Genomic DNA, 53,982 nt, shown 5'->3' with positions numbered 1-53,982 from the left:
TGCGCGCTTCCTGCGCTCGTCGAGCCTTGCCCTGACCGACTTGCGGCGCGTGGAGGTCGTGGAGCGGCTGCGGGCGGGGCGGCGAACCTCGGTCACGGTGGTGCTCCACACGGACGCGGGCACGGTGGACTGCGGACCGTTCTCCGTTCGCCTGTCCCCGGTCGATGCCCGCGCCGTACAGGGCTGGTTGAGCGCCCGGGTGGGACCGCAGCCGGTCGCGGTGGAGTACCGCAGCGACAGCGGCCCTGGCTCTCTCTTTCCCGACGAGTGGTTGACGCGATCGGCACTGGCGGTGTTGTGGAACGTTCCCGACGGCGCCGTCGACGAACTGGCTACGCGGTACGACGTCCGCGCCCGCCGATACACACCGCGCGCGGCCGCGGCCCACGCGCCGGGTACCACGGTGACCCTCTACGACCCGGTTCGAGCACACGACGCCGCAAGACAACTCCAAAAGCGCAGCGCCCAGCCCCCCGAGCAGGGCGCCACGGCGGCAATCGCACCGCCCCTGGCCCAGACGCCTGACTGCAACTGACATACCATCACCCCCTCCAGGCGAGGGACGCGGGAAGCTGTTCAAGCTCGCCGATGGGGGCCGGCTGGGCAAGCTCCCCGACGGACCCTTCACCACACGCCTGTGACCGGGAACCTCGCGACGTTCATGGCGCTTCCGAAAGGGCGGGACTCGTGCACGGCCACACTCCGCCTCGCTATAGCTAGTAGGTGCTCGTTGCGGCCAGTCTGCCCACACATGTTCGCGAGCGCCCGGTGACGCGCCCGGCCGCCGGCGCGTCACCCTCACGTCGGGTCGCGGATGCCGAGGGTGAGGTGGTGGGTGTGGTGGACGGCCTGGTCGAGGAGCTGGGCGACGTGGTCGTCGTGGAGCCGGTAGATCGCCCGGCGTCCGTCACGTCCTGAGGAGACCAGGCCGAGAGTGCGCAGCAGGCGAAGTTGGTGGGAGACGGCGGAGCGTTCCATGCCGACCTGGTCGGCGATCTCGGTGACGGAGTGGGGCGCCACGCGCAGGGCGGCGAGGATGAGCAGCCGGGAGGGTGTGGCGAGGGCTTGGAGGGCGGTGGCGACCAGGGCTGCCGTTCCGGGGTCGAGTCGTGACGAGGCCGGGCGCGGGAGGCCCAGCAGGCACCCGGCCTCGCAGGGTTCGGGCCGGGTGCCTGGTCGGCCATCTGCCGGGTCAGCGGCGTGCACGGCGGGGCCCGAGCGCCGGCCGGGCGGGCCGGAAGGCGTGCAGCTCCAGGGCGGGTGGGGGCGGCGCGATCCCCGGCCCTCCTGCCGCGACCCAGGTGAGCAGGTCGTCGGTGCAGCCCCGGGTGCCGCTCCAGCCGATCCGGATGGGTCGGCCGCCGCGTAGGCGGCCTGCGGTGGAGGGCTGGATCACCACGACATCGGCGTGGTCGCACGGGCCGAGGCAGTCGGAGGTGCGGACCTCGAAGCGTGCTCCGGATCTCATCTCCGCCGCAGCGCGAAGGCGGGCGAGCTGTGTCGCTGCCGCAGTGTCGCGCCCCTTGCCGGGGCTGCCGCAGCAGCAGCCCCGGCAGAGGGTGAGCAGGCAGGGGCGGCCGGGGCTGCGCAGGGTGGTTCGCCCGGCCGGCGCTTGGGGCATCCGGCCGTTCACCTCGGGAGTGCCGCGGGCAGGCGGCTCGCGTGGACGCGGCCTTCCCAGTCGGCGGTGACGAGGAGGTCGGGTCCGGCCCAGGCGAGGGCGGTGACGGGTTGGTCGAGTTCGCGGGTGTGGGCGGGGCGAAGTCGGGCGCCTGCTCGGCCGCGGGTGGCGCGCCACAGGGCGAGGGTGCCTTCGGCTCCGGCGCTGGCGAGGATCCCGGCGCCGCCTGGGCGCCAGGCCAGCGCGGTCACGGTTTCGTGGGCGCGCAGGGTGCGGGGGCGGGTGCCTTCAGGGCCCTTGCCGGAGAAGTCCCAGACGGTGATGTCGGGTGCGCCGTCGGAGGCGAGCCAGTAGCCGGTGTCGTCGAAGGCGAGGCGGGCGATCTTGTCGGGGTAGCCGTGCATGGTCAGGTCGCCGCCGATGGGGGTACCCCCGGCCGAAGGCTGGGGGAGGGTGCGCCAGATGTGGATGGAGGCGTCCTGGTTGCCGCTGCAGATCCAGCGTCCGGTGGGGGCGATGGCGAGGGCGAGGTGGGAGCCGAGGTAGCCGTACTCGGTGACGGGCCTGGCGCTGTGGCGTTCGTAGCAGCGGACTCCGTTGTAGGCGGTGGTGGCCAGGCGGCGGTTCTCGCGCAGCCAGGCGACGTCGGTGACGGTGCTGGGGGCGGGGTCGGTGGCCCACAGCTGCTCACCGTCGGCCGCGAGGACGAGCGCGCGGCGGCCGGAGGCGACGGCGACCTTGTCGTTGCCGCCCCAGCGGACGGCGGCGGACCAGTTGCCGGTCTTGGAGATCAGGGTGGTGTTGGTCGCGCGGCTCCAGGTCGCGTGGCCGAACGGGCCGCCGAGGGCAAGATGTGCGCCGTCCGGGGACAGTTGGGCGGCGAGGATGCCGCCGGGGAGGGTGACGGTGGCGACGATGTCGCCGGTGGTGGTGTCGAGGATCCAGCAGGTGCCGTCGGCTCCGGCGACGGCGACGAGGCCGGCTGCGGAGTGGACGGCGACGGGGGCGTCCTCCACCGCCGTTTCCCAGGCGGTGTCGACGTCCAACGTGGTGGCGGTGCTCATGCGGTCACCGCCGCGGGGGTGGCGGTGAGGCAGGCGGCGAAGCCGGCGTTGAGCTCGTCGCGGTCGAGGTTGCGGCCGATGAAGACGAGCCGGTTGCGGCGCGGTTCCCCGATCCCCCATTGGCGGCCCATCTCGCCGTCGAGGAGCATGTGGACTCCCTGGAAGACGTACTGCCGCTCGGCGCCTTCGAGGGCGAGGATGCCCTTGGAGCGGAAGATGTCCGTGCCGCGCTCGCGCAGCAGGGTGCCGAGCCAGGTGTTGAGGCGGTCCTCGTCCAGCTCGCCCTCCAGGTCGATGCCGACGGAGGTGACGGTGGTGTCGTGCTGGTGCTCGGTCTCGGTGAGGAACTGCGGGTCGGTTTCCAGGACCCGGTCCAGGTCGAAGGCGTGCACGTCGAGGATCCGCGGGAGATCCACGGCGGCCTGCTGGGCGGGGAGGATGTCGGCGAGGGCGTTGACCGCGCGGATGCGGGCGACGACCTCGGCGAGGGTCTGGTGGTCGACGAGGTCGGTCTTGTTCAGCACGATGCGGTCGGCGAAGGCGATCTGCTCGACGGCCTCGTTCTCCACTCCCTCGGGCTTGACCTCGTCGAGGTGGGCGCGGATGTGGGCGGCGTCGACGAGCGTGACGATGGCGTCCAGGCGCAGCTGGGAGGCGATCTCGTCGTCCATGAAGAAGGTCTGCGCGACCGGGGCCGGCTCGGCCAGGCCCGTGGTCTCGATGACGATGCGGTCGAAGCGCTCCCGGCGCCGCATGAGCGCGCCGAGGATGCGGATGAGGTCGCCGCGGACGGTGCAGCAGATGCAGCCGTTGTTCATCTCGAAGATCTCTTCTTCGGCGTCCAGGACGAGGGCGTCGTCGATGCCGACCTCGCCGAACTCGTTCTCGATGACGGCGATCCTCAGGCCGTGCTGCTCGGTCAGGATGCGGTTGAGCAGGGTGGTCTTGCCGGAGCCGAGGAAGCCGGTGAGGACGGTGACGGGGACGCGGGTGTCCAGGGCATCCCCGACTTCGGTCTCGTTCTCGGGCAGGTCGGTGGTGTCGGTGGTCACGCGGGTGCTCCTTAGCGTTCGCTGGTGGCGGGACTGGTGGCGAGTGTGACGGCCAGTAGTTGCGGGGTGATCTCGATGACGGGGTGGTGCAGGGTCCAGCGGCGGGTGGTGCCGTCGGCGGCGAGGACCGCGATGACGGTCTCGACGGGCGGGCATCCCGGTTCGGTGCAGTCGAGTTGGCGGACGACGACGGTGTCGTCGCCGGCGAGGTCGAGTTCATGGCGGACTTGGCCCTTGATGGCGGTCAGCCGGGCGGTGTGCTCGGGCGGCTGACGGCGCAGCAGCCTGGAGATGGGCAGCCGGAGGAGGGCATGGCGAAGTCTCCCTTCGCGAGGGCGGGGTGGAAGAGGAGCCGCAGTCGGTCAGGCGGCGGGGGCGGTGGGGCCGGTGCAGTCGGCGCAGATGCCGGTGAGTTCGACGGTGTGCGAGATCTCGGTGAAGCCGCTGGTGGCGCCTATCCGTTCGGCCCACCTCTCCACGAGATGGGAGTCGACGGCCACGCTGCGTCCGCAGGTGCGGCAGCGCAGGTAGTGGCGGTGGTCGGGTCCGGGCCGGTGCCGGAAGTGGCGTTCGCCTTCCGAGTCGCGCATGGTGTCCGCCAGGCCCGCCTCGGCGAGCGCGGTGAGGGTGCGGTAGATGGTGCTCAGGCCGACGCGGTTGCCAGCGGCGATGAGGCGGGCGTGGAGGACCTGGGCGCTGACGAAGTCCTCGCTGTCGATCAGGGCGCGCAGCACGGTGGCCCGCTGCTGGGTCGGTCGCCCGAGCAGGGCGACCTCCCCGGGCGCGCTGGTGGTGTCGGTGCTGGTCACAAGGTCCTCGCGGAATAGGGGGATGTGGGTGACGTGGGTGTCAGGCGGTCACCGTCCTGCTGCGGCGGGTGGTGGGACGTCTGAGGTAGGTCGCGGCGTAGACGAGGGAGGCGGCGGCCATGACCGAGAAGCTGGGCGGGCACCGGGGAATCCACGCCGCGGCGGCGAGCCCGGCCCACATCTCGGCGACGGCCAGTCCGGCCGTCAGTGCCAGTCCGCGGAACGGGCGGTCGGTGAGGCGGACGGCGGCGCCTGCCGGGGCGGCGAGGAGGCCGAGCAGTAGCAGGGAGCCGACCGCCTGTGTCGCCTCGCCCGCGGTGATGCCGACAAGCACCAGGAAGGCCAGCCCGAGGGCCTTGACCGGGACGCCGCGTGCTGCGGCGACCGACTCGTCCAGGGTGGCGAAGAGCAGGGGACGCCCTAGGAACATCACGGCGACGCCGACGCCGAGCGCGACCAGGACGGCGACGAGGGTCTGCCCGGCGTCGAGGCCGAAGATCGAACCGAACAGGACCCGCACGCCCGCGCCGCCGTCGTTCATGCCGCTGGCGGAGGTGGTGTAGAGGGTCAGGAAGAACGAGCCGAGGCCGAGGATCCAGGCGAAGGCGCTGCCGATGACGACGTCGTCGGCCTTGCCGCGCCGCCCGATCCCCGCCAGGAGCAGGGCGACCAGGATGCAGGCGGTGAAGAGTCCGAGGCGCAGGTCGTAGCCGGCGGCCAGTGCCGCCATGGCGCCGGTGAAGGCGACGTGGCTGAGCGCGTCGCCGGTGAAGACCTGGGCGCGCAGCACCAGGAAGTAGCCGACCAGTCCGGCTGCGAGCGCGATGAACGTGCCTGCCAGGAGCGCATGCTGGAAGAACGGTTGCGACCAGGCGTTGGCTCCTGCGGACGCCAGGTAGAGGTTCATGCGGCACCTGCCGGGATGGTGGCCGAGGCGATTCGGTTGGCGAGTGCCGTCGACAGCAGGCGCGCGCCGTGGGCGAGGAGAAAGAGTGCGAACGCGATGGTCGTGACGAAGAAGCCGAGCGGGTAGGGCCAGAACCAGGCCGCGACGAGCCCGGCCCAGGTCGCCGCGAAGCCGAGCACGACCGTGAGTAGCAGGCTCAGCCCCGGTCGGGCGGTGAGGACCTGGGCGGTCGCCGCCGGGAGCACCATGAGCGCGAAGACCAGCAAGGCGCCGGTGATCTGCGCAGCCTCGGCCGTCGCGGCACCGAGCAGCACCAGGAAGGCGACCGACAGCCCGCGGACCGGGACGCCGCGCGCGGCGGCGACTTGTGGGTCGACGGAGGCGAACAGCAGCGGACGACCGATCACCGCCAGAACGCCCAGCACCGCAACGCCAGCCATGGCCAGGGTGGTGACCTGTCCGGTGGTGATTCCGAGGAAGCTGCCGAAAAGCAGTGTCTGCGGCCCTTCCAGCAGGCCCTTGTAGAGGGCCATGAACAGGTAGCCGCACGCGAGCAGGAAGGCCTGCACGATGCCTATGGCCGCCGACTCCCCCGACCCGCCCGGCTCACGGCCGCGCCGCAACAGGGCCAACGCCAACGCGGCGGCGACGCAAAAGCCGAAGTAGCCAAGGCTCAGCGCGAATCCGGCGAGCGTGGCCAGCGCGGCGCCGGGGAAGGCGACGACGGACAGGGTGTGTGCGGCGAAGGTCTGGCGGCGCAGCACCACGAACCAGCCCACCGCCGCGGCCACGACGGCGACGGTCGCCCCGGCGCGGAAGGCGTTGACCATGAACGGATAGGACCACATCTGCTGGAAGTCGCCGACGAGGTTCCACGAGAACGACGCTGAGCCCATCTCACTTCTCCCGGCCGGTGTGGCGGTCGGTGTGGACGGCGGGGGCCTCGGGCTGGCCGACCACGACGAGGCGTCCGTCCTGGGTGGAGAGGACTTCGACGGGGGTGCGGTAGAGGCGGGTCAGCGTCTCGGAGTTGATGACCTCGCTGGGCGGCCCGCACACGGCGCCGCCCTCGGCGATGTACACCACCCGGTCCAGGTGGTGGAGGATCGGGTTGACGTCGTGGGCGACCATGACGACCGCGACGCCCTCCTGGTGGCAGATCCGGCCGATGAGCGCGGCGACGGCGCTCTGGTTGGGCAGATCCAGGCTGTCCAGCGGCTCGTCCAGCAGCAGGATCTCAGGTCGGCGGACCAGTGCCTGGGCGATGAGCAGCCGCTGCTGCTCGCCTCCGGAGCACTGGCCGATCGGGCGGTGGGCGTAGGCGGACGCGCCGACCAGCTCGATCACCTCGTCCACACGGGCCTGTTCGGCGCGCCGGGAACGGGACCAGGGCAGAGGAACGCCCCAGCGGTCGCCGTCCAGGCCCATGCGGACGATGTCGATCCCGCGGATGCGCAGGTCGGAGTCGAAGCTGCGGCGCTGGGGCAGGTAGCCGACGCGGTGGCCGGCCTCGCCGGGACGGCGCCCGAGCACCCTTATGTCGCCGGCTGCGGCGGGAACGGTGCCGAGGAGCACCTTGACCAGCGTGGACTTGCCGACGCCGTTCGGGCCGAGCACGGCGACGAACTCCCCGGCCTGCACTTCCAGATCGACGCCGGACCACAGCGTCCGGCCGCCGACGCGGGCTGCCGCGCCGCACAGGCACAGCACCGGCGTGGTCGGCGTCACCGGCGCGCCGGAGGCGGCGGGCGAGGCCGGCTCGACCTTGAGGAGGTCCTGCTGCTGGGCCTGTGCGGCGGGGTTCATGGAGTCCTCACTTCCCGGTGGCCTGGTGCAGCGCCTGCTCGACGCCCTGAAGTTCGGCGACCTGCCACTGCTCGAACGTGTCGTTCGCCGGGGCGAGGGTCTCGGTGACGGTGGTGACCGGGATGCCCTCCGACTTCGCCAGCTTCACCTGGGCGACGACGTCGGGGGTGGAGTTCTGGCTGTTGTAGACGTAGACCTTGAGCTGCTTGGTCTTGATCTGCTGGTCGATCGTGGCCTTGTCCGCGGCGGTGGGGTCGGTGCCCTCGCTCATCGCGTCCAGGAACCTCTCCGGCGTCAGCATCTTCAGGCCCAGGCCCTCGGCGAGCGGGGTCACGATCGACTCCGAGGCGCCGATCGGCGTCCCGGCGTATTTCGCCTTGATGTCGGAGATCAGCTGGTTGTACTGCGCCAGGGTCTGCGTCTCGAAGGTCTGCTTCTGCTGGTCGAAGTAGGCGGCGTCGGCCGGGTCGATCTTCTTGTAGTCGGCCGTGATCGCCTCGATGACCTGGTGCACGTTGGTCGGCGAGTACCAGCGGTGCGGGTTCCCGCCCGGCTGGATGCCGACCAGGTCCCCGACCTTCAGCTCGGTCCGGCCGCTGCCGGGGTTCGTCGCCAGCAGCTTGTCCGCCCAGGCGTCGTAGCCGATGCCGTTCACGATCACGTACTGCGCCGTCGTGACGGTGCGCGCGTCGGCGGCGGTGGGCTCGTAGGAGTGCGGGTCCGTGTCCGGGTTGGTGATGATGCTGGCCACGTGCACGTGTGAGCCGCCCAGCTGCGTGGCTATCGAGCCCCAGAAGTTCTCCGCCGCCACGACCTGGATCACCTTGCCCCCGGCCGCCGCGCCGGACGCGCCGGCCGCCCCGGAGCCGGTCGTGTCCGGGGAGGAGGTCGAGCAGGCGCTCACCGTCGCGACCAGGGCGACCGCGGCAGCGCCGAGAACCAGTCTGACCGGGCGACGGGCGGGGCGCAGGGACGACGTGGACGCACTCATGGCAGGAACCCCCAAGGGAATCGGCTGGCTTGACGACACCCAACGCTAGATGGAAATGGTTTTCATCACTAGATAGATCCAAGCCCGAGATGAAAACCATTACCAAACCTTGACCAGCGACAGGGTCCGATCGGGTCGGGAGGGGGTTGACGGGACGCTCCGCAGGCGGACAGTCTCTATGCGTAACGGTTTTCATGTTCGTTACAGGTCTTGGGTCCAGTCCCCTCCCCTGAACGGAGCCCCGCATGTCGCTCGACGTCTCCCCCGAACTCCTCGCCCAGGCCGAACACGGCCCTGTCGACGAAGCCGACTTCGTCGCCACCGTCCGCGACTCGCTCCCCTACGCCTACAAGACCGTCGAAGCCCTCGCGGCCCGCCTCCCGCACACCGACGACCCGTTCGTCGACGACAACACCCCGCCCACCGACACCGAACGCGGCCAGCTGCTGCGCGCGCTCGCCAGCAACGCGATCCGCGGCAGCCTGGAGCGGCACTTCGACGTCACCCTCGCCTTCGTGAACTGCCACAACGTCGCCGCGTTCCGCCCCGGCAGCGAACACGACGCCGCCTACCGCGAGTTCACCTCCGTACGCACCCAGCTCCTCAACCAGAAGCCCGAGCTTCGCAACTGCTGACAGCAGCCGATCCTCCCCCTGGCCCTGGCGCGCCGACCGGGCGCGCCAGGGCCACGATGGAAGCGAAAGGCGACGGCGCGCCCTTGCATCGCCTTCGCTCACCCCGGGAGTCAAGCCGTGGCCGTCAGCGTCACCCTCGGCCGGACCGGCCCTGCGACGTGGGGGCTGACCTTCAACCGCGACGGGCACGTCTTCGCTGTCGGCACGGCCGAGCGCGCCGGCAACATCTACAGTGTCTACGCTTCGCCCGACGAGCGGAGGGGCTGCGAACTCGTCGGCAGCGGCACCGACCTCGAAGCCGCCGTCACCACGGCCATGCACTTCTTCGTCGCCGGCCTGCACCACCCCACCGCCCGCCACTACGCCGAACCAGCCGGCCAAGAGGGCGACGAGGACCTCACGGCCGTCGAGTGGACAACGTAGGGCCCGAGCGCCGGGCGACCGGGCCCGCGGCCAGGGACGCGACAGGCTCCCAGGCGACGGCGCGCCGGTACTCGATGGTGTGCCCGAACGCGTATACCGCGTGGGCGGTCTGACGGACGATCTCGACATGCTGGGCGCGCGCGATCTGCGCGTTGTTGACCAGGTGGCCGGCGGTCGTCTCCTGCATGGCCCGGAACGCCACCTGCGCCGGCGCAAGAGGTCGGGGACCCGGCGACGAGCAAGGGCAGAGCCGAAGCGTGCCCCGGGGGGAAGCAGACACCGACTTCCCCGCCCAGGACCCCATGGCGCTGTATGTCCGCAGCACCGGGCCCGCGCCAGAGGTAACCCCTCGCGTCGACCGGCAAACCCGCAGACCAGTACGGGACCAGCAAGGCGCCGGTACGGAACCGGCGGGCCGGGGACAAGGGAGGGATCGCTCCCCCCGAGGAGCCGACGGACCTGCTGGTCACCGCGGAGGAGTCGATGGGCAGCCTCTCCCGCCTGGTGGAGAACCTGCTCGACATGAGCCGACTTCAGGCCGGGGCACCGGCCGCAGCGTGCTCGCCGCCTACCGCGAACTGCGCCGCGGGGTCATCGCCGTACAGACCACGGAGCTGCATCGCCTCGACGAGGACCACGAGATCAGCGACACCACGCCGCGCCGGCTCCAGCACGAACTCGACCTGGAGGAGACCGGCCTCGGCGGCACATGACAGCCGACGCCACAACCCGCCTCTGCTAAGCCCGAGTCAAGGAATGCATCCCGGACATATCGGCGACGTCAGGGGCACCGGCGCACGCTTGCGCCCAAGTGACGAGTGTCGCTGGGATGGTCGGCATGGACCTCCTCCGCAGCCTCGTCCGCGCGCTCGCCGCGCCGGGCTGCTCTGCCGCGGCGATCGCCCGGCTCGAGGACCGTCCGCCGCATCGCGCGCACTGACGCTGCGTCCAGCGCCCTCGCGCCCACCCGCCCACGCCGGCCGACGCCTGCGCCGACCGCACCGCACTCGTCACCGGCGCCACCAACGGCCTCGGCCTGCAGACCGCACTGCGGCTCGCCCTCGGCGGCGCCCGCGTGATCGTGCACGGGCAGACCCCGCAGAACACCGACGTCGCCGTCGCCGCCCTCACCGAGCTTGGCGCGCCGACCGGACGCCTGGAGCAGGCCACCGCGGACTTCCGTCACCTGGACCAGGTGCGGACGCTGGCCGAGCAGCTGACGGAGCAGCACGAGCGGATCGACCTGCTGGTGCTGAACGCCGGCATCGCCGCGCCCGAGCGGCGCACCCTCACCGAGGAGGGCAACGAGCTGAGCTTCCAGGTCAACTACCTGGCGCCCTACCTGCTGACCCGGCTGCTGGAGCGCCCGCTCGCCCGCGGCACGGACACCCGTACCGTCGCGCTCGGCTCGTCCCTGCACCGCGCCGCCAACATTGACTGGACCGACCTGACCCGCTCCAAGCGGTACTCCCGGATCGCCGCCTACGGGCAGTCCAAGCTGGCGCTCACCACCTTCGTCACCGCCCTCGCGCACTGGCTGCCGGAGGGTCACACCGCGCTGACCGTGCACCCCGGCGTCGCCGAGACCGCCACCCGCCCCCTCTACGGCACCACCGGCCGTCCGGCCGGCGAGGTCGCCGAGACCGTCGTCGCCCTGTGCGACCCGGGCTTCACCGTCGTCAACGGCGGCTACTACGAGGGCCTGGAGCTCGGCCAGACCGGCCCCCAGGTGACCGAGAAGCGCTCGGTCGACCGGCTGCTGAAGCTCAGCGAGAAGCTCACGGCCGCCCTCGAGCCCGCCGTCTGAAGGTGCACCACCACGCCTTCCACCAGCCACCCACGACCACGAGGAACCCCGAAGAGATGTCCAAGCGCGCCCGCAAGAAGCACGACCGTCGCAAGAAGGCAGGCAACCACGGCAAACGCGCCGGCTCCTGACCGAGCGACCGCTACCGGCGGCCCGGGACGCGCCCCAACGGGCGATTCCCGGGCCGATGCCGTTTGCTGGCCCGCAGGCTCGGTGACAAATCGGTGCTGATCCGGGAACCGGTACCGGACCGAACCGAAGAGCTGGGCTGTGCATGGCCGACGTGATCTTCGTTGACGAACCCGGCCCTGGCCTGGTTCCTCCAGGCGCTCCTCCTGGTCGCCGCTCTCGCCGCGTCCTACCGCCCGCTCGGCGACTACCTCGCCCGCGTCCTCGCCGGGACGCTGTGGGACTCTGTCGCCTGATGGCGACGATGTTCCTCACGCTCGCGGTGGTCCTGCTCACCACCGTGTGGTGGAAGATCTCGGTGCACACGGCGGTGGGCGCTGGGGCCATCGCGGTCCTCGCCCTCGGCCTCAGCCTGTGGTTTCTCATCGCCTACCCGGTGTGTGGCTGGTCGGTTGGTCCCGTGCCAAGCTCCAGGACCACACGGTCGCGCGGACCATCGCCGGCACCCTGCTCGGCGCCTTGGTCGCAGGGCCCGTGTTCGCGCTGCTGCGCTGACTCTCTCCGGAGCTAGGCAGTCTGGGATCTTGGATGGGCCGGCAAAGGCCCCTGATGCGTTGCGGACGCCCTGTCAGGGACTGGCGGTCACGGTGTGGTCTCGGGGTTGGCACTGTTGCCCTGGTAGACGGTGTCACCGCTGCAGACGGCGGTTGATGGTGTGGATGCCGGTGGCGCGGAAGGCGGCGAACTGGCCCGCCGCGGAGCAGTTGCCGAGGCTCACGGGCGCCCGGTGCCGAGGGTTTTGCCGGTGGTGGTGCCGGTGAACGTGACAGGGCCGGTGGGCCGGGTCGTGGAGCCCGCGGTGGGGCAGGACAGGTCGCTGAGCACGACCGGGATCCCGAGCCGGGTGCGCGACGGCAGAGCGCTGAGGGACGTGGATACCGGCTTGCCGACGGTGCAGCTGATGGTGACCTGTGCGGGCCACGTTGACGCCCTGGCGGTGGGCCCCGACGGACTCCTCCCGCAGCTTGGCCGTCTCCACGAGGACGGCGATCCCCGACGGCGGTATTTGCCAAACGGTCGACCACTTCGTGCTCCTGACCGGGTAGCTTCCGAGGCATCCATTGATCTTGATGCGCGGGGCCGGTCGGGACGACCGATCGGGGCCGCCGAAAGGGGCGTGCCGTGATGAGGGTCGACCTGACAGCGACCGCGGCTGGTCTTCCGCAGGCGTGGAGCTCTCGTCCGCTGGGCCGGGTGGGGGCGGCGTGCGTGAAGGTCCTGCGCATGGACGAGCTGCCGATGGAGGAGGAGAGCCACGCTGCCGACGAGGCGCTCCTCGTGCTCGACGGCCGGCTGGAGCTGGAGGTGAACGGCACCCCGCTGTCGGTGCGGGCGGGCGAGCTGTACATGGTCGCGGCGGGAACCGCCGCACAGGGTTCGCTCCGGAAGCCGCGGCACGCTGGCGATCGTGGAGCTGGCTGAAGACTGAAGGCCTCCTCAACGCGCCCGGGGGTTCGGCTCGCACTCGCGTGCGACGGGAACGATTCCGCATCTGGTTGCGTCTCCTTACCAGACTGGAGGCGACGACCCCAGGAACCCGCAGACCTGAGCAAAGGTGACCGAACACACCATGGACACGACCCTCGCCTCCCCCGTCGCGACCCCGATCCCCCGTACGGTCAGGTCGGCGTGGATCCACGCCACGGCGACCGCGTTCGGCGCCGGGCTCGGGCTCGGCGTCCTGACCAATCTCGCCCAGGGCTGGCTCCCGGGCGCCTGGAACCAGCTCGCGAACTCCGGGTCCGTCTGGTCCGTCTTCGCGTTCGTCGCCGGCGCCCTGCTCGCCCGTCGGACCAGCCTGCCGACGGCGGCCGTCGCGGGGCTGTGCACCGAGGCCGGCCTGGTTGTCGGCTACTACGGCTACGCGCAGGTGGGCCGCCACGGTATGGGCTCCCTGGCGGCTCCCCTTGTCTGGCTCGGAATGGCGTTTGTCGCCGGACCGCTTTTCGGGGTCGCCGGTGGGTGGTGGTGTGGGCGGGACGCGCGCCGCCGCATCGTCGCCGTCGCCGCCCTTGCGGGGGTCTTCGGCATGGAGGGCATCCAGTACGCCTGGGTCCTGCACTACGCCACCGAGGCGTGGGCATGCGCCGCGGTCGTGATGCTGGTTCCGTTGCTGATGCTCCGCACCTTCGCGGCGCGCGGACTAGCGCTGCTGACGGCCCTGCCGCTCTCCTGTGTGGCCTACTTCGTCTTCATGAAGCTCCTGCTGCACGCCGCCATCGGCTGAAGCAGTCCCGAGCGGGCCGCCGACGGCGCGCGCCGGTTCCAAGAGCGGAACCCGAGCGTCGGCGAAGCTGCGCGGGAGTGCGGATCGTCCGTTCGGCCCGGAAGCGCAGGCCGACCGGCCCCTTGTGCTCTGGGCCGGTCGATCACCCGGGCGCGATGCCGCCGGCTGAGGTCGCGACCCGCACGATCGGCAGTACTTCGCCGCCGAGCACTGGCTGCTCAAGCCGCTGCCGACCTAACTCTTCGAAACCGGACGGTGGTTCACCCCGCGTCCCCGTCGTCCAGCGCCCAGGCCGCAAAACGCGGCACCCGGTGCGCCCTACCGGGTCACCGAACTACGCGCCGACGCGACTGAGCCGCAGGTCACCGGAGGCCAGTGCCCGCGACGGGGGTGCGACGTCCCGCTTCTTGATTGCCTTGCGGCCCAGTTCGATGAAGGGCACCTCCACGTACCGGTAGATCAGGTCCGCCAGTAGCAGCGACGCTGTGGCCATGGTGATCGCCAGTGGCAGGCCGTGCAGGCGCGGCAGCGCTCCCATGACCGCCAGCGCGGCGAGGTTCTGCACCAGGTAGAGCGAGTAGGACCGCTCGCCGACGAACCGCATCGGTGCCGCACCGAGGACGCGGGTGACCGGGCCGGGCGCCACCAGCGCGGGGAGGAGCAGACCGACCGCCACCGCGTAGACGGGCACCAGCAGCACTGGCGTGCTACCCCAGGCGGAGAAGTACCGGCTCAGCACATGGCCCAGCGGTTCGATCTCGTACTGGAAGACCGCGAACCCCAGCACCACGGCCACCGCGACGTACGGGTGGGTGAGCGGCCGCAGCACCCGGTAGGTGCGCCGGTCGTGCATCAGCGCAGCGACCAGGCAGCCGACCAGGATGCTCATGTAGTTCTCCGGCCAGCCGGACGCGAGGTGGCGGAACGCGATGGCGTGGACCGACATGAGCCCCACGCCTACGCCCAGCAGTCCGCCGATCACCGCCAGCCGCGCCCACGGCGCGCGCCGGAAGCGGTGGATCAGCACGAACGCCAGCAGCGGCCAGAACAGGTAGAACTTCTGCTCCACGCCCAGCGACCAGGACTGCCCGTACGGGGTGGCGCCCTGGAACTCGTTGAAGAACGTCAGTTCGTAGTGCAGGGAGGCGCCCAGTCCGCTGCTGTCCACCTGGCCGCGGACGGCGTAGACCGCCCAGACCACGCCGAGCAGCAGGAAGTAGACGGGCAGGATGCGGAAGACCCGGCGCAGGTAGAAGCCCCGCAGCGAGATCCGGCCGTGCGCGTCCTCCTCGCGCAGCAGCAGCGTGGTGATCAGGAAGCCGGAGAGGACGAAGAAGAGCTGCACACCCAGCCAGCCCTGGAGCCGGGCGGGGCCTTGGAAGTGGAAGAACACCACGGAGACCGCCGCGAAGGCGCGGGCGCCGTCCAGCGCGGGGAAGCGCCGCAGGGCCAGGTAGGCGTCATGGGACAAGGTCGTGCGCATCGCGTGCCGTTCCGGTGAGTCGGGGAGACGGGTGGCCGGGTGTCCGGCTCGATCGGGTTCGCCACAGGAACAGGCCGAGGCCGGCCAGCAGCAGGACGCCGAGCAGCGGATAGAGGTTGCCGACCAGGAGCTGGAGCCCGGTCCAGGTGTTCTCTGCGTTGTTGTCGTAGGGGACGGTCCAGATCAGGCCGTTGGGAAGCCTGGTCCCGGGGCCCGCGGGCTTGCGGTCGCCGTAGGCGACGGACGGCCAGGCGAGCCAGGGCAGGTACAGGCCGACGGCTGGCAACCAGGCCCACCACGGCGCGCGGCGGCTGTGCAGTAGGTGGCCCGCGACGCTCAGGAACACCGCGATCCAGATCCAGTGGTGGGACCAGGAGATGGGTGAGGCCAACAGGCCGAGCAGTGCGGTGGCGGCGACGCCGAGCAGTTCCTCCCCGCGCCGGTGCGCCCGGACCGAGAGCGGGATCGCGATCGCGGCGGCGAGCACCGCGGCCAGCAGCCAGTACGGCTTGACGCCGGCGGCGTCGAGCCCGAGCGTGCGGGCCAGCATCCCCTGGAGGGACTGGTTGCCGACGTAGTTGACGCCGCCGACGCGGGAGGAGTCAGCGAAGAGGCCGTCCAACCAGTACCGGTGCGCCTCAGCGGGCAGCAGCACGAAGCCGCCGAGCACGGTCGCGGCGAGGGTCCCGGTGGCCACGGCGGCGGCGCGGAAGCGCCTGGTGACCAGCAGGTAGACGATGAAGATCGCCGGAACCAGCTTGAAACCTGCGGCCAGGCCGATGCCGACGCCCTTGCTCCACCACCGGTCCGGCTGGGCGAAGTCCAGCAGCACCAGGAGCATCAGGAACACGTTGACCTGACCGAACGCCAGATTCTGCATCATCGGCTCGGTCCACAGCGCGAGCCCGGCGACGGTGAGCGCAGCCCCCAGCCGGCCGACGCTGCGGCGGTACCCGGCCAGACCCCAGGCCACCCACGCGGACGCGACCAGCGCGGCAATGCTGCCGCAGGCGATCAGCCACTGGAGCGTGAGCTCGTCGACGTAGGAGAGGACCGTGAACACGGCGAGCGCGAAAGGCGTGTAGGTGAACGGCAGCCCGAGGCTGCCGAGACGGAAGTCCAGGTCGTAGACGCGGTGGCTGTGCCGCGCCGTGGTGCCGCCCCAGTAGTAGACACGGAGGTCGATCGGAGACCAGAGCCGGTCGGGATGGGCCTGGACGACGCGAATGTACTCCGTCAGCGCGACGCCGAACACGACGAGGCCGAGGAGGAGCAGCCCCGGACCGAGACGGCGGTCCGGCGGGGCAACAGGCGCGGGGGCTGCTCGGACAGCCCCCGGCGTTGTTCGGGCAGAGCCGACGAGTCTGCGGGCTGCGCTCAACAAAGATCCTGCTCCAGACTCGTACGGCGGCGCGGTTTCGGCACCTCGGCCCGGGCCGAAGCGCTGCGACGTTACCCGCGTTCTGTGAAGTGTCTGTGTCTTGGACATGAATCCGCGGGGCCGCCGGCTGACCTGACAGGTGGCCCCCCGCGGTCGGCGTCCGGCGGCCCGTGCGGCTTGTCCGGGCTGCTCACGCGGGGCAAGCGGGTGGCGGGCACCCAGGCCCGCGCGGCGCCGACACGCCGGTTCGTGCCTCACCTGCTTCCAAGACGCCGGGGCGCCGCCACGTTCACCCGGGCATATCGGGAGATTTCGCTGCGCGGTGCTACCTCAGCGCTTCTCGTTCGAACCGCCCTGCCCCGTACGTCCCGGGCTCATTCCGAAGGCGCGGATCCGGTGACGCCGATCGCGCGAACGGCGCGGGACTTGTCACCACCGCCGAACCCGTCGATTCCGGCGGCCAGAACCATGCTCCCGGCAAACACCGTAAAGCTCGCGAGCACAAGGCCGCCCCGCTCGAAGCCGGCCCGGAACTGATCCGGGAACAGGAAGCGGCCCATCCGGGCCACCGAGGGGCGAGGAGCCTTACCGCTCCCCCACCAGGCTCCCGTTCTGAGCAGCATGACGCCAATGACGAAGCAGGCGAGAGAACCTGCTATCTGTGCGTACAGCATGGACAGCGCGCCTTGTCTTGTTGTGCGGATGAGTGCCCGCCCGGTAGTCGCACTCCGAGATTCGACGGCCCGGCGGCCCATGAGCATGAGATCAGCCCTGTTCGAGGACGATCTCGAACGAGCAGGGGGCGGCTTCGCGCCGCTCCCCGCCCGCCGGGACCCTCCCCGCGGCCGTGCCGAGCGTGTGCCCTCCCGTCCATGCGGCAAACGTGCCACTCGGGCAGGCGCCCGGCACACGCGGGAGGCCAGAACCGGGCAGCGCGGCGAGCTGGGCGTCAACTGACTTCGGCAGCCGTCGACATCGGCGCGGGGAGCCGCGAGCGTCAGCCGCGCAGGGACTCGGTGAAGCGGCGGCACTCCTCGTAGCGGGGAAGCAGGCACGCCGCCTCGGCTTCGGCCAGGGTGGGGGCCGCCTCGTCCTTGGCGGACAGTTGCGGGCGTTTCGCCGGCCACGCGATGCCGAGGGCCGGGTCGAGTGGGTGGATGCCGTGCTCGCCGCTCGGGTTGTACATCTCCGAGCACAGGTAGGACAGCGTCGCGTCATCGGTCACCAGCGTCAGCGCCAGCTGGACCCAACCGACCGCCACGTGCACGGGCGAGGACACCTGGTCGTCCTTCTGGGTGGGACTGGACGGCGACGGCAGCGCCACCACCGAGCAGACCGGCAGCGAGGCCGACTGCTCCGGCGGCGTCCCGGTCTACTCCTCCTGGTACGAGATGTATCCGGACGCTCCCGTCACCTATTCGGACCCGGTGCGGGCCGGTGACCGGTTCACCGCCTCGGTCACCAGCCTCGGCAGCAACCAGTTCGCCCTCACCATCGCCGACGCCACCCAGGGCTGGACCCACACCGCCAACATGACCTCGGCCAGCGCGAAGCTGGCGTCGGCCGAGGTCATCGCCGAGGCCCCGACCGGTCCGGCCGGGATACTGCCGCTGACCGACTTCTCGACGGCGTCGTTCACCGGCGCACAGGCCAACGGGCGGCCGATCGGCGCCGCCGACCCGCAGGCCCTGACCATGACGCGCCCCGACGGGACCGTGAAGGCCACCCCCTCCGTCCTGACCGACGGCACGGACTTCTCGACGGTCCCGGTCGGGGGCCTGCACCCGGCCGCCCTCGGCTTCCGTACTCAAATGGCCGCTCATGCGCGTGCTCCTTGCTGGCCCTCTTGGCGTCCTCGCTGGCCCTGTTTGGCGGCGGCGGCGGGCCCGTCGGGTGCCGCGGTGAGTACGGCGAGGAGGTCGGCGACCTTGGGGCCCGCGTCGGCGGGATGGCGCAGCTCGGTGCCGGGCAGCACCCGGTAGTGGTTGGAGCGTCCAGCACGCGTGTGTGTGAGGTACCCGGCTTCTTCCAGGTCGGCGATGATCCGCATGACCGCGCGCTCGGTCAGCAGGCAGTGCCTGGCGATGTCGCGGACACGGATGCCGGGATCACGGGCGATCTGGACCAACACCCGGGCGTGGTTGGTCAGGAAGGTCCACCCGGTCGGGGCGGGAGCAAGGTCCATGGCTCCAGCATGACGATGCTGTCGTGACATCGCAAACATGACCTTGGTTTCATGTCATGGTTGACACCTGCGGCCGGGCGGGTCAGTCTTGAGGGGCAACCTAAGAAGGCCGTCGACGCTTGCGGCCCCGGCCCCCGGACCGCGGGAGGTAGTGCTGTGACCCGGGATGAGCTCAACATGCTCTCCGCGCGACTGCACGAACGCGCGGGCGGCGCGCCTCGCTCGGTCGAACAGGCGTTGACAGCGCTGGACGCCTATCTGGCCCTGTCCGAGACACGCCCTGATTACCCCGGGCTGGCCATGGAGTCTCGTCGTGCGGCGGATCTGTGGGACGCGCTGCAGGACGCGGCCGCCGCCCTGGCCCACAGCCCCGCCGCCGCGACGACCACACCGACGGAGGCCGCCTGATGACCGTCGCCGGCGATTCATCCCGCTGGCCGGCGCGCTGCACCACCGAGTCCTTGAACGACGTGCTGGTCTACCACCTCTTCGGCGACCTGGACTACGGCGCGACGGACACGCTTGCCTTCGACAAGCCGCTGGCGGGCTTCCACGCCGTCGTGGTCGACCTCGCGGAGGTCACCTTCTTCACCTCCACCGCCCTCAACGGCCTGCTCGGGCTGCGGCTGCGCGCCGAACCCCTGGGCATCCCGATCCACCTGTGCAAACTGCCCGCCGCAACCGCCCGGGTGCTGGAGCTCACCGAGGCCACCAGCCTCTTCCGGATCCACCCGGACCTCGAAACCGCACTCGCGGCAGCCCAGCCACCACCGGACCAGCGCCTGGGACACACGCCGGGGTAGTCCGGGAGCCGAGCCCGCCCGGCGGGATGGGTGCCAGGGGCAGGCACCGGCACACCGCCCACAGCGGGGACGACGTGCCGGTTCCCTCTCTCTGCACAGCCCGTCTGCTCGCAACCTGCCGCTCCCGATCAGCCTTGCAACTTCCCCGCGCCGAACCGGTGATGGCCTGGGAAGGTGCGGCGGAGGGCCCAGCGCGGGTTCGGTTTCACCACCGTAGTCACGGTGCGTCCGGGACGGCACGCACACGGTCGACGGCTCGTTGGACCTCACCTGCGGTGGCGAAGGCGAGGTGGACATCGCGGCAGCGCGTCAGGGTGCTGCACGATCGATGCGCCGTGTCCGAACGTGGGTGCCGAAGCACTGTGGGATCCATGACAGCGGGCTCTTCTGCGAATGCGACGTGGCGCTCCGCCGAGGAGCTGACGGCCGAGGCTGCCAGGCCGGTGGGCCGTCCGATCCTGCACCAGCAGTGGACGGATGTGATGTTCCTCCACTGGCCTGTCCGGCCGGGTGTTCTTGAGGCATTCATGCCTCCAGGTGTGCGCGTCGACTCGTACGAGGGCTGGTCATACGTGGGTCTGGTGCCGTTCGCGATGCGTGACCTCGGTATCGGGAAAGGGCCGGTACTGCCCTGGGTCGGCTCGTTCGGGGAGTGCAACATCCGCCTGTACACGGTTGATCGACAGGGGCGCCGCGGGGTGCTGTTCTTGACCTTGGAGTGCTCCAGGCTCCTCTCCTGCATGACAGCGCGGGTCGCATTCGGGCTTCCGTACCGCTGGTCCCGGGTGGACCATGCGGCGTCGGGGAACAGGCACGAGTGGCGGATTCAGGGCCTGACGCGGGCGGGACGATGTCGCCAGCTACGGTTGGCGACTTCGGTGACCGGCACACACGCACGTGACGACATCGATCACTTTCTGACCGACCGTTGGGGCCTCCACACCCGGCATGCGGGCAGAACCTGGTATCTGCCCACCGAGCACGACAGGTGGCCGCTTCGGCGTATGCACGTAGAGTTCATCCGGCAGACTCTCACCGATGTGTGCGGCCTTTCCGGGCTGAGCAACCCTGTGGTCCACGCCGCGTGGGCCTCGCATGTTCAGGTCCGCTTCGGCTCGCCGTCGCTCGTGTGCTGAGACCAGGGCACGGTGGGAGATGAGCTGCGCTGCAGCGGCAGGCAGCCGGGGTGGCTCAACGCTTCTTCGACGCGGTCGGTCCACAGCCGTGCGGATGGAGTCGGCCACGGTTTGATGCAGCAGGCGGTGCATGCTCGTCATGTTCGGAGCAGCGCGCGGAACAGCACTGCAAGAGGTCAGGCTTCCATAGCCCCACGAACCACGCGAGAGCACGACACGCACTGGCTTCGCGGTGAATGACAGTGCCGATGCGTGGTCGGCGCGGCTGCGTGCACGGCCGCCGGAACGGGGGCGCCTGGGTGGATCTGCTGGCGGCCTGGCCTGCGGGGAGGTGGTGTCCGCAGGCCATCACGGGCGCAACGACTGAATCGCGGCAGGGGGTTGGACGGTGCCCATCACCCGGTCGACTGCGATCTCGATGACGACGCGTCGGGGATTGGCCCGCGGGGGACGGTAGCGTTCGGCGTAGCGCCGCTCTGCCTCGGCAACGGAGGCCGGATCCGCCGTTACCGTGGCGGTGCCCTCGAGGGTGGTCCAGCGCCGTCCGTCGACCTGGGTCAGTGCCGCGCGGGCGGATGCTCCGGCCGCCGTGATGTTACGCGTCTTGACGCTCGTCGAGCTGGTGATGACGCGTGCTGTGCGGGTCTCGGGCTCGTAGGTCGCGCCGACCGGTGTCAGGTGAACGGACCCGTCAGGACGGGAGGTGGCGAGCACACACAGGTGCCGCTGGGTCCAGAACCGAGCGAATTCCTCATCTTGGGCGTGGCGGTCGACGTCGGTGTTCACCAGACTCTTCCTTCTGCTCGTGGTCCAAGACGCGGCGGCCAGCCGAGGAATCGCACTTCGACGTCTCGACCGGACGGACAAGCGATCGGGTGTCGCAGGTTCGGGCGTCACGGTGCTTTCCCACGCCTCGCTCCAAAGATCCGCACCCGGGCCCGGCGGCCTCGCCTTGCATCGGTGACGCATCGTTTATGCACTGCGGTGACTGCGTTTCACAGACCGCGGCGGAACCGGTCCCCTCGCGACTCTCGGTCCGCACGCACTCGCGCCGCCGGACGCACTCACGCCGACGGCCCAGGACGATGGACGCGAGCAGGATTCCGCTTCAGGCGCTCTTGCCTGATGATCGCCAGACAGCCCGACGGGCGGCGCGCCGGTCTTCCTCATCCAGACCGCCCCAGATTCCGTAGAGCTCGCCATGCCGTAGCGCCCAGCGGGCGCAGTCGTTGGCGACGGTGCAGGCTCCGCAGACCTGCTTCGCCGCCTGCGCCTGGATCCGCCCCAGCCCAGTCGAGGAGATGGGGAAGAAGATCTCGGGGTCGACGCCGATGCAGTTGGCACGACTGCGCCAGTCAGCGGATGCCTCTTTCCGGCCTTCCCCCTTTGGCACCGCGGGGGCCATGGGGACCTCCTCATGTGACGAACGTAGCTTTTGTCCGCTTTTCGAATCTGTCCAGGCATGGGATGGGAAGAGACGAGGAATGTGTCGCACGTCACCGTTCTGCACTGGCCGCAGACCACCGCGCGAGGGTGGCGGCAGCACAGGTTCATCACCGACACGCGGGGTTGGGAGCACCCGGCCGGCATCGCGGACGACGGCGAGACCGTTGAGCAGGCCGCCGCCCGCGAGAGGAGATCTACACCGCCGAGGACCGCACGAACGCAGAGAAGGCGATCAAGGCATTCGAGAGGGCGTACGGGCCGAAGTGGCCCAACGCCGTCAAGAAGATCACCGGCGAGGTCGACGAACTGCTGGCGTTCTACGACTTCCCTGCGGAACATTGGGTCCATCTGCGTACGACAAATCCAATCGAATCGACGTTCAGCACGGTCAAACTGCGAACCCAAGGTCACCCGCGGCGTCGGCAGCCCGGCCGCCGCCCTCGCGATGGTCTCCAAGCTCGTCGAATCCGCCCAAGCCCGGTGGCGGGCGGTCACCGCGCCCCACCTCGTCGCAGTCGTCCGAGCCGGCGCCCGCTTCGAGAACGGTCATCTCATCGAACGAGAGCCGGCGACCGCAGCCTGACGTGCGGCGCTTCACCGTGAGAGAGGCAGCAATGGACCAAGGCACCCGCGGCGAGCTCATCAGTCGGCTGGCCGAGGCGATCAGGTCAGTCACGACCGCGCACCCACTGCGGGTCGCCATCGATGGGGCGCCCGCCTCCGGCAAGACCACGCTGGCCGATGAGCTTGCCGTCGTCCTGCGCGCGCAGGAACGCGACGTCATCCGCGCGACCATCGACGACTTCCTCGTCCCCCGTGCACAGCGCTACCGACGCGGCCAGTACTCCGCCGAAGGCTGCTACTTCGACGCCCACGACCACGCCGCGCTGTGCCGGGTCCTGCTCGACCCGCTGGGCCCAGGCGGAGACCGAAGGTTCCAACACGCGGTCTACGACGCCGACACAGACACCCCATCGTCCCTGCCGGCCACGACAGCCCCCGCAGACGCCGTACTGCTCTTCGACGGTGTCTTCCTCCTGCGCCCAGAACTCATCGACCGGTGGGACCTGCGCATCCTCGTGTCCGTCCCATTCGAGCAGACAGTAGATCGGGCCCGGGACCGAGGCGCAGCGCTGGCCGGATCCACCACCGACGCCGCCGAAATCGAACGGTCCTGGCGCAACCGGTATATCCCCTCCCAGCGGCTCTACTTCGCAACAGCCCGCCCAACCGACCATGCCGACATCATTGTGTACAACGATCAGCTCCAACGGCCGACCTGGGAAGTCCGACCACACTCATCGATACACAGGATTTGAAAGTTACTCGATGGCGACTGCCGCTGGGCTCCGGCGGCCCGGGGCGCCGGACTCGCACAGCGGGCCTTTCCACCCCTTCGCGCGAATCTCCCACACGGTCAACTCTCACCGGTTCACGGGAGAACAGCTACGGGACTACAAACCAGGCGGCGGGGCGGTCGGACGTCTGCGGGCCGCCCCGAGCTGGTCGAAGCAGTAGTACACGGCGAGCAGCGCGTGAGTCGCGAGCATGGCGACCGGGCTGAGGTAGGCCAGGCCGACGGTCGCGAGGTAGCACATGCCGCCGATGCCGAAGCGACGTCGCGCGGCCCGCAGATCCTCGGCGGCGATGGGAGTGTGCAGGGCACGCGCGTCACGTGTGAAGGCAAGGAACAGCAGGCTGAACGCGGCGCCCATGACGACCATGGTCGCGGCGTACAGGGCGGCGGCGGTGTGGCCGTCGCGGCCGGGGACCGTGAGGTAGGCGGCCAGCATCCTGGTGGGGTACGGGATCACGGAGACGGTCAGCAGGAGGAAGAGGTTGGCGAACAGCGTCCGCCGGTCCACCCGCCGCGCCAGCGCGCACATGGTGTGGTGGTTGATCCAGATGATGCCGATCACCAGGAAGCTCACCAGGTAGGCGAAGTACGAGGGCCACTGGTGGGCCAGCGCGTTCGCCAGCGAGGTCCCATGCAGGCTGTCGGGCTGCGGAACGTTGAGGTCCAGGACGAGCAGGTGATCGCAATGGCGAATACGCCGTCGCTGAAGGCTTCGAGGCGGGCGGTGCTGAAGCCGGCCGGCCCCGCCCCCGCCGTGGTGCCGAGCGGGTCTTCGGTCATGGCTGGGACTCCCTTGCGGGTCAGGTCGGGGAGCGGTCAGGTCGGAAAAGCGGGCAGGTCGGAAAGCGGGCGGGTCGGAAAGCGGGCGGGTCGGGAAGCGGTCAGCTCGCGAAGAGCGTGGCCTCCACGCGCCGGTCGCCGCGCAGCAGTCGCAGCGCGACCGGCTGCCCGTCGGGGGCGGTGAGGTCCTCGGTGGTGCGCACCGGCCGGGTGGTGCGGTGGGTGATGAGGTCGCCGCACTTGATGCCGGCCCGGTGGGCCGGGCTGTCGGCGGCGACGTGGGTGACCAGGAGGCCGGGCCGGTCGCTCAGGCCGACCGCGGCGCGGCGCAGGCGGGCGGTCCGGGCGGGTTCGAGGGTCATCCCCCACATGCGGGCCGCTTGGGGTCCGGTGTGCTCGAAGGAGGCGAGGAGCTTGCGGAGCAGGTTCGCGAGCTGGGTCTGCTCGTCGGGAGTGAGCGCGGACAGGAGCCGGTCCTCACTGGTGAGGTGGAGGGGGGCTATCCGGTCGAACAGCTCCAGGCCTTTGTCGGTCAGGCGGACCGTGCTGCTGCGCTTGTCCGCGGGGTCCGGTTCGCGGACCACCACACCGCGTTGCTCCAGGCGCGCGAGGCGCACGCTGACGGTGCCGGAGGTCAGGCCGAGCGCGTCCATCAGGCGGGCCTGGCCCATGCGGTACGGGGAACCGATGCGGCGCAGGGTGACCAGGGCCTGGAAGTCGGCCGGGGTCAGGTCGAAGCCGGCGAACACCTCGGCGAGGGCGGCATCCAGATGGGTGCGGACCCGGGCCAGGCGGGTGACCACCCCGACCGGGGCGACGGGCAGGTCAGGGCGCTCTCGTGCCCACTGGTCGATGACGGCGTCGACGCTGTCGCGGGACGCCGTTTCCTCGCTTCGGCTCATGCCCATGCCCATGCTCTCCAGATTAGGGGAATACCTCCGTCGGGACGATTGCTTGAACTCAAGCAAACTGGTTCCGACCGATGCACCATTGTCCGGAGGTTCTCGTCATGTCCGACAGCCCGGCGGATGTCGCCGCCCTCTCGTCCGACCACCACATGCGCGTCGACTCCCTCAGCAGCCGTCCGCGCGAAATCCTGATCGTGGTCGCCAACCCGTCCGTGAGCAGCAACAACAACTGGCCCGTGGGCTTCTGGGGAGCGGAACTCACCCACCCCTACTACGAGCTGACCGAAGCCGGATTCCAGGTCACCATCGCCTCGCCGTCCGGCGGACCAGTCGCCATGGATGCCCTGTCCGACCCCCGCGACCCGTCCAGGTGGGCGGCGGAGGACCTGATCACCATGGGCTTCGTGAACACGCCCGAACTGGCCGCCCTGCTGGAGGACACCCCGGCGCTGGACAGTCTGGACCTGTCCCGGTTCCAGGCCCTGCTCATCGCCGGCGGCCAGTCCCCGATGTTCACCTTCCGCGACAGCAAGCCGCTCCACCGGGCCATCCGGACCTTCTGGGACACGGAGAAGATCGTCGCAGCGTACTGCCACGGTGTCGCCGCCCTGGTCGACTGCGATCTGAGCGACGGCACGCCCCTGGTCGCCGGACGCACCCTGACCGGCTTCTCCAACGTCGAGGAGGACTACAGCGACCGGGCCGCCGGCATACAGGTCATGCCCTGGCGCGCCGAGGACGCACTGCGCGCACGCGGCGCCAACTACATCAGCGCGGGCCTGTTCAAGGCTTTCGCCGTCCGCGACGGCCGACTGGTCACCGGCCAGCAGCAGTACTCCGGCCGCAAGGTCGCCCAGACGGTCATCGCCGCCCTCGGCGCCTGACCGCAACCCGCCCACCTTTCGCAAGCGCAGCATTCGCTAGGAGAAGCACCATGACCGTCGCAGTCATCGGAACCGGATTCATCGGCGGCACCCTCGGCCGAGCCTTCGCCCGCGCGGGACTCCCCACCGTCTTCGGCTCCCGCACCCCCGACACCGAAACCGCCGCCCAGGACAGCGGCGCCACCACCGCCCCCGTGGCCGACGCCGTCGCGAAGGCCGACACCGTCGTCCTCGCCGTCCCTGCCACCGCCGTCGAAGACCTCCTGATCACCCACGGCGCCCAGTTGGCCGGCAAGCTCGTCGTCGACGCCGCCAACAACATCGGCGGCCCCGTCGCCCACCACGCCGACCTCGTCGCCCGCCACGCGCCCAAGGCCCGCTACGCCCGCGCGTTCAACACCCTGGGCGGCGAGAACCTCGCCGACCCGGGCTTCGGCGGCGCCCGAGCCGACATGTTCTACTCCGCCCCCGAAACGACCGTGCCCACATGGACGCGCTCATCGAAGCGGTGGGCCTGCGGCCGATGTATCTCGGGCCGGACCAACAGGACGTGGTCGACGGGGTGCTGCGCCTGTGGTTCGCCCTCGCCATCGGGCAAGGTCATGGGCGGCACCTCGCGTTCCACACCCTCACCCGATAGGCGATCCGCGGGCTCGCGCCGACGGCCGGAAGACCCGCCGGCGCTGCGGGCTCACGGCCGTTGGGGCTTCGGCGTCCGCTGCCTCGCCGTCTTCTGCTTCGCCGTCTACTGCCTCGGCGTCGGGGCGACAGGGTGGAGCTGATTCTTGATCAGAGCCCCAAGACGCTCGGGGTGTCGGGTCGGCCTCACCCAGGTGGTGCCGACCCTGGGCTGGAGACGGCGGCTGAGGTGCGGGTCGCTGGGATCCGTGTAGTTCGAGAGGACGACGTGCGCAGCAGCCTCACCTGGCCTGGGTCCGTGACGACGAACATCTGGCGTACGCCCCACCAGGGGCAGAAGAACACCGCCCAGTTCACCGCCCGAGCGGAACCGGCTCACCCGTCACCGACTGTGCGAGCCGCACCGGGTCGTACACCTCGATGCCTTGCCTGCCCCCGTCGCCGATGACGGTCACGTCCAGCGAGCCCTTGGCCTCCTGCATCGCCCAGACGTGCTCGTCCATGGGCGCGGGCTACTCGATTCGAGCCGGTCAGCGGGGAGGTCCAAGGATGATGTTGCCGCGCAGGGCGGCGGCCTCGGCGAGCTTCTCCTTGGTGATCTCGAACCCTTCAGGGCGGGGGGTGGTGATGTCGCGTCCGGCATGCCGGAACATCTCCTCGATACCTGCGGGGGTGGCCATCAGGAGGAGGTCTGCGTGGTCCGAGGTGATGCGGTAGCCGTGGGGGATGTTGCGCGGCAGGTAGACGATGCCGCCCTCGGACAGTTCGTGGCGCTCGTCGCCGACCCACACGAGCGCCTCGCCCTTGAGGAGGAGGAACACCTCGTCGTCGCGGGTGTGGAGGTGGAAGGGCGGGGCCTCGTCCTTGGCGACGTCGAAGCGTCCGACGGTGAGCCGGCCTTGGGTGGCCTGGCTGTCGAGCAGGACCGTGAACAGTCCCCCGTCGAGCCATTCCAGGGTCTGCTGCTGGTCGCGGTTGGCAAGGTAGGCCATGGTCATGGCGTCTCCAGACGAGTGCGGTGCGGGCCGCCCCGGACCGGGCGCGGTGCGGCGGTTCGGGGGTAGGCAGGCGGGACGAGCCGGGCATGACGGCCACGGGCTCCGCAGAGGGCCTGAGCCGATGTCAGGATCGGCGCTGTGAAGTGATCACGAAGGCGGGGATCACGGCCGCGCCGACGATCAGGTGCATGAGGCCGAGCAGGACCCGGTCGGCCACGGTGACTCCCGCCCCGCCGTAGGGGAGGTCGCCGACGAGCATCACGCCCGCGAGCACGGTCCAGATGACGGTGGCCCGGCGAGGGACATGCCGTTCCAGCAGCTCCAGCAGTCCCCAGCCGAGCAGCGGCGGGACGACGCAGGCCGCGACCACCAGGCTGATCAGGATGGAGTGGACCGGCAGGCCGAACTCCGCGGGGGTCTTCAGGTGATACCCGGCGCCGCCGGTGAGGACGAGCAGGTACAGGAGGTTCGCGAGGAGGCCGAGGCCGATGGCGGTGGAGCGCACCAGTCGGCTCGGGGTGCCCGTTGAGTGAGGGGCGGATGGTCTTGGTGAGTGCCATGCGGTGGACACGGTGACTGTCCCTTTCGAAGAGCCCTGGTCAGTGAATGACGGGCAGGATGAGGTGGGAGGGGTGGTCGGCGTCGTGGTGGATGAGATTGCGGCCCGCCTGGTGCCCGTAGTAGTGGTGGATCAGGCCGTCGGCGACCGCGGAGTCGCCGTTGGCGATCTCCAGGCGGATGCGGCTGCCCTTGCGGAACAGGTAGGAGGTCGGCCACACCTCGATCTCGTAGCGGACGATGCTCCCCGGCTCGATCGGCTGGGGCGGGTGGGTACGGTGGGAGGCCTTCAGCCAGCCGCGGGTGACCATCGCGGAGGGCGGCGGTACGTTCTTGGCGACCCGGTGCATGAGGGCCTGGGTGAGCCTCGGAACCGCCTTCTGCTCGGAGATTTTGACGTGGAAGTCGGTGTCGGTCTGGTCGGACTCCGCGTAGAGCACCAGGGTGATCTTCCCGGTGACCTCGGTGTCGCGGTCCAGGGGTGGGGTGGTGAAGGTGAGGATGCCGCGGGTGGGCTGGGGGATGCCGTCGGTGATGACGGTGGTACCCACCGTCCACTCGGGGTTGGGGTAGTCGTAGACGGTCGGCTGTCCGGCGGACGGCGTGGTGGTGGTGAGGCTGCCGTCGTTGAGTGAGTCGACGGCGCCGGCCGGTTCGGGGTTCAGGTAGAACGCGGTCGCCGTGGCCCGCCGGGGCGGCCACTCGGATTCCTCGCGCAGCCGGCCCCCGGAGTTGGCGACCTGGAGGCGGACCGGCGGGCTGTCCATGACCCCGTTGTCGACGCCCTTGAGCCAGTGGTCGTACCAGGGACGGATGTAGGCGTCGAGGAACTCGGGCTGGTAGTAGAGCTCCTGGCTGTCGAGGAAGTGGCGCTCCTGAATGTCGCTGCCGGCCAGCACGACCAGGCGCTTGTCGGTGCCCTGGAGCCGCTGGTAGCCGTCGAGCTGGCCGCGCAGGTGCACGCCGATGTTGTGCCACCAGGCGATGTTGAGGACCGGGATGTCGATGTCCTCGACCTTCGCCGCTCGCTGGTCCCACCAGTCGTCGTAGACGGGCCGGTCCAGGGACATGCCGATGATGTCGGTGGTGACGCCGCCGGGCCGGGGCGGGATGCCGCCGCCGATGGTCGCGCTGGCGCGGATGTGGTCGGTCGACCAGAAGTTGAGGAAGCCCATGGAGTAGACGCCGCCGTGATAGACCGCGTCGTGGTAGAGGTTCGTGAACCCGTTGTAGACCAGCGCGCAGGTCAGGTGCGGCGGACGCTGTGCGGCGGCCAGCCACTGGTTCACGCTGTAGGCGCTCTCCCCGATCATGGAGACCTTCCCGGTCGACCAGGGTCGGGCGGCGATCCACTCGATGGTGTCGTAGAGGTCGCGCTGCTCGGCGGGCCCGAACAGCTCGAACCGTCCCGCGGACCGTCCGGTGCCGCGCTGGTCGCCGACGACGACCGCGTAGCCGTGGCCGGTCCAGTAGTCGAGCGGGCCGGTCTCGATGAACCGGAACGCCGGCAGGGCCGGTAGGCGCTGCAGGTCCTTCGGGTACGGCGCCACCGCGTACAGCGCGGGGAACGGGCCGTCGCCGTCGGGCAGGTACACGTCGGCGCAGATCCGGACTCCGTCGGAGGCCGTGATCCATTCGTCCTTGAGAGTGCGCATGACACCAACTCCTAATTTCCTCACATGTGGAAACTAGTTTCAGCGTATGATGAAACTGCCGCGAACGGCAAGGGGCGTCCCTCTCTCAACTGGCGTGGAAGGTGGTGCGGTGTGACCGGGCGAGGTGCACGAGGTCCCCGAGGGGAACGCGGAGAGCAGGCGGACAAGATCATCGCTGCCGCCCGCAGATCCTTCGCCACCCGCGGCTACGCCGCGACCTCACTTCGGTCGGTCGCCCAGGACGCCGACGTAGACCCGGGCCTGGTGCACTACTACTTCCGCACCAAGACCGGGCTGCTGGAAGCGGTCATGCAACCCCCCGAGGCATTCGGCGCCACCGTGGCCGCCGCCGCGCAACAGCCCCTCCACCAGCGAGGACGCGCGTTCGTGGAGGCCACCCTGCAGCTGTGGGAGGACGCCGCCTCCGCCGAGATCCTGCGCTCCATCATCCTCACGGCCGCCCAGGAACCCGCCGCCCTGCAGCGCCTGCGACAGCTGTTCTCCGAACTCGTCCTGAGCGTGGTCTCCCACAGCCTGCCCGACGCCGAACGCACCCTGCGCGCCAGCCTCATCGCCACACAGATCGACGGCATGATCATGAACCGCTACATCTGGCAGGTCGGCGACATCGCCAACCTCCCCGCCGACGCCGTGACCGAGCTGCTCTCCCCCACCATCCAGCGCTACCTCGCCGACCCCCTGCCATGAACCCCCCAAAGGCGATGGCACCGGCCAGGGACTGATCGGCTTTCACCCGATTTCTCTTCGGGCTGTCGGAGGACCGTGACGACGTGCCGGCGCTTGTCGTCAGGCTCGCCGCGCACCCCGGCTGCCACGCCCTGGAGGTGATGTCGGCCAGGGACAGCCCGTCACCGGCCGCGGTTTTTCGCCGTCGGGGTCAGCGGAATCGACTGCTTCGCGGAAGACGCCACGCATCGCCGTCGATGGGGAGCCGGTGTCCGGCAGTTCGCTGGTCTCGCCCGCACCGTCCCGCCATGCGCAATGCGTCGGCGGTCGGCTGCTGACTGCCCCGCCGCACCGCTCCGGACCGTGTTGGGCCACAGGCCCGTTCTCAGGCCCGGCCCCGTCCGCTGCGTCGTGTCGCTGCTTGCGGGCACGCGGTTCGCGTGCCCGCAAGCAGCTGGGATTGTCCTGCGGTGAGTGGGTTTCAGGCGGTCCTGGCCATGCTGGTGGTGGCGGTCTGGTGGTCCGCCTGGCGCAGCTGGTCGAGCAGGTGGTCGCGATCGGACAGCAGCTCGGTGAGGATCCGTCGCGCTGCGGCCAACAGGTCCGCGACATCCGTGCCGGCCAGCTGGTACAGGGTGAGCGGGCCGTCTCGGTAGGAGACGACGATCCCGGACCGGCGCAGCACCGCAAGCTGCTGGGACATGGCCGACGGCTCGATCTGCAGGTCGTCCAGCAAGTCCCGCACGGGCCGGGGGCCGTCACGCAGCAGTTCCAGCACCCGGATCCGGACCGGATGGCCCAGGAGCCGGAAGAACTCGGCCTTGACCTGGTAGAGCGGTGGGGCGGCCATCACACGTCCAGTTCCTGCTCGATCAGCAGCAGCTTGCGCCGGGCCATGGCCAGGTTGGCCCGGCCGCGGTCCAGCGCGAGGTAGAGGAACAGGCCCTGGCCGGACCGCCCGGTGAGCGGCCGGATGATGTGGTACTGGCCGGTGAGGGTGATCAGGATGTCCTCGATCGCGCCGTCGAGCTTGAGCATCTCCATCGTGCGCAGCTTCGCCCGCACCACGTCGGTGTTCCCGGCGGAGGCGGCCGTCAGGTCCAGCTCGCGGCTGCCGCCCGCGGTGCCCAGGGCCAGGCCGCTGTTGTAGTCGACCAGGGCTGCCCCGAGGGCGCCCTCGATCATCATCGCTTCCTTGAGGGCAATATCAGTGTTCGCCATGCCCACGGACCTTAGAGACGTGCGGAACTGGCTCATCGCGGAATTGAAGAAACCTTCAAACGAACACCTGCACGTGTGTATGATCCGCGAAGCCCACCGGACGCCTCACGAGCCACACAAGCCACACCGGGGAACACGCCGCCCCGGGACAGGGCGCACGGCATGTCCCGGTTGCTCAGCAAGAAGGCCAGGGCAGTCTCCAGCGGGTGTGCAAGGGCGCCTCTCCGTTGTGGTCGACTCGACGAGGCCAGGCAATGGGACCTGCGTGGGCGACGAGTCCGCGCGGGATCGCCGGAGGTCCTGCAGCCCGGTGCGGGTCGACCAGCGCACGTGCCGTTGATCGTCTGGGGTGGGCGCCCAGCGGCAACCGCACGGGTCGACCGGGGTCGAAAGCCTGAGACGGGCCCGGCCCGCCGCCCCCCGACGCGGGCCGAGGGCACGGCGTGGGGGCGGCGGAGCCAGGCGGCCCGCCGGGGTCAGCCTGCGGCGTGGTGGAACTGGTTGGCCGGGATCGGCAGTCCGTAGTGCTCGCGCAGGGTCGTGCCCTGGTAGTCCTCGCGGAACAGACCCTTGGCGCGCAGGATCGGCAGGACCTCCTCGATGAAGGTCTCGAGCCCCGACGGCAGAGCCGGCGCCATGATGTTGAAGCCGTCGGCCGCGCCGCCCTCGAACCAGGCCGTGACGGCGTCCGCCACCTGATCCGGGGTACCGACGAGCTCGAAGTGCCCGCGCCCGCCGCCGATGCGCGAGATGACCTGCCGCACCGTCAACTGCTCGCGTTCCGCCAGCTCGATGATCAGGTCGGAGCGGCTCTGCGAACCCTCCAGCTTGGGCCGGGCGAGGATGAAGCCGGGCAGCGGCGCGTCGAGATCGAAGACCGACGGCTCGGTCTCGAACACGGCGGCCAGTTGCCGCAGACCGTAGGCGGGAACCCGCAGCTCGTCCAGTTCCTGGGCGATGGCCCTGGCCTCGGCCTCGGTGGAGCCGATGTAGGGGACGATGCCCGGCAGGACGACCACGCCGTCCGGGTCGCGCCCGGCCGCGCGGGCGCGTGCCTTGATGTCGGCGTAGAAGTCGGCGGCACGCTCGTAGGTGCGGTGGGCGGTGAAGATCGCCTCGGCGTGGCGCGCCGCGAACTCCCTGCCGTCTTCGGACGAGCCTGCCTGGACGAGCAACGGGTGCCCCTGGGGCGGACGTTCGACGTTGAGCGGCCCGGCGACGCTGAAGTACCGGCCCTTGTGGTCCAGGCGGTGCAGCCGTCCGGGGTCCGCGTAGCGCCCGGCGGCCTTGTCGGCGAGGACCGCCTCCGATTCCCAGCTGTCCCACAGCGCCTTGGCGATCCGCAGGAACTCGTCGGCGCGAGCGTAGCGTTCGGCGTGCGCGGGACGGTCCGTCAGGCCGAAGTTGGCCGCTTCGTCGGCTCCTGCGGAGGTGACGATGTTCCACCCGGCGCGGCCGCCGCTGACGTGGTCGACCGAGGCGAGGCGGCGCGCGAGGTTGTAGGGCTCGTTGTACGTCGAGGAGACCGTCGCGATGAGCCCGATCCTGCTGGTGGCCTGGGAGAGGGCGGTGAGCAGGGTCAGCGGTTCGAGCTGGCCCGGAGGCCGGAACTCGCCGGTGCCGATGACGGCGGGGCCGTCGGCGAGGAACAGCGAGTCGAACTTGGCGTCTTCGGCGAGCCGGGCGAGCTTGATCCAGTGCTGCAGATCGAAGTCGGCTCTGGGGTTGCTGTCGGGAAGGCGCCAGGCGGCCTCGTGGTGGCCGGCCTCCATGAGGAAGGCGTTCAGGTGCAGTCGGCGGCGACGCTCGGTGGTCATGCGTGATCTCCTTTCGTCTGTGGTCTCGTGCGTGGCCCGGCTCAGCCGAGCTTCGAGCTGTCGTACCCGTCTGGCAGGATGCTGTCGACGATGGAGGGGATGTCGACCTTGGTGGTGATCTGTCCCGCTTGCAGGAAGGCGTCGCTCAGTTGCTGCTCGGCGAGGATGTCGGCGGGCTGGACCGGGGTCACCCGGCTCTCCTGGGCGGTCAGGGAGGTCTTGGCGTCGGCCAGGGAGATGCCGTCCTCCTCGGAGATCGCCTCCGCGTACTGGCCGGGGTTCTTGACGGCCCAGGCGAACTCGCGGGACAGCCGCTCCAGCACGTCGGTGAGGGCGGCCCGCTTGACGGGGTCGTTCAGCGACTTGTCACTGGCGACGTAGTAGCTGCTGGTCTGGTCGATCGGCGGGAGCCCCTTGGCCAGGATCCGCGCGCCGTGCTCGACGGCGATGGCGGACTGGGGATTCCAGATGGACCAGGCGTCGACCTTGCCGGTCGCGAAGGCGGTGGCGCCGGCGGCCGGGGCAAGGAAGACCAACTGCACGTCCTTGGGGGTCAACCCGACGCTCTTCAGGGCGTTCAGGGCCAGGCCGTGGGCGGAGCTGCCCTGCGGGACAGCGATCTTCTTGCCCTTCAGATCGGCGAGGGTCCGTATCGGCGATCCCTGGGGAACGATGATGTTCTCCTGCGACTGGGTCGGTGTCAGGGAGCGCTGCACGGCCACGATCTTGAAGCCGTACTCCTTCGCCGCACCGGTGATCGGCGGGACGTCGCCGACCGGCCCGAGGTCGATGTCGCCGGAGGCGGCGGCCTGGATGAGCGGCGGGCCGTAGGTGAACCGGGCGAACTTCACCTTGTAGGGGGCGTTGTCGAAGACTCCGGTGATCTTCGCCAGGGTCTGGCTGCCGTCGCCGCCGTTGTCTCCGATGGTGAAGGTGTAGTGGCTCCACTCGGGGTGGGCGGCGGCGCTGGAACCGCTCGGGTCGCTCAGCGGCGCGGCCGCCTGGGAGTCGGTGGCGCAGGCGGTCAGTGTGCTCACAAGGGCGAGGGCGCCGAGGAGGGCGGCACTGCGGAGGGTTCTGGTGGTCGTGCTCGTGGTGCGCATGGCTTCTGCCTTCTGTTCGCGGGGATGTCGTCGGGGTTCTCGGTCGGGTCGGCCAGGGGTGGTCGGTGCGGATGGCCCAGGGGCGGTCAGTGCGGGTGGGCCAGGCCGAGGTCGGCCAACAGCGCGGCGCGCAGTTCCTCACGCGCGACGCTCGCCTCGCGGTCGGCGGCGCTCAGGTCGATCCGGTGCTCGTTGCCGATGCGCCCGCCCCGCATTACGACGATGCGGTCCGCCAACGCGATGGCCTCGTCCACGTCGTGGGTGACCAGCAGCATCGTCGCGTCGTGGCGGGCGCGCAGGGCCCGGAGCAGGTCGTGCATGCGCAGGCGGGTGATGGCGTCCAGCGCGGCGAACGGCTCGTCCAGCAGCACGAGTTCGGGCTCGGAGACCAGCGCTCGCGCGAGGGCTACCCGTTGGGCCTCACCGCCGGACAGTTCCTTGGGCCAGGCCCGCTCGCGCCCGGCGAGGCCGGTCTCGGCGAGAACGTCGCGGGCCCGCTGCTGCGCGTCGGGACCGCGGAGGCCCAGGGTCACGTTCGGCAGGACGCGCTGCCAGGGCAGCAGCCGGTCGCCCTGGAAGACCACGGCGCGTCGGGCCGGGACCTCCACCACTCCCCCGTCGGGCCGGTCCAGGCCCGCGAGCAGGCGCAGCAGGGTGCTCTTGCCGCAGCCGGAGGGGCCGAGCAGGACGACCAGCTCCCCGTCGGCGATGGTCAGGTCCAGCCCGTCGAGTACGGTCCGATCGCCGAACCGGCGTACTGCCCCCTCCACCACGACACCGGACTGCTGCCGGCTGCGGGTGTCCGTCGCGATGCTCATGCTGCCTCATATCCCGGGCGCCAGCGCAGCAGCACCCGTTCGAGAGTCCGGACGAACTGGTCGGCGAGCAGGCCGAGGACCGAGTAGATCGCGAGCCCGACGAAGACCTGGTCGGTCTGGAGGTAGGTCTCCCCCTGGGTGATCAGGAACCCGAGCCCCTTGTCGGCGTTGACCGTCTCGGCCGCGACGAGCCCGAGGATGCTGTAGGCGAGCGAGAAGCGCAGTCCCACCAGGAACCCGGGCAGCGCGCCGGGGGCCAGCACCCTGGTGACCAGACGCCAGGTGCCGGCGCCCGTCGTCCGTGCCATCTCGATCAGCCGCTGGTCCACGCCGCGGATCGCCGCGAACAGGTTCAGGTACATCGGCACGCCGGCTCCGAAGGAGATCAGCAGCACCTTGGTGAGCTCGTCGATCCCGAACCAGACGATCATCAGGGGCAGCACCGCGAGCAGCGGGATCGTGTTGAACACCTGCACGACGCCGTTGAACAGGTACTCGCCGCTGCGCAGCAGCCCGCCGAGCACTCCGGCGGCGATGCCGACCGTGAGCCCGATGGCGAGGCCGATCCCGGCCCGCTGGAGCGAGACCGCCAGGTCCGGACCGAGGACGCCCTGCTGCCACAGCCGGACCGCCGAGCCGGCGAGCGAGGTCGGGGCCGGGGCGTAGCTCGGCGAGAGCACGCCGGCGGTGCCGAGGACCTGCCACAGGATCAGGGCGGCGACGGGGGTGGTGTAGATCCCGAGCGGCCAGCGCAGCCGCGCGGCCACCTTGCTGAGCGCGGTGCGCGGTCGGGCGTCACGCGGCAGGAAGACCTCGCGTGGGCGCGGCTTCGCCGTCGCAGGCGTCGCCCGATTCTCGGCGACGGGTGCGATCAGTCCGGCCTCGGTCATGCCGCCACCTCCAGCACGGAGGTGTAGTGGGAGGCGTCCCCGAGGAGTTGCACGCTGCGGCGTCCGTCGACGCCGACCGGCACCTCGCCCGCGACGGTGACCCGGTTGAGCCGACGCGGGTGGTCGTCGTAGTTGTCCACCGCGTAGTGCTGGGTGATCCGGTTGTCGAAGACCAGCAGCTGGTTCGGCGACCAGGTCCATCGCAGCACGTTCTCGGGGCGCGTGACGTACGACTGGAACAGTCGCAGCAGATCGGCGGAGTCGGCGGCGGACAGCCCGGTGATCCGCTTGGCGAACCCGCCGATGAACAGCCCGCGCTCGCCCGTCAGCGGATGCACGCGCACCACAGGGTGCTCGGCCTCGTACGGGGTCGCCACGAACACCCGGTCGTACTCGCGCTCCTGCTCCGTCCCCGCCTGCGGGCGGGCGTAGTCGAACTGGTTGGTGTGCACCACGCGCAGCGACTGCGCCAGTGCTCGCAGCGGCTCGGGCAGGTCGCGGTAGGCCGCGCCGGTGTTGGCGATGATCGTCTCCCCGCCGTAGGGCGTGGTCACCAGCGAGCGCAGGGTCGTGACCTGGGGCGGGTTGACGACGAAGGTGACGTCGGTGTGCCACGCGTTCGCCTTGGAGGTTTCGCTGTCGACGGCGAGCACGTTGGCTGTGCCGTCCGCGGCGGGCACGTTGGGGTGGGCCGTGGTGAGCTCACCGAACCATCGGGCCACTTGCTCCTGGCCTGCGTTGTCGAGGTCGACGTCGTCGAAGACAAGTGCCTTGTGCTCGTTGAGAGCCTCGCGCAGAGCCCTGATCGTGGGCAGGTCGGGCACCGCCGTGACGTCGACACCGTCGGCGACGGCGCCGATACGGCTGGTGAGCTTGCGAAGGCGCAGGGACATGGCGGGATCTCCTCACAGAGGCCGGCGCAGTGCCGGGAAGAAGGGGTCAGTAGTCGGTAGGAAGCAGGCACGGGCGCACGGGCACGCCGCCTCGCGCCGCAGCGGGCGGGGCGGTGGACCGAGGAAGGCCCGGAAGGACGGAACGAAGGTCCGAGGAAAGAGCGCGGGGAAGGAAGAGGTGCCGACGGCCCGTCAGCGGCCGGATGGCGGCCGATCAGGCGACGACCGACACGTCAGCCCAGGAGACGTGCCGAGGCACACCCACGCGGACGGCGAAGCGGAGGACTTCGGCGTCAAAGGGCCGTCGCGACGAGAACCGCGTCCGGCGTCAGCGGCAACAGAACGCGCTGGAGACGTGCGCCAGATCGATGTGGCGCCGCCGGGTCAAATCCACGCGCGGGTTCATGAGACGTGAGTTCAGCAGAGGGTCCCCATCCCGGTCAAGGCGTCTCCGGTGCATCTCTCACATGGCGGACGACCTGTCACGGCGCGAAACGTGGCGGTGACGTCCGCGACGGAGCAGGCCCAACGGGCTGGGCCCGGCCTTCCGCAGGAAGGCCGGGCCCGGACGGGACGTGGCGCGGCTCGGCGCGGAGGTTCAGCCCGTGGCCGGGAGGTTGTAGACGTGGTTCGGGGTCGCGAGGGAGGTGATCGCGTTCGCGAACCGGGTGCTCGGCTCGGCGCCGTTGTTCGAGATGTCCGTGTTGAGCAGGACCACCAGCGTGGCGTCCTCCTGCGGCAGGTAGACCACCGCGCTCTGGTAGCCGGGGATCGACCCGTTGTGCCCCTGCCAGCCGGCCGTCTCGAACAGGCCCAGGCCGTACCCCGCGTCGGGGAAGCCGGCGGGGATGAACTTCACCCGCTCCGCCTGGGTGGCCGGGGAGAGCAGCGTGCCGGTGGCCACGTCCTTGGCCCACAGGCGCATGTCGTGCAGGTCGGAGACCATCGCGCCGGCCGCCCAGGCCGCGCTGGGGTTCCAGTGCGTCGCGTCGGCGACCGCGCCGGTGGGCGTCTGGTTGGTGTAGCCGTGCGCGTGCGGGGCCGGGAACTCGGCTCCGGTCGGGAACAGCGTGTGGTCCAGGTGGGACGGCTTGAGGATGCGCTCGCGGACGAAGTCGGCCAGCGGCATCCGGCCGTACTTCTCCACCAGCAGGCCGAGCAGGACGTAGTTGGTGTTGGAGTACTGGAACATCGCCCCCGGCGGGAAGACGTTCTTGTGGCGGAAGGCGTACGAGAGCAGCTCCTGCGGAGTCCACTGGCGGTACGGGTCAGCGAGGAACGCCTTGATGAAGTCAGGGTCTGCGCTGTACGGGAAAAGGCCGCTGCGCATCTCCAGCAGCTGACGGATGGTGATGTGCCGGCCGTCCGGGACACCGCGGAGGTACCTCGCGACGGGGGCGTCGAGCTTGATCAGCCCCTGGTCCACCAGTTCGAGCACGGCGGTGGCGGTGAACGTCTTGGTCTCGCTGCCGATCCGCATGAACAGGCCCGGCCGCATCGGCGCGGCCGTCGCCTTGTCCGCCACCCCGAACGACCGCACGTAGTCGCCCCGCTCCGGGAGCCACAGGCCGACGGTCACGCCCGGGGTCCCGGTCTCCTTCATCGTCGCCCGGATCGCCTTGTCGAGGCGGGCGACGAGCGCGGGATCCAGTCGGCAGTCGTCCGCGGACCGACCGGCGGCCACGTGGCCGGTCTGCCGCTCCACGGCCTGGACCGACGGCCCGGCGAGGACGGCAGAACCGGCGGCGGCGAGGGCAACCATGGCCGCGACGAATCGGCGGCCGGAGGGACGACGCAAGGCAGGCATCTGTTCGGCTCTTCCGTAGAGGTGACCTTGCCGGAGATCATTGGCGCAGGCACCGCGCCCAGGGCCCACCTCCCGGGGCTTCACCCGGCGAGTCCACCCGTCCGGACCCGCAGGCTGCGTCCGATCGGGCTCAGCGCGGACGCCCAAGGGCGACGGTGCTGGTGACGTGACGGTTCGTCGGCGGCGTCCGGACGGGCCGCGGGGAGGGCTTCGTCGACGGCGTCCGGACGGGCCGCGGGGAAGGCTTCGCCGCCGCGTCCGCACAGCGTGCGGGCAGGTGGGACGGCGAGAGGGCGCGGAGCCTGCCGCCGTTCGTGTCGGCGTGGATCAGCCGATGGTGGCGGTGTCGATGACGAAGCGGTAGCGGACGTCGGAGGCCAGGACCCGCTCGTAGGCCTCGTTGACCTGGTCGGCGGAGATCACCTCGATGTCGGCGCCGATGCCGTGTTCGGCGCAGAAGTCGAGCATTTCCTGGGTCAACGCGATCCCGCCGATCATGGAACCGGCCAGGACCCGGCCCGCGCTGCTGAGCAGGAAGCCGTCGACGACCAGCGGACCGGGGGCTGCCCCGACGCTGGCCAGGACGCCGCCGACAGTGAGCAGGCCGAGGTAGGCGTTGACGTCGACCTCGGCGCTGACCGTGTTCACGATCAGGTCGAAGCGCCCGGCGAGTTCGGTGAAGGTGGCCGGGTCGGCGGTCGCGTGGTAGTGGTCGGCGCCGAGGCGGCGGCCGTCCTCCTGCTTCTTGAGCGACTGGGACAGCACGGTGACCTCGGCCCCCAACGCGTGGGCGATCTTCACGGCCATGTGGCCCAGGCCGCCGAGCCCGACAACCGCGACGCGCTTGCCCGGGCCCGCGCCCCAGCGGCGCAGCGGGGCGTAGGTGGTGATGCCCGCGCACAGCAGGGGGGCTGCCGCGGCCGGATCAAGGCTGTCGGGGACGGAGAGCACGAAGTGGGCGTCGACGACGATGTGAGTGGAGTAGCCGCCCTGGGTGATGGTGCCGTCGTGGTCGGTGAACGCGTAGGTGAAGACGGGGCCCCGCGCGCAGTACTGCTCGTCGCCGCCCAGGCACGGGGCGCACCGGCCGCAGGAGTTGACCAGACAGCCGACACCGACCCGGTCACCGGGCCGGTGCCTGGTGACGTCCGAACCGACCTCGACGACGGTGCCGACGATCTCGTGCCCGGGGACGACCGGGAAGGGCTGCGGACCCCACTCGCCCCGCACCGTGTGGATGTCGGAGTGGCAGATACCGACGTACCGGATCGCGATCAGGACGTCGTTCGGCCCCACAGCACGACGCTCCACCGTGGTCGGGGCCAGCGGCAGACCGGCGGCCGGGGCGGCGTAGGCGTTGACACGCATGGACTGGGTACTCCTCAAAGGCGGTACGGGGCCGGGCTCAGCCGGCGGACGCGGCAACGCGCACTTCGCGGCGGCGGCCCTGGCTTGCTCAGTCCGGGAGCTCGCCGATGACCGTGACGTCCTCGCCGGCCTTGTGCTCGTTCGCGAGTCGTGTCGCCAGCCTGCACACGTAGTACGGGTCCGCGAGATCGCACGCGTCGACCTGCGCGACCTCCGTGTTGTGCCCGCTGCCCACGCTGATCCACCAGCCGACCGGCACCGGCTCAGTGACAGTCAGGACCCACATGTGGTGGCGCGGATCGGTGTCCGTCTCCTCGGGAAACGGATGGACGTCGGTGACGAGCCTCGCTGCCATGACCTCACGGTATCCAACGCCTCGGCATCCGCCCGGGATCCCACACCGTGGCGGCGGGCGCCTGTTCCCGTTCCCTTTCGGCCCAGCGGACTCGGACCCCGTCAGCTCGGCCCGGGGGAACCACCCCGTCGCCACGTGTCGAACGGCGGCACGAGCGCCACGTCCGAGCCGCCGGCTTCCAGGGAGGCCGCCCACGCGGTCCGGACGGCGTGCGTCCTGCGGATGCGGCGCATGACCGTCCGGTTCGCGGGCACACGTGGCCTCGAGAAGGAGGCAAACATTATGGGTGCTCTGCTGTTGGTACTGCTGCTGGCCCTGATCCTGGGCGGCCTCGGCTTCGCCGTACATGTCCTTTGGTGGGTCGCACTGGTGGTGCTCGTGCTGTGGATCGCCGGGTTCTTCTTCCGCGGCGCCGGCGAATCCCGGGGCCGCTGGTACCGCTGGTAACGACCACGGGGGCATGAGCGCGTGCGGGAGCCGCCACCAGTGCGGCTCCCGCACCACACAGACTCCGAGCAGCCGACCGCTCCCCCGGTATCCGAAAGGGCCCTGCATGACCATCACGGAAATCCTGCTGTTCGCCCCGCTCGCCCTGGCCGGGATCCTGGCCTCGACCTCCGGGTTCCACGGCCCCGCAGGGCGCCACCGCCGCAACCGCTGACCCACCGACGCGAACATCCGCGCCGCCATCTGTGCCCCGCATGCGACAGGCGAGGTCCGGGCTCGCGGCGCGGATCCGTCTCCCGTCCTCGACGGCCGCACCGCTCATCGCGTTGCCGTCGGCTCCTCAGCTGAAACCTCGAACTGCAGCAGGCCCTGTTGACCGCCGTCCGCGACACGCGCCGCGGCAATGCCACCCGCATGCTCGAACAGGCCGTCCAGCGCGGCGAGCTGTCCGCCGACACCGGCTTCGAACCCACGCGCGACGACTCCTCGAGGGCGGCGACTCTCACCGATCAGGGCCGCCCGCAAGGCCGGACGGGGTGCTCCAGAGCCGTCTCGTGGTGAACAGGGTTTGGACGGAGGCCTCGGCTACCCGCCAGGGCCTGGCAGCAGGCGAGTGGTTTCAAGGACAACATCGCTGCCCGCACTCGCGCCACCGGTCATGACGGCAACCTTCTCGCACGGTGAAATCACTGCTGCGCGGCGGTGCGCACGGACAGCCGGGCGGGCTGCGAAGCCGTCGCCGACGGCCACGGCGTTCCCCTGCGCCTACAGGAGCTTGCTGCGCTGTGTGCTGCCGCCCTTGGCCGGCGCTGTTCCGGCCCGTCGCGGCCGTCGTGCGCGAGGCTTGGCTTGGTTCTCGCTGAGGTTGATGCCCGTACGGGCTTGCTCGGCCGGCGAGTGCTTCGGCTGGCACTCGGTGCAGTACGCCTCGGATGCCGACCCGGACGGATATCGCATGGCGGCCGGCGGCAGGAAGTGCGCCCCGCAGTCGAGGCACAGGAACACCGACCTGGCGGTGTCGTCGTCCATCAGGCGATCCTCCCTGATCCGCCGCACGAGGCGCACGGGCTGTAGAACCGGTGCTCCTTGGCGACGAGCTTGCCTTCGCTGTCCGTCTCGTACGTGTACTCGACCTTGTCGGTTCCGCCTTGACCGCTGCACGCGTTGCACGGCTGATCGGGCATCAAGCCTCCGCGGTAAGCGTTATTCCACGCTACCTGGAGTAGGTGTTCCGGGTCAGTCACTCGGACGGGTTATGGCCGTGGAGGCTGCGGCAGACGCGGTACGGCGCGATTCACGGCGTTCCCCAGGCGCCTTGCCGTACTGGCGCTGTGGGTCGGCTGCCCCCGGCTCGGCCGCCACGGCGGGGCGGCCGAGCCCGGTCAGCGGCGCTGCTCAGCGGATGAACGAGACCTCGGGGAAGCTCTTGGACGGCCCGCTCATGAGCGGGTTGGTCTTGATGTGCAGGACCGTGTCGAAGTAGGCGGCCAGGTAGGTGCGCATGATGTAGATGGCCCGGCTCGGGGCCAGGGTGCCGATGTCCTGCTGGACCTGGCCGGGGGTCAGGCCCATCTCCTCGCCCGCCTGGGAGAACAGCGTCTCGTAGTCGCTGAACGACAGGTGCTCGGTGCCGGCCAGCTTCAGCTCGTACTTGGGCCCCGTCAGGTGCGACCAGACGCTGGCCCAGCTGCTGTCCTCCCTGCGGTCGTGGTACGACGCGCCGAAGAGCAGGAAGGGGCGGTTCAGGTTCTCCGCGTCCTGCGGACCGTAGAGCTGGCCGTCGAGGTCCGCGCCGGCGGCGATCCGCGGGTCGAGCGTCATCGAGTCCAGGACCGTCGGGCCGCCGTACGACCAGCCGAACATGCCGATGCGCGACATGTCCACGTTGCCGGACAGCCCCGAGGGGAGCGCGGCGCCGTCGACGTCGGGGTCCTTGCCGCCGGCGATCAGGCCGAGCTCGTTGACGACGAACTTGGCGTCGGCGGCGCGGACGGTCAGCGTGTACTTGGAGCTGGCGGGGGTGGCCGTCTCCAGGCGGGGGCCGGGGAACTGCACCTCGTTGGCCTCATGGGTGCTGTCGATCATGACGACCAGGTAGCCGCGGCTGGCCATGTCCTCCGCGAGCGCGGTGCCCTGCGAGCGGTCCGAGTGGAGGCCGGTCGAGTAGAGCAGCACCGGCAGCTTGCCGGCCTTGGGGTCCACCGGCGCGCCCAGGTGCCCGGCGGTGGTGGGGACGTCCATCGAGCCGGGCCAGACGTTCCAGCTGCTCAGGAAGCTGTCGGCGGCCTCGGACTGCAGCCACGGCGCGAGCGCGTGCCCGGAGGTCTGGGTGGCCGGGTACCAGAGCTGGACCATCAGCTCGCGACGGGGGTAGGTCGGCACCCAGGGGTCGTACCGGGTCCTGTCGACGAGGTGCAGGTTGACCGTGCCGACCTGGTAGGGACCGGTCGGGGCCGGGATGGCGGGCGTGACCCCCGAGTCGTTCTGACCGGTGGGCGCCGCGCGGGACTTCGGCAGGGCCCGCGTCTCGAGGTGTCCGCCGTGGGCGGCGGCGTTCGCGGCGGCCTGGGCCTTCGCGACGGCCGTGTCGTCGAACGGGGCGTCGGGGGCGGCGTTGCCGGGCTCGGTGCCGTGGTGCGGAGTGCTCGCGGCGGCGGGGGAAACCGTCGCGCCCAGGCCGATGGCGACCGCCCCGAGAGTGCCGGCCGCCCGGACCAGCAAACGACTGCGGACTATTCGCGAAGTAGACATGGGCGGACCCCCTCGTGCGCTGGTCGCGTCCATGGCAGCGACCTGAATGCGCATACGCTACCGGGTCCCGCCAGCGACTTTGGCCACAAGCGGAGGATCCTGGTCGGATTGGTGGCGAACTCTCAGTATTGGCTCGCCCAGGACGGCATGACCAGCCCGACGACGAGCGCGGGCACGGTCGCCGACGCCCCCCGGGGGCTCAGGGGGCGAAGGGGCCGAACACGGTCAGGGCGAGCCGCCGAGCACGGGGCGGTGCGGACGGCAGTTCTGGCGAGGGGCATGCGGGCTCCCGGTTCTTCGGTGGACGCGGTCGGATACCGTCCACCGACGGATCGTCGGATGGTCGGCACAGGCAGGGGCTCAACGAGGGCTGGCGGCCGGGGTGTCCTGCCCCAGGCCCCGACGGATCGCGATCTCCACGGGTGAGTACGCGCCGTCCGCGCGGTCCAGCTCGTACGGCGCGGCGGGCATCAGCGGCGGCTGGGCCATGAAGCGCGGCCGGGCCCCGTGGTGCGGTTGCGCCGCGTGGACCAGGAACGGGTGGCACAGGTAGACGTCGCCCGGGGATCCGGTGGCGAGGGCGACGGGCCGGTGGTCGGACGCCGCCACCAGTTCGGGGGCGAGGGTCAGCCCGCTGGCGCCGTCCTCCCCGTACGTCTCCAGCACCCTCGGCACGTCGAGGTGCGAGCCGACCCGGATCCGGGTCGGTGCGTCCTCCTCGCCGACCTCGCTGAACAGGAACAGCATCAGCAGGGCCCGGTCACGGGAGCGCAGGTTCGTGAAGTACCAGGTCTCCCCCTCCGGCAGATAGCTCCCCTCGATGTGCCAGCCCGCGTCGTCCGGCTCCTCCTCGTGCGGGAAGCGCAGCGGGAACGTGCCCAGCGAGTAGCGCGGCTCCCATCGTCCCGCGCCGACGAGCAGGTCGTACGCGTGGTGCAGGGACGGTGAGTTGGGCGCGGCGGCGAACGGCCCCTGCGCCATGCCGCCCACCCAGTGCACGGGCTGCGTCCACGTCGCCGGGTCGTCGGGGTCGCAGCCTGTCTCCGACCACAGCAGCCGCGCGCAGTCCGCGGCCACGCGGGGCGCGACCGCGCCCTCCAGCTTCACGAAGCCGTCGCGCAGGAAGCGGGATACCAAGCTCGTGTCGTCCATGACCTCATCGTGCGGTGGCACCGGTCCCCGTCACCAGACATTTTCCGCACCGCCTTCGTCGGGTGCGCGCCAAGCGGCTCCTCACTCGTCCCAGCGCCGCAATGCACGCGGACGTGTCCCTTTGCTGCTTGCGGCGCGACCGCCTCAGGCCCAGGGCAGTGCCGCGCGTGTGTGCCAGTAGGTCTCGGGGGCTTCGGCGAGCGGAGCGAGCTCGGCCAGGTCGTCCGGGGTGAGAGCGAGATCGGCGGCTGTGAGGTTGGAGGACAGTTGCTCCGCGCTGGCCGCCCCGGAGAGAACCACGTCCGCCCAGGGCTGGGCAGCAGCCGCGGCGAGGGAGAGGGCGTCCGGGGAGGAGCCGGTGCGAGCGGCGACGGAGCGCAGCACGGCGGTGTCGGGTCCCGTGGCGTTGCGGCCGGCGAGGCGGCCGTTGGCCATGGCCTCCTTCACCACGACCAGCCACCCGGCCGCGTGCGCCTCGGCCAGCGCCTGCGCGGCGGAGGGTTCGAGCAGGTTCCAGGTGGCCTGCACGGCGCTGAACAGCGGCTGCCCGTCGACGGTGACGCCCAGCGCGGCACGCAGGGCCTGGGCCTGCCCCGGTCCGCTGGTGGACAGCCCGACCCGGACCCCCTCGGCGGCGAGCTTCGCGAGGCGGGCGTGCAGGGCCGGGTCGGCGAGCGCGGGGCTGTCGGGGGTGACGGAGTGGACCAGGTACACCTCGAGGTGGCTGCCCAGCCGGGACCGGGTCTCGGCGATCTGACGGTCGAACACCGCCGTCGAGTGCTCCTTGACCTCGTGCGCGGCGACGCCCGAGGTGCGCCAGTCGGCGGTGTACGTGTAGCCCCACTTGCTGCCCACCGCCACCTCGGCGGCCGCCTCGGGGCGGGCCGTCAGCCACTCACCGAGGAACTCCTCGGCGCGCCCGTAGGAGCGGGCCGTGTCGAAGTACCGCACGCCCGCGGCGTAGGCGCTGTCGAGCAGCGCGTGCGTGCGCTCGCGCAACGCCGTGACGGTCCGCTCGGCCGGGAGGTCGAGCTCCCGGCCCAGCGTGATGTAGCCGGGGCGCCCGACAGCCGCGGTACCCAGACCGAACCGCCGGACCGGCGGGTTGACGAAACGGTCGGTGAACGGCAGGGCGGGCATGGCGGGTTCCTCTCGACAAGCCGGGCGGACGAACACCGAATGTAGCCGTGGGCGAGCGGCACTGCTCCGGCGGCCGTGCGGGTGTCGCGCCGCGGGCTGGGGTTGGATTCGTCGGGTGGTCGATGAACCCCTCAAGCGTCTGACCAGGGCCGAATGCGACGGCATCTGGGACCGCTTTGATGCCAAGTTCGACACAGCTGCCCGGGTGCCCCGGCCCGCTGGTCCGGCGTGAGGCGGCGACCACGTGAGATCCTCGCCTACGACGATCCTGACCGACCGGGCCGCGGGATCGAGGCGGCGCGGATGCAATGGGAGTGCACTCGGATGATCTTTATCGTGGTGAAGTTCGCCGTGAAGCCCGAATACACCGAGCAGTGGCCCGAGAAGGTCGCCGCCTTCACCGAAGGTACGCGCAGGGAGCCGGGCAACCTGTGGTTCGAGTGGTCGCGCAGCCTCGAGGAGCCGGACACCTTCGTGCTGGTCGAGGCGTTCCAGGACGGCGCTGCCGAGGCGCATGTGACGTCCGACCACTTCCGGGCCGGTCTGGAGGCGATGCGTCCGCTGCTGCGGCACACCCCGGACATCGTCAGCACCACGATTCCTGGCGCGACGGGCTGGAGCGCGATGGGCGAGCTCACCATCGACTGACGGCGCGAGGCGGGCGGCAGCAGCAGGACGGCGGGTCGTGCGTGACTCCGCTGGTGCGCGACCGGACGAACCTACCGGCGGAGGACTGCCCCGGACGCGCCGGCCCGGAGGAGTCGCGCGATCAGCAGCGTCACCCCCGCCAGGGAGGCCAGGACCGCGAGCCAGCCGAGCCAGCCGTAGGGGCCGTGCGGGACGTAGTCGGGCCCCGGCAGCAGGACCTGGGTGCAGTTGTCGCCGACGCCGACGGCCGCGCAGTCGCGCGGAACGATCTCAGGCCCCCACCAGTGGCCCCCGTCCGCGGCGAGGACGTAGGCGATCACCCCGGTCGCGAGCAGCAGCGCGCCGAGGCGGCCGATTCCGGCGCGGCTGAGCGCCTCGTGACGCCGACTCATGGCTCCCGCTCGGTTCGGACGGCTTACGAGAGCACAAGGTACACCGGGCTCAGGCAGCACTCGTTGCCGGGCGCAAAGGCGAGGTCCCCTGAGCCCCCGGCGCGCCGCTACGAGCCTCGCCCTTCTCGCCAGAAGCGGGCGGGCCGAGGGCAGCGCAGGGACCGAACCTGCGCCGCCCTCGGTCGCGGAGCACGCCGGCACGAGGCCGCGGGGCGGGAGGAGCCCCTGGCGTGCGGGGGTCCGTCCGGCCGGTGAGCGCGGCTGCAGACGGACGTCGGGGTGGCAGCCTTGTGCTGCTGGGCGCGGCCTGTGGGCGGGTGCGCGCGCTGGGCCTCGGGCAGGGCGAGTTGGAACCAGACGCACTTGCCGCGGCCGGCGCGGCGCCACCCGTGCAGGTCGGCGAGGGCGGCGACGATCAGCAGTCCGCGGCCGTGTTCGCTCTCCCAGGCCTCGGGGTCGGGGGCGGTCACGACGGGCAGGATCGGCGAGTCGTCCTGCACGGACACCAGCAGGCTGGCGTCGGCGACGCTCAGACGAAGGCGGATGAACGGTGTCGCCGTGTGCCGGAGCGCGTTGGTGACGATCTCGCTGATCAGGAGCCGAAGGGTGCTGCCGGTCTGCTCGTCGAGCCGGGCGCCCCACGCGTGGACGCGCTGCGCGACGACCCGGCAGGCGACGCGGACCAGGCGCGGCTGGCGGGCGAACGTGTAGCGGACCTCGCGGCGTACGGGCATGCGACCTCCACGGGAGCGTGTCGGGTGGCTGACGCCTCCGCGGTGACATGCTCAGGGCCGACTATGGCGCACCACGGGCCTGGTGAAGCCCGACGGAGGCCGCGCGTAAGGCTCCTGTAAGGCTGGCTTCGGAAACACGAAAGCCGCCGGTCCGAGGGAGGCTTCTCCTCGGACCGGCAGCGTCGCGGTGGTTCACGGAGTGGACAGGAAGGCCTGGCCCTCAGGGGTGAGGGCGCCCGCGCGGAACAAGGTGGTGCCGGGGCCGGACTGGTCGGTTCCCAGGCCGAACCAGGCAAAGCGCTGGACGTACGGCAGCGTGTCGAGCATCGAGACGGCGGCGCTCAGGAAGGCGGCCTGCTGGACGTCGGTGGGGTAGCGGGGGGTGCCCTGGGAGAAGTCGGTCAGGGCGAACTCGGTGAGCCAGATCGGCTTGTGGTAGCGGGCGTGGACGGCCTCGAGGTAGGCGCGCAGTTGTGCGACGGCGTCGGGGGTGGTGAAGTCGCCGCCGTACCAGTGCAGGGCGATGAAGTCGACACGGTAGCCGTGCTGCTGGACGCCGGTCATGAAGCGGTCCAGCCAGCCGCCCGGGGTGTCGCCGCCGTAGGCGACGGCCGGGCTGCCGAGGATCGCCGCGGTGTCCATGAGCTTCGGCCACAGGGCGAGGGCCTGGTCGGGCGTCATGTTCGCCTGGCTGGCCATGTCCGGTTCGTTGAAGCCCAGCAGGTAGGGTCCCGCTTGGCCGGCCTGGGCCAGGGCCTGCGGGGTGACCGAGTCCGCTCCCCAGATCATCGGGACGAAGCCGGGTCCGCCGCGGCCGCTGAGCCCGGGGTTCTGGGCGGACCAGGTGTAGTACCAGGCGGGGTGGGCCTGGGTGAGGGCCTGGTCGGCGCCGGAGAAGGTCCAGACGGCGACGCCCTTCTTCCCATCAGGGGTGATGGACGGGGCCGTGGACGGCGTCGGCGTCGGCGTGGTGGCGGGAAGGGCCGATCGGGGGTGGGCGCCGGAGCTGGGCGTCGGAGCCGCGGCGGAGGGCGGTGCGGGGCTGCTCGGGGCGGGGCCGGGGGTCGTCGCGGCGGCGACGGGAGTGGCCGGTGCGGCGCGGTGGTCTGCGACGAGGACGACCGCGAGCAGGGCCGCTGCGGCGGCAGCCGCTCCGACGGAGACGGTCGCACCGCGGTGGCGCGCGGCCCTTCTCCGCGTGCGCCTGTCGCCCCGGCTCCGGCCCGGTCGGGGGCCGGTGACGGTGTGGGGCGTGCCGTGGGTGGAGGCGTGGACGACGGCCCGGTGCAGGCCGGGCGGCGGAGCCAGGAGCGGCAGGCCGGCGAGGAGGTGCTCGGCGGGGACGAGCGGGCCCTCGGCCACCGCGCAGCGGTCGCAGTCGCGGATGTGGCGGGCCAGGCGCTTGCGCCACAGCGGGCTCGGGGTGGCGTCCCAGGGCGCGGTGAGGTCGGCCAGCTCGGGGCAGCATGACGCGGACAGGGCGCGAACCACCTGACGTGCGGTGGTGATCTGCGCTTTCATGCGCTGGACGCGCACGGCGGCGTGGCGGGAGGACACCTCAAGCGCCGCGGCCAGGTCGGCGCGGGTGAGGTCGCCGGTCTCCTCCAGCCACCACAGGGCCAGGAGGTCACGGTCGTCCGGGTCCAGCCAGCGTGTGGCCTCGGCCAGTTCACGGCGCTGGTCGTCCAGGCCGAGCTGCAGGATCGTCAGCGCGGTGAAGTCCGAGGCCGGGTCGGTGAGGGTTTCGGCGTGGTCGATGTCGACCTGCCGGGTGCGGATCTGCTGCTGCGCGCGCATCCAGTCGCGGACCTGTCGCACGACGATCGCCACCATCCATGATCGGTAGGCGTGCGGACTGTGGAGGGCGGGCAGCCCGCGCACGATGCGCAGCAGGCAGTCCTGGACGACGTCGTCGACGTCCTGGTGCCCGTCCAGGGCGCGGCCGGCGATGTTGTAGACCAGTGGGAGGGACTTGGCGAGCAGGAGCTCGACGGCCTGCCGGTTCCCTGCGCGTGCCTCCTCGATCAGGGCCTCGTCCTGTGCCTGGTTGCGCTCGTGCTGCCGTGCCACGTCCGTCCTCTCCGCCGGTTGGGTCTCCTGCTTTCGGAGACCGAACCTTGGCGCGCGAACAACAGAAAGTGCGCCGGCGGTTGTCGGACGTTTGTGCTGTGCCGGCGTCACGCACGCTACGCGGTGCGGCCGTCGTCTGGCTCAGCGGCTGTCCGAGGGACGGGCGGACCGGTCGATCAGGCGCGGGCCGACGTGGGTGAGCTGGTGCCTGGCCGCCGCGGCGCCCGCCGAAAACAGGCGAACCCGGCCCCGTCGGGGCCGGGTTCGCCTGTTCCCCGGATTCCGGACGCCTGGGTCAGGACGTCTGGGTCAGGAAGAAGGCCTGGTTGGCCTGGCCGTTCTGGTACCACAGGTCGAGGTTGGCGCCCTCGCCGTAGCTGTAGCCGCTCACGTCGAGTGCCAGCCCGGTCTCCTTGTTGATGAACGTGTAGCTGACGGTGACGCCGAACTCGTTGAAGTTGGCGTAGTTGGTGAAGATCTGGCCGGTGTCGGCCTCGTTGCAGTACGTCTGGAAGAGCGTGTCGCCGGCGTTGCCGTCGGTGTCCATGCACATCCCGCTGTTCTTGTTGCGCAGATCGAAGCCCTGGTACTGGCCCTGGGCGTTGTAGACGCCGTCGAAGTACCACTTCTGCTCGTTGCCGCCGTCGTTGTACCACTGGATCAGGCGCGCGCCCACGGAGCCGGAGGAGTCGGCGACCGCGATCTCCTGCGAGTCGTAGACCGGCGCGATCCAGTACGGCGTCGAGCCGTAGGACGTCGACGCGTTGGCGGCGCCGGCCCCCGGCCCGAGCGCGATCGCCGCGGCTGCCGCGGCGACGGTGAGGGCGGCGGATACGCGGCGGATGCGCTTGGTGTTCACGGGTTTCCCCCCTGCTTGGTCGGCGTGGCCCCGATCGGGGCCACGTCACGACGGTAGGAGGCGGCCGGGGGCGCGGCGCTGCAGCGGCACTGCAGGCGGAACAGGGCTGGTCCGGCCCGGTAGCGCGGCAGGAAGCGGCAGATCCGCGTGCGCGGCGGGGGCGAGAATGGTGCCCGCGTCGCCCTTGCGCGCCGCTGCCGGGCACATGACACGATGTCCCCGGCCTGATCCCGAGGACAGGCCCAGGGAGGAGCGCTGGTTCCCATGAGCGTCCCCGGCGATCGCGGCGACCGGCTGCGGCTGCTGCGTGTGCGGATCGGGTTGAGCCAGAAGGAGTTGGCGCTGCGGGCCGGGGTGAGCGTGCGGACGCTGCGGTCCCTGGAGCGTGGTGACGTCGCCCGGCCGCATGCCGCCTCCCTGCGCCGCCTGGCCGAGGCACTCGCGGTCTCCCCCGAGCATCTGGCCGCGCTGCTCGCGGGCGACGAGGGTGTCCGCCCGGCGGGCGGGGACGCAGGACCGGACGCACCGGGCGTCGACGCGGAGCTGCGCGTCGCCGTGCTCGGCCCGCTCTCGGTGCGCCGGGGCGGGACGGAGGTCGAGCTGCCCTCGGCGATGCAGCGGACCCTGCTGGCGCTGCTGGCGATCCAGCCGGGGCGGCCGGTCGCGGCGGGCGACATCGTCGACCTGCTGTGGCCGCACGAGCCGCCGCGTACCTGCCTCCAACTGGTGCACACCTACGTCGGGCAGCTGCGGCGGGTGCTCGAGCCCGGGCGCGGTCCGCGCGTCCCGGCGCGGCTGCTGCGCCGCAGCGGCGTCGGCTACCGCCTCGACCTCGAACCGGACCAGTTGGATCTCCACCGCTACGCGCGGTCGAGCTCGCTGGCCCGTCAGGCGTGGGCGGACGGGGCGGCGCAGGCGGCCTGCCAGCTGTACGCGGAGGCGTGGGCGTGCTGGCGCGGTCCCGCGCTCGCCGGGGCGGATCCGGGTCTGCGCGGGCATCCGGCCGCGGTCGCGCTGGCTCAGCAGCGCGTCCAGACCGTGCTGGAGTGGGCCGACGCCGCTTTCCGGATCGCGCGGTACGAGCAGGTGGCCGGACCGCTGCACGCGGTGCTGGCCGAGGAGCCGCTGCACGAGGGCCTCGCCGCACGGCTGATGCTGGCGCTGGCGGGGGACGGCCGGCAGGCCGCGGCACTGGGCCTGTTCGACACGGTGCGCGAGCGGCTCGACGCCGAACTCGGCGTCGAGCCCGGCCCGGAGCTGCGGTCGGCGCACCTGCGCGTGCTGCGCGGCAAGCTCCCCGTCTCCGCCGGCCCGGCTCCCCACCCGTCGGCGCCGTCCGCCCCGGTCGCGTCCGGCTCGGTCGCGCCCGTGCCCGCGCAACTGCCGGGCGACATCCACGCGTTCACCGGCCGCGAGGCCCATCTGGACGTGCTGGACACGATGCTGCCCGCGGGCGGCGCGGAGGCCGGGCCGGTGCGCGTGGTCGTGCTGGCGGGCATGGGCGGCGTCGGGAAGACCGCGCTGGCGGTGCACTGGGCCCGCCGTGCGCGCGCCCGCTTTCCTGACGGTCAGCTCCACGTCGGCCTGCGGGCGGGCCGGGACGGGGGCCGGGTGCGTCCGCTGGAGGCGCTGGCCGGCTTCCTGCACGCCTTCGGCGTGCCGGTCGACCGGATCCCCGACGACGAGGCGCAGGCCGCCGCCATGTACCGCAGCGAGACGGCGGAACGGCGGCTGCTGGTGCTGCTCGACGACGCGCACGACGCCGAGCAGGTGCGTCCGCTGCTGCCGACGGGGCCGGGCTCGCTGGCCCTGGTGACCAGCCGCGAGCGGATGACCGGCCTGGTCGCGCGCGAGGGCGCGCGGCTGGTCGGGCTGGACCCCCTTGCCGAGCACGAGTCCGTGGCCCTGCTCGGCCAGTTGCTCGGTCCGCGGCGCTCCGCCGCGCACCGCGCCGAGGTGGCCGAACTGGCCCGCCTGTGCGCGCACCTGCCGCTGGCGCTGCGCGTCGCGGCCGCCAACCTGGCCGCCCGCCCCGGCCACCAGGTGGCCGACTTCAACGCCCGGCTCCTGGCCGGCGACCGGCTGGGCCTGCTGGCGGCGGACGCCGACCCGGCCAGCGCCCTGCGCACCACCTTCGAGCTGTCCTGCGCCAACCTGCCGGCGGCCGAGCGGCGCATGTTCCGGCTGCTGGGACTGGCGCCGGGAGCCGACCTCACGGTCGGGGCCGCCGCCGCGCTGGCCGACACGACGGCCGACGCGGCGCAGACCGCCCTGGACCGGCTGACCGGACGGCACCTGGTGCACGAGCACACGCCCGGCCGCTACGGGCAGCACGACCTGCTGCGGCTGCACGCGGCGTCACTGGGCCGGGCCGAGGAGAGCGAGCGTCAGCAGGACGCCGCCCTCGGACGCCTGGCGGCGCACTACCGCCGGCGCCTCGCCGCCGGCGCCGGAGTGCTCTACCCCCATCTGCTGCACCTGCCTGCGGCCGACGCGCCCCGTGCGGGAACGCCCGGAGCTCCGCGGTCGGCTCAAACCCCGCAGGCGGCCCCCCTGTTCGCCGATTCCACGGCCGCCCTGCACTGGCTCGACGCCGAGCGGTCCAACCTCGTCGCTCTGGTGCAGCATCTGGCGGCGCACCCCCAGCAGGCCGCAGCGTGGGGCCTGGCGGACCTGATGACCGGATACTTCCTGCTGCGCGGCCACCGGATCGAGTGGCGCACCGTCGCCGAAGCCGCCCACGCCGCCGCGCGAAGGCACGGGGACGCGCAGGCACGCGCCGCCACCGCCCTCGGGCTCGGCATGTGCGACGCGATGACCGGCCGCCGGGAGTCGGCCGTCGCCCACTTCACCGACGCGGCGGCGCTGGCCGGCCAGGCGGAGTGGCCCGCGTGCCAGGCCGTTGCGTTGAACAACCTGGCCGCGTGCCACTGGGCCGCCGGAGAGGTCACCGGGACCGTCGCGAGCCTCACCCGCGCCCTGGAGCTGCACCGGCTCAGCGGACGGGCCGCGGGAGAGGCGGTCACGCTGGCGAACATCGCCGTCGCGCTGGTGGAGGGCGCCCGCCGGCCCGGCCAGGCCGAGCG

The 53,982-nt window shown here is 71.2% G+C and carries 59 protein-coding genes and 4 pseudogenes (1 of these 63 only partly in view); 21 read left to right on the top strand and 42 right to left on the bottom strand.

All coding sequences use genetic code 11. From position 1 onward, the window contains the following. A protein-coding gene (locus tag TR48_RS24665) for an Asp23/Gls24 family envelope stress response protein (protein ID WP_042371014.1) crosses the window boundary here: on the top strand, positions 1-535 show its 3' portion. It extends 296 nt beyond the left edge of the window; only the last 535 of its 831 coding nucleotides appear in the window; its start codon lies off the left edge, out of view; its stop codon occupies positions 533-535. Positions 536-798: 263 nt separating this feature from the next. Here the strand turns inward: TR48_RS24665 and TR48_RS24660 are convergent, their stop codons facing one another. The 9 genes from TR48_RS24660 to TR48_RS24620 all read right to left on the bottom strand — a co-directional run bounded on the left by TR48_RS24660 (position 799) and on the right by TR48_RS24620 (position 8,250). Continuing rightward, the gene (locus TR48_RS24660; RefSeq protein ID WP_042371068.1) at positions 799-1,140 is read right to left on the bottom strand and encodes an ArsR/SmtB family transcription factor; all 342 of its coding nucleotides are present in this window, start codon (positions 1,138-1,140) and stop codon (positions 799-801) included. Positions 1,141-1,192: 52 nt separating this feature from the next. Further along, entirely contained in the window at positions 1,193-1,468 is a 276-nt protein-coding gene (locus TR48_RS46630; RefSeq protein WP_369405609.1) for a hypothetical protein, read from the bottom strand. Between the two features lie 161 nt (positions 1,469-1,629). After that, on the bottom strand, positions 1,630-2,685 hold the full coding sequence (locus TR48_RS24650) for a WD40 repeat domain-containing protein (protein WP_042371010.1): 1,056 nt from the start codon (positions 2,683-2,685) through the stop codon (positions 1,630-1,632). Next, positions 2,682-3,737, bottom strand: a complete 1,056-nt coding sequence (locus TR48_RS24645) for a CobW family GTP-binding protein (protein ID WP_236652311.1) — start codon at positions 3,735-3,737, stop codon at positions 2,682-2,684. The genes TR48_RS24650 and TR48_RS24645 overlap by 4 nt, the downstream gene beginning before the upstream one ends. Before the next feature lie 362 nt (positions 3,738-4,099). Beyond that, positions 4,100-4,546 carry a Fur family transcriptional regulator gene (locus TR48_RS24640; protein ID WP_236652310.1) on the bottom strand — a complete coding sequence of 149 codons (447 nt, stop codon included), beginning with the start codon at positions 4,544-4,546 and terminating at the stop codon, positions 4,100-4,102. Between the two features lie 40 nt (positions 4,547-4,586). Then, the gene (locus TR48_RS24635; protein WP_042371009.1) at positions 4,587-5,453 is read right to left on the bottom strand and encodes a metal ABC transporter permease; all 867 of its coding nucleotides are present in this window, start codon (positions 5,451-5,453) and stop codon (positions 4,587-4,589) included. Next, positions 5,450-6,349 carry a metal ABC transporter permease gene (locus tag TR48_RS24630; RefSeq protein WP_042371007.1) on the bottom strand — a complete coding sequence of 300 codons (900 nt, stop codon included), beginning with the start codon at positions 6,347-6,349 and terminating at the stop codon, positions 5,450-5,452. Before TR48_RS24630 ends, TR48_RS24635 begins: the two co-directional genes overlap by 4 nt. 1 nt (position 6,350) lies before the next feature. Further along, positions 6,351-7,259 (bottom strand): metal ABC transporter ATP-binding protein, encoded by a 909-nt coding sequence (locus TR48_RS24625; RefSeq protein WP_084729717.1) that lies wholly within the window; start codon positions 7,257-7,259, stop codon positions 6,351-6,353. Positions 7,260-7,266: 7 nt separating this feature from the next. Beyond that, positions 7,267-8,250: a metal ABC transporter solute-binding protein, Zn/Mn family gene (locus tag TR48_RS24620; RefSeq protein ID WP_042371005.1), complete on the bottom strand. Its 984-nt coding sequence runs from the start codon at positions 8,248-8,250 to the stop codon at positions 7,267-7,269. A 245-nt stretch (positions 8,251-8,495) separates the two neighbouring features. On the opposite strand from TR48_RS24620, the gene TR48_RS24615 reads away from it, so the two are divergent. Further along, positions 8,496-8,885: an SCO5389 family protein gene (locus TR48_RS24615; RefSeq protein ID WP_042371003.1), complete on the top strand. Its 390-nt coding sequence runs from the start codon at positions 8,496-8,498 to the stop codon at positions 8,883-8,885. A gap of 117 nt (positions 8,886-9,002) precedes the next feature. Then, a complete protein-coding gene (locus TR48_RS24610; protein WP_042371001.1) occupies positions 9,003-9,308 on the top strand; it encodes a hypothetical protein in 306 nt (101 codons plus the stop codon). Here TR48_RS24610 and TR48_RS24605 read toward each other — a convergent pair. After that, positions 9,283-9,495 carry a hypothetical protein gene (locus TR48_RS24605; protein WP_042371000.1) on the bottom strand — a complete coding sequence of 71 codons (213 nt, stop codon included), beginning with the start codon at positions 9,493-9,495 and terminating at the stop codon, positions 9,283-9,285. The genes TR48_RS24610 and TR48_RS24605 overlap by 26 nt on opposite strands. A 370-nt stretch (positions 9,496-9,865) precedes the next feature. Between TR48_RS24605 and TR48_RS43575 the strand changes: the two genes are divergently transcribed. The 6 genes and pseudogenes from TR48_RS43575 to TR48_RS44740 all read left to right on the top strand — a co-directional run bounded on the left by TR48_RS43575 (position 9,866) and on the right by TR48_RS44740 (position 13,531). Continuing rightward, complete coding sequence (locus TR48_RS43575) at positions 9,866-10,021, top strand: hypothetical protein (RefSeq protein ID WP_161789904.1); 156 nt, start codon at positions 9,866-9,868, stop codon at positions 10,019-10,021. Positions 10,022-10,320: 299 nt separating this feature from the next. Then, a pseudogene (locus TR48_RS24600) lies at positions 10,321-11,115 on the top strand (SDR family NAD(P)-dependent oxidoreductase); the annotation flags it as partial. A gap of 56 nt (positions 11,116-11,171) precedes the next feature. Beyond that, positions 11,172-11,246 carry a 50S ribosomal protein bL37 gene (locus TR48_RS46845; protein ID WP_370103260.1) on the top strand — a complete coding sequence of 25 codons (75 nt, stop codon included), beginning with the start codon at positions 11,172-11,174 and terminating at the stop codon, positions 11,244-11,246. Positions 11,247-11,408: 162 nt separating this feature from the next. Continuing rightward, positions 11,409-11,540, top strand: a complete 132-nt coding sequence (locus TR48_RS46400) for a hypothetical protein (protein ID WP_268873596.1) — start codon at positions 11,409-11,411, stop codon at positions 11,538-11,540. A gap of 988 nt (positions 11,541-12,528) precedes the next feature. Then, positions 12,529-12,726: a cupin domain-containing protein gene (locus tag TR48_RS24590; RefSeq protein ID WP_369405608.1), complete on the top strand. Its 198-nt coding sequence runs from the start codon at positions 12,529-12,531 to the stop codon at positions 12,724-12,726. Between the two features lie 148 nt (positions 12,727-12,874). After that, the gene (locus TR48_RS44740; RefSeq protein ID WP_174501734.1) at positions 12,875-13,531 is read left to right on the top strand and encodes a DUF6518 family protein; all 657 of its coding nucleotides are present in this window, start codon (positions 12,875-12,877) and stop codon (positions 13,529-13,531) included. Positions 13,532-13,865: 334 nt separating this feature from the next. Here TR48_RS44740 and TR48_RS24575 read toward each other — a convergent pair whose 3' ends face one another. The 4 genes from TR48_RS24575 to TR48_RS39250 all read right to left on the bottom strand — a co-directional run bounded on the left by TR48_RS24575 (position 13,866) and on the right by TR48_RS39250 (position 17,656). Then, complete coding sequence (locus TR48_RS24575; RefSeq protein ID WP_042370998.1) at positions 13,866-15,014, bottom strand: acyltransferase family protein; 1,149 nt, start codon at positions 15,012-15,014, stop codon at positions 13,866-13,868. Further along, the gene (locus TR48_RS39255; protein WP_052442970.1) at positions 14,992-16,269 is read right to left on the bottom strand and encodes a glycosyltransferase 87 family protein; all 1,278 of its coding nucleotides are present in this window, start codon (positions 16,267-16,269) and stop codon (positions 14,992-14,994) included. The genes TR48_RS24575 and TR48_RS39255 overlap by 23 nt, the downstream gene beginning before the upstream one ends. Positions 16,270-16,769: 500 nt before the next feature. After that, complete coding sequence (locus tag TR48_RS42275; protein WP_152628158.1) at positions 16,770-17,069, bottom strand: hypothetical protein; 300 nt, start codon at positions 17,067-17,069, stop codon at positions 16,770-16,772. Positions 17,070-17,392: 323 nt separating this feature from the next. Further along, positions 17,393-17,656 (bottom strand): dTDP-4-dehydrorhamnose 3,5-epimerase family protein, encoded by a 264-nt coding sequence (locus TR48_RS39250; protein ID WP_439654494.1) that lies wholly within the window; start codon positions 17,654-17,656, stop codon positions 17,393-17,395. Positions 17,657-17,669: 13 nt separating this feature from the next. Between TR48_RS39250 and TR48_RS45740 the strand changes: the two are divergent. Further along, a pseudogene (locus TR48_RS45740) lies at positions 17,670-18,071 on the top strand (G1 family glutamic endopeptidase); the annotation flags it as partial. Between the two features lie 143 nt (positions 18,072-18,214). Here the strand turns inward: TR48_RS45740 and TR48_RS44985 are convergent. Further along, entirely contained in the window at positions 18,215-18,580 is a 366-nt protein-coding gene (locus TR48_RS44985; RefSeq protein ID WP_084729714.1) for a helix-turn-helix transcriptional regulator, read from the bottom strand. A 156-nt stretch (positions 18,581-18,736) separates the two neighbouring features. On the opposite strand from TR48_RS44985, the gene TR48_RS24550 reads away from it, so the two are divergent. The 3 genes from TR48_RS24550 to TR48_RS24540 all read left to right on the top strand — a co-directional run bounded on the left by TR48_RS24550 (position 18,737) and on the right by TR48_RS24540 (position 20,519). Then, positions 18,737-18,988 carry a hypothetical protein gene (locus TR48_RS24550; protein WP_042370993.1) on the top strand — a complete coding sequence of 84 codons (252 nt, stop codon included), beginning with the start codon at positions 18,737-18,739 and terminating at the stop codon, positions 18,986-18,988. Then, a complete protein-coding gene (locus tag TR48_RS24545) occupies positions 18,988-19,383 on the top strand; it encodes an STAS domain-containing protein (RefSeq protein ID WP_052442968.1) in 396 nt (131 codons plus the stop codon). Before TR48_RS24550 ends, TR48_RS24545 begins: the two co-directional genes overlap by 1 nt. A 371-nt stretch (positions 19,384-19,754) precedes the next feature. After that, positions 19,755-20,519: a YqjF family protein gene (locus tag TR48_RS24540; RefSeq protein ID WP_042370991.1), complete on the top strand. Its 765-nt coding sequence runs from the start codon at positions 19,755-19,757 to the stop codon at positions 20,517-20,519. A gap of 348 nt (positions 20,520-20,867) precedes the next feature. Here TR48_RS24540 and TR48_RS24535 read toward each other — a convergent pair whose 3' ends face one another. Beyond that, positions 20,868-21,305, bottom strand: coding sequence for a TIGR03618 family F420-dependent PPOX class oxidoreductase (locus TR48_RS24535; protein WP_042370989.1), 438 nt, complete (start codon positions 21,303-21,305; stop codon positions 20,868-20,870). A gap of 322 nt (positions 21,306-21,627) precedes the next feature. Further along, a complete protein-coding gene (locus tag TR48_RS24530) occupies positions 21,628-21,924 on the bottom strand; it encodes a WhiB family transcriptional regulator (RefSeq protein WP_042370986.1) in 297 nt (98 codons plus the stop codon). Between the two features lie 227 nt (positions 21,925-22,151). Here TR48_RS24530 and TR48_RS40795 point away from each other — a divergent pair. Both TR48_RS40795 and TR48_RS24525 read left to right on the top strand, forming a co-directional pair. After that, positions 22,152-22,548: pseudogene (locus TR48_RS40795) on the top strand (transposase); the annotation flags it as partial. A gap of 31 nt (positions 22,549-22,579) precedes the next feature. Continuing rightward, complete coding sequence (locus tag TR48_RS24525) at positions 22,580-23,284, top strand: cytidylate kinase family protein (protein ID WP_042371052.1); 705 nt, start codon at positions 22,580-22,582, stop codon at positions 23,282-23,284. A 135-nt stretch (positions 23,285-23,419) separates the two neighbouring features. Here the strand turns inward: TR48_RS24525 and TR48_RS24520 are convergent, their stop codons facing one another. Together TR48_RS24520 and TR48_RS39240 are read right to left on the bottom strand one after the other, a co-directional pair. Then, positions 23,420-23,989 (bottom strand): TMEM175 family protein, encoded by a 570-nt coding sequence (locus TR48_RS24520; protein WP_268873597.1) that lies wholly within the window; start codon positions 23,987-23,989, stop codon positions 23,420-23,422. 214 nt (positions 23,990-24,203) lie between these two features. Beyond that, on the bottom strand, positions 24,204-25,004 hold the full coding sequence (locus TR48_RS39240) for a MarR family transcriptional regulator (protein ID WP_161789903.1): 801 nt from the start codon (positions 25,002-25,004) through the stop codon (positions 24,204-24,206). A gap of 107 nt (positions 25,005-25,111) precedes the next feature. On the opposite strand from TR48_RS39240, the gene TR48_RS24510 reads away from it, so the two are divergent. Further along, a complete protein-coding gene (locus TR48_RS24510; RefSeq protein WP_201777152.1) occupies positions 25,112-25,894 on the top strand; it encodes a type 1 glutamine amidotransferase domain-containing protein in 783 nt (260 codons plus the stop codon). 50 nt (positions 25,895-25,944) lie between these two features. Next, positions 25,945-26,676, top strand: coding sequence for an NADPH-dependent F420 reductase (locus TR48_RS39235; protein WP_052442965.1), 732 nt, complete (start codon positions 25,945-25,947; stop codon positions 26,674-26,676). 210 nt (positions 26,677-26,886) lie between these two features. Here TR48_RS39235 and TR48_RS43565 read toward each other — a convergent pair whose 3' ends face one another. The 4 genes from TR48_RS43565 to TR48_RS24490 all read right to left on the bottom strand — a co-directional run bounded on the left by TR48_RS43565 (position 26,887) and on the right by TR48_RS24490 (position 29,744). After that, a complete protein-coding gene (locus TR48_RS43565; protein ID WP_161789902.1) occupies positions 26,887-27,036 on the bottom strand; it encodes a hypothetical protein in 150 nt (49 codons plus the stop codon). A 27-nt stretch (positions 27,037-27,063) separates the two neighbouring features. Next, positions 27,064-27,531, bottom strand: coding sequence for a cupin domain-containing protein (locus TR48_RS24500; RefSeq protein WP_042370984.1), 468 nt, complete (start codon positions 27,529-27,531; stop codon positions 27,064-27,066). Positions 27,532-27,655: 124 nt separating this feature from the next. Continuing rightward, complete coding sequence (locus tag TR48_RS24495; protein WP_052442964.1) at positions 27,656-28,036, bottom strand: DUF6069 family protein; 381 nt, start codon at positions 28,034-28,036, stop codon at positions 27,656-27,658. A 94-nt stretch (positions 28,037-28,130) separates the two neighbouring features. Next, a complete protein-coding gene (locus tag TR48_RS24490; protein ID WP_042370983.1) occupies positions 28,131-29,744 on the bottom strand; it encodes a CocE/NonD family hydrolase in 1,614 nt (537 codons plus the stop codon). Between the two features lie 111 nt (positions 29,745-29,855). On the opposite strand from TR48_RS24490, the gene TR48_RS24485 reads away from it, so the two are divergent. Continuing rightward, positions 29,856-30,452 (top strand): TetR/AcrR family transcriptional regulator, encoded by a 597-nt coding sequence (locus TR48_RS24485; protein WP_042370981.1) that lies wholly within the window; start codon positions 29,856-29,858, stop codon positions 30,450-30,452. A gap of 460 nt (positions 30,453-30,912) precedes the next feature. Here TR48_RS24485 and TR48_RS24480 read toward each other — a convergent pair whose 3' ends face one another. The 10 genes from TR48_RS24480 to TR48_RS24435 all read right to left on the bottom strand — a co-directional run bounded on the left by TR48_RS24480 (position 30,913) and on the right by TR48_RS24435 (position 40,703). Further along, a complete protein-coding gene (locus TR48_RS24480) occupies positions 30,913-31,281 on the bottom strand; it encodes an ArsR/SmtB family transcription factor (protein ID WP_042370979.1) in 369 nt (122 codons plus the stop codon). After that, positions 31,281-31,652 (bottom strand): hypothetical protein, encoded by a 372-nt coding sequence (locus TR48_RS24475; RefSeq protein WP_042370977.1) that lies wholly within the window; start codon positions 31,650-31,652, stop codon positions 31,281-31,283. The genes TR48_RS24480 and TR48_RS24475 overlap by 1 nt, the downstream gene beginning before the upstream one ends. A 476-nt stretch (positions 31,653-32,128) precedes the next feature. Further along, positions 32,129-33,469, bottom strand: coding sequence for an LLM class flavin-dependent oxidoreductase (locus TR48_RS24470; RefSeq protein ID WP_042370976.1), 1,341 nt, complete (start codon positions 33,467-33,469; stop codon positions 32,129-32,131). 41 nt (positions 33,470-33,510) lie between these two features. Further along, complete coding sequence (locus TR48_RS24465) at positions 33,511-34,572, bottom strand: aliphatic sulfonate ABC transporter substrate-binding protein (protein ID WP_042370973.1); 1,062 nt, start codon at positions 34,570-34,572, stop codon at positions 33,511-33,513. Between the two features lie 86 nt (positions 34,573-34,658). Then, positions 34,659-35,390, bottom strand: coding sequence for an ABC transporter ATP-binding protein (locus tag TR48_RS24460; protein WP_042370972.1), 732 nt, complete (start codon positions 35,388-35,390; stop codon positions 34,659-34,661). After that, entirely contained in the window at positions 35,387-36,280 is an 894-nt protein-coding gene (locus tag TR48_RS24455; RefSeq protein ID WP_052442963.1) for an ABC transporter permease, read from the bottom strand. Before TR48_RS24455 ends, TR48_RS24460 begins: the two co-directional genes overlap by 4 nt. Next, positions 36,277-37,173, bottom strand: coding sequence for a TauD/TfdA dioxygenase family protein (locus TR48_RS24450; RefSeq protein ID WP_042370970.1), 897 nt, complete (start codon positions 37,171-37,173; stop codon positions 36,277-36,279). Before TR48_RS24450 ends, TR48_RS24455 begins: the two co-directional genes overlap by 4 nt. Positions 37,174-37,771: 598 nt before the next feature. Then, positions 37,772-38,980 carry a serine hydrolase domain-containing protein gene (locus TR48_RS24445; protein WP_042370968.1) on the bottom strand — a complete coding sequence of 403 codons (1,209 nt, stop codon included), beginning with the start codon at positions 38,978-38,980 and terminating at the stop codon, positions 37,772-37,774. Positions 38,981-39,307: 327 nt separating this feature from the next. Further along, positions 39,308-40,348 (bottom strand): NAD(P)-dependent alcohol dehydrogenase, encoded by a 1,041-nt coding sequence (locus tag TR48_RS24440; protein ID WP_042370966.1) that lies wholly within the window; start codon positions 40,346-40,348, stop codon positions 39,308-39,310. An 88-nt stretch (positions 40,349-40,436) separates the two neighbouring features. Then, positions 40,437-40,703, bottom strand: a complete 267-nt coding sequence (locus TR48_RS24435) for a hypothetical protein (protein WP_042370964.1) — start codon at positions 40,701-40,703, stop codon at positions 40,437-40,439. Positions 40,704-40,985: 282 nt separating this feature from the next. Between TR48_RS24435 and TR48_RS24430 the strand changes: the two genes are divergently transcribed. Then, positions 40,986-41,150: a hypothetical protein gene (locus TR48_RS24430; protein WP_042371040.1), complete on the top strand. Its 165-nt coding sequence runs from the start codon at positions 40,986-40,988 to the stop codon at positions 41,148-41,150. Between the two features lie 765 nt (positions 41,151-41,915). On the opposite strand, the gene TR48_RS24420 is transcribed toward TR48_RS24430, so the two are convergent. From TR48_RS24420 to TR48_RS24405, 5 genes are all read right to left on the bottom strand, one after another. Continuing rightward, the gene (locus tag TR48_RS24420; RefSeq protein ID WP_042370960.1) at positions 41,916-42,179 is read right to left on the bottom strand and encodes a hypothetical protein; all 264 of its coding nucleotides are present in this window, start codon (positions 42,177-42,179) and stop codon (positions 41,916-41,918) included. Then, positions 42,179-42,334 (bottom strand): hypothetical protein, encoded by a 156-nt coding sequence (locus TR48_RS43560; protein WP_161789901.1) that lies wholly within the window; start codon positions 42,332-42,334, stop codon positions 42,179-42,181. Before TR48_RS43560 ends, TR48_RS24420 begins: the two co-directional genes overlap by 1 nt. 211 nt (positions 42,335-42,545) lie before the next feature. Beyond that, positions 42,546-43,901 carry an alpha/beta hydrolase family protein gene (locus TR48_RS24415; protein ID WP_161789900.1) on the bottom strand — a complete coding sequence of 452 codons (1,356 nt, stop codon included), beginning with the start codon at positions 43,899-43,901 and terminating at the stop codon, positions 42,546-42,548. A gap of 360 nt (positions 43,902-44,261) precedes the next feature. After that, complete coding sequence (locus TR48_RS24410) at positions 44,262-45,053, bottom strand: phytanoyl-CoA dioxygenase family protein (protein WP_042370958.1); 792 nt, start codon at positions 45,051-45,053, stop codon at positions 44,262-44,264. A gap of 144 nt (positions 45,054-45,197) precedes the next feature. Beyond that, positions 45,198-46,193, bottom strand: a complete 996-nt coding sequence (locus tag TR48_RS24405) for an aldo/keto reductase (RefSeq protein WP_042370956.1) — start codon at positions 46,191-46,193, stop codon at positions 45,198-45,200. Positions 46,194-46,517: 324 nt separating this feature from the next. Here TR48_RS24405 and TR48_RS24400 point away from each other — a divergent pair, with 324 nt between their 5' ends. Then, positions 46,518-46,841: a putative quinol monooxygenase gene (locus tag TR48_RS24400; RefSeq protein ID WP_042370954.1), complete on the top strand. Its 324-nt coding sequence runs from the start codon at positions 46,518-46,520 to the stop codon at positions 46,839-46,841. 71 nt (positions 46,842-46,912) lie between these two features. Here TR48_RS24400 and TR48_RS24395 read toward each other — a convergent pair whose 3' ends face one another. The 4 genes from TR48_RS24395 to TR48_RS24380 all read right to left on the bottom strand — a co-directional run bounded on the left by TR48_RS24395 (position 46,913) and on the right by TR48_RS24380 (position 50,896). After that, positions 46,913-47,233, bottom strand: coding sequence for a hypothetical protein (locus TR48_RS24395; RefSeq protein WP_042370953.1), 321 nt, complete (start codon positions 47,231-47,233; stop codon positions 46,913-46,915). Between the two features lie 107 nt (positions 47,234-47,340). Next, positions 47,341-47,967 carry an ATP-binding protein gene (locus tag TR48_RS39230; protein WP_052442961.1) on the bottom strand — a complete coding sequence of 209 codons (627 nt, stop codon included), beginning with the start codon at positions 47,965-47,967 and terminating at the stop codon, positions 47,341-47,343. A 192-nt stretch (positions 47,968-48,159) separates the two neighbouring features. Then, complete coding sequence (locus tag TR48_RS24385; RefSeq protein ID WP_236652309.1) at positions 48,160-50,037, bottom strand: sigma-70 family RNA polymerase sigma factor; 1,878 nt, start codon at positions 50,035-50,037, stop codon at positions 48,160-48,162. Between the two features lie 295 nt (positions 50,038-50,332). Beyond that, on the bottom strand, positions 50,333-50,896 hold the full coding sequence (locus tag TR48_RS24380; RefSeq protein ID WP_042370951.1) for an RICIN domain-containing protein: 564 nt from the start codon (positions 50,894-50,896) through the stop codon (positions 50,333-50,335). 264 nt (positions 50,897-51,160) lie between these two features. Here TR48_RS24380 and TR48_RS46995 point away from each other — a divergent pair. Then, a pseudogene (locus tag TR48_RS46995) lies at positions 51,161-52,120 on the top strand (BTAD domain-containing putative transcriptional regulator); the annotation flags it as partial. Positions 52,121-53,982 lie beyond the last annotated feature (1,862 nt).

Source organism: Streptacidiphilus neutrinimicus (genome assembly GCF_000787815.1).
In the GTDB taxonomy this organism is placed as follows: domain Bacteria; phylum Actinomycetota; class Actinomycetes; order Streptomycetales; family Streptomycetaceae; genus Streptacidiphilus; species Streptacidiphilus neutrinimicus.
This window is presented reverse-complemented; position numbering and strand designations above follow the sequence as displayed.

Coding starts and splice junctions, on each gene's coding strand:
- TR48_RS24430 (WP_042371040.1), top strand. CDS start 40,986: ATGGGTGCTCTGCTGTTGGTACTGCTGCTGGCCCTGATCCTGGGCGGC.
- TR48_RS24410 (WP_042370958.1), bottom strand. CDS start 45,053: ATGGACGACACGAGCTTGGTATCCCGCTTCCTGCGCGACGGCTTCGTG.
- TR48_RS39230 (WP_052442961.1), bottom strand. CDS start 47,967: ATGCCCGTACGCCGCGAGGTCCGCTACACGTTCGCCCGCCAGCCGCGC.
- TR48_RS24490 (WP_042370983.1), bottom strand. CDS start 29,744: ATGCGCACTCTCAAGGACGAATGGATCACGGCCTCCGACGGAGTCCGG.
- TR48_RS39240 (WP_161789903.1), bottom strand. CDS start 25,004: ATGAGCCGAAGCGAGGAAACGGCGTCCCGCGACAGCGTCGACGCCGTC.
- TR48_RS24510 (WP_201777152.1), top strand. CDS start 25,112: ATGTCCGACAGCCCGGCGGATGTCGCCGCCCTCTCGTCCGACCACCAC.
- TR48_RS24450 (WP_042370970.1), bottom strand. CDS start 37,173: ATGTCCCTGCGCCTTCGCAAGCTCACCAGCCGTATCGGCGCCGTCGCC.
- TR48_RS24400 (WP_042370954.1), top strand. CDS start 46,518: ATGATCTTTATCGTGGTGAAGTTCGCCGTGAAGCCCGAATACACCGAG.
- TR48_RS24420 (WP_042370960.1), bottom strand. CDS start 42,179: ATGGACGACGACACCGCCAGGTCGGTGTTCCTGTGCCTCGACTGCGGG.
- TR48_RS24405 (WP_042370956.1), bottom strand. CDS start 46,193: ATGCCCGCCCTGCCGTTCACCGACCGTTTCGTCAACCCGCCGGTCCGG.
- TR48_RS24605 (WP_042371000.1), bottom strand. CDS start 9,495: ATGCAGGAGACGACCGCCGGCCACCTGGTCAACAACGCGCAGATCGCG.
- TR48_RS24635 (WP_042371009.1), bottom strand. CDS start 5,453: ATGAACCTCTACCTGGCGTCCGCAGGAGCCAACGCCTGGTCGCAACCG.
- TR48_RS24470 (WP_042370976.1), bottom strand. CDS start 33,469: ATGACCACCGAGCGTCGCCGCCGACTGCACCTGAACGCCTTCCTCATG.
- TR48_RS24650 (WP_042371010.1), bottom strand. CDS start 2,685: ATGAGCACCGCCACCACGTTGGACGTCGACACCGCCTGGGAAACGGCG.
- TR48_RS24630 (WP_042371007.1), bottom strand. CDS start 6,349: ATGGGCTCAGCGTCGTTCTCGTGGAACCTCGTCGGCGACTTCCAGCAG.
- TR48_RS43560 (WP_161789901.1), bottom strand. CDS start 42,334: ATGCCCGATCAGCCGTGCAACGCGTGCAGCGGTCAAGGCGGAACCGAC.
- TR48_RS24500 (WP_042370984.1), bottom strand. CDS start 27,531: ATGACCATGGCCTACCTTGCCAACCGCGACCAGCAGCAGACCCTGGAA.
- TR48_RS39235 (WP_052442965.1), top strand. CDS start 25,945: ATGACCGTCGCAGTCATCGGAACCGGATTCATCGGCGGCACCCTCGGC.
- TR48_RS24435 (WP_042370964.1), bottom strand. CDS start 40,703: ATGGCAGCGAGGCTCGTCACCGACGTCCATCCGTTTCCCGAGGAGACG.
- TR48_RS24475 (WP_042370977.1), bottom strand. CDS start 31,652: ATGGCGAACACTGATATTGCCCTCAAGGAAGCGATGATGATCGAGGGC.
- TR48_RS24625 (WP_084729717.1), bottom strand. CDS start 7,259: ATGAACCCCGCCGCACAGGCCCAGCAGCAGGACCTCCTCAAGGTCGAG.
- TR48_RS24480 (WP_042370979.1), bottom strand. CDS start 31,281: ATGGCCGCCCCACCGCTCTACCAGGTCAAGGCCGAGTTCTTCCGGCTC.
- TR48_RS24620 (WP_042371005.1), bottom strand. CDS start 8,250: ATGAGTGCGTCCACGTCGTCCCTGCGCCCCGCCCGTCGCCCGGTCAGA.
- TR48_RS24575 (WP_042370998.1), bottom strand. CDS start 15,014: ATGCGCACGACCTTGTCCCATGACGCCTACCTGGCCCTGCGGCGCTTC.
- TR48_RS24615 (WP_042371003.1), top strand. CDS start 8,496: ATGTCGCTCGACGTCTCCCCCGAACTCCTCGCCCAGGCCGAACACGGC.
- TR48_RS42275 (WP_152628158.1), bottom strand. CDS start 17,069: ATGCTGTACGCACAGATAGCAGGTTCTCTCGCCTGCTTCGTCATTGGC.
- TR48_RS24540 (WP_042370991.1), top strand. CDS start 19,755: ATGACAGCGGGCTCTTCTGCGAATGCGACGTGGCGCTCCGCCGAGGAG.
- TR48_RS24395 (WP_042370953.1), bottom strand. CDS start 47,233: ATGAGTCGGCGTCACGAGGCGCTCAGCCGCGCCGGAATCGGCCGCCTC.
- TR48_RS24590 (WP_369405608.1), top strand. CDS start 12,529: ATGGACGAGCTGCCGATGGAGGAGGAGAGCCACGCTGCCGACGAGGCG.
- TR48_RS24465 (WP_042370973.1), bottom strand. CDS start 34,572: ATGCGCACCACGAGCACGACCACCAGAACCCTCCGCAGTGCCGCCCTC.
- TR48_RS44985 (WP_084729714.1), bottom strand. CDS start 18,580: ATGGACCTTGCTCCCGCCCCGACCGGGTGGACCTTCCTGACCAACCAC.
- TR48_RS24545 (WP_052442968.1), top strand. CDS start 18,988: ATGACCGTCGCCGGCGATTCATCCCGCTGGCCGGCGCGCTGCACCACC.
- TR48_RS24455 (WP_052442963.1), bottom strand. CDS start 36,280: ATGACCGAGGCCGGACTGATCGCACCCGTCGCCGAGAATCGGGCGACG.
- TR48_RS24440 (WP_042370966.1), bottom strand. CDS start 40,348: ATGCGTGTCAACGCCTACGCCGCCCCGGCCGCCGGTCTGCCGCTGGCC.
- TR48_RS24445 (WP_042370968.1), bottom strand. CDS start 38,980: ATGCCTGCCTTGCGTCGTCCCTCCGGCCGCCGATTCGTCGCGGCCATG.
- TR48_RS24415 (WP_161789900.1), bottom strand. CDS start 43,901: ATGTCTACTTCGCGAATAGTCCGCAGTCGTTTGCTGGTCCGGGCGGCC.
- TR48_RS24525 (WP_042371052.1), top strand. CDS start 22,580: ATGGACCAAGGCACCCGCGGCGAGCTCATCAGTCGGCTGGCCGAGGCG.
- TR48_RS24530 (WP_042370986.1), bottom strand. CDS start 21,924: ATGGCCCCCGCGGTGCCAAAGGGGGAAGGCCGGAAAGAGGCATCCGCT.
- TR48_RS43565 (WP_161789902.1), bottom strand. CDS start 27,036: ATGGACGAGCACGTCTGGGCGATGCAGGAGGCCAAGGGCTCGCTGGAC.
- TR48_RS46630 (WP_369405609.1), bottom strand. CDS start 1,468: ATGAGATCCGGAGCACGCTTCGAGGTCCGCACCTCCGACTGCCTCGGC.
- TR48_RS44740 (WP_174501734.1), top strand. CDS start 12,875: ATGGACACGACCCTCGCCTCCCCCGTCGCGACCCCGATCCCCCGTACG.
- TR48_RS24460 (WP_042370972.1), bottom strand. CDS start 35,390: ATGAGCATCGCGACGGACACCCGCAGCCGGCAGCAGTCCGGTGTCGTG.